This is a genomic window from Hamadaea flava (assembly GCF_024172085.1).
In the GTDB taxonomy this organism is placed as follows: domain Bacteria; phylum Actinomycetota; class Actinomycetes; order Mycobacteriales; family Micromonosporaceae; genus Hamadaea; species Hamadaea flava.
In genome coordinates, this window is sequence record NZ_JAMZDZ010000001.1 from 4,398,138 (window position 1) to 4,454,602 (window position 56,465).

General features: G+C 68.0%; 58 protein-coding genes, 1 tRNA gene and 1 pseudogene (2 of these 60 cut by a window edge). 23 read left to right on the top strand and 37 right to left on the bottom strand.

The window, feature by feature from the left end; translation table 11 throughout:
- From HDA40_RS20740 to HDA40_RS20765, 6 genes are all read right to left on the bottom strand, one after another.
- Positions 1-416, bottom strand: the 5' portion of a protein-coding gene (locus tag HDA40_RS20740; RefSeq protein ID WP_253758363.1) for an NUDIX hydrolase. 196 nt of this gene lie to the left of the window's left edge; the window shows 416 of its 612 coding nt (coding positions 1-416); its start codon is at positions 414-416; the stop codon falls past the left edge of the window.
- Positions 417-506: 90 nt separating this feature from the next.
- Entirely contained in the window at positions 507-935 is a 429-nt protein-coding gene (locus HDA40_RS20745) for a hypothetical protein (protein WP_253758365.1), read from the bottom strand.
- Complete coding sequence (locus HDA40_RS20750) at positions 932-1,750, bottom strand: ABC transporter permease (RefSeq protein WP_253758367.1); 819 nt, start codon at positions 1,748-1,750, stop codon at positions 932-934. The genes HDA40_RS20745 and HDA40_RS20750 overlap by 4 nt, the downstream gene beginning before the upstream one ends.
- Positions 1,747-1,980, bottom strand: coding sequence for a hypothetical protein (locus tag HDA40_RS20755; RefSeq protein ID WP_253758369.1), 234 nt, complete (start codon positions 1,978-1,980; stop codon positions 1,747-1,749). The genes HDA40_RS20750 and HDA40_RS20755 overlap by 4 nt, the downstream gene beginning before the upstream one ends.
- Complete coding sequence (locus HDA40_RS20760) at positions 1,980-2,231, bottom strand: DUF6284 family protein (RefSeq protein WP_253758371.1); 252 nt, start codon at positions 2,229-2,231, stop codon at positions 1,980-1,982. Before HDA40_RS20760 ends, HDA40_RS20755 begins: the two co-directional genes overlap by 1 nt.
- Before the next feature lie 8 nt (positions 2,232-2,239).
- A complete protein-coding gene (locus HDA40_RS20765; protein WP_253758373.1) occupies positions 2,240-2,410 on the bottom strand; it encodes a hypothetical protein in 171 nt (56 codons plus the stop codon).
- A gap of 436 nt (positions 2,411-2,846) precedes the next feature.
- Between HDA40_RS20765 and HDA40_RS20770 the strand changes: the two genes are divergently transcribed.
- The 3 genes from HDA40_RS20770 (at position 2,847) to HDA40_RS20780 (ending at position 6,021) form a co-directional block, all read left to right on the top strand.
- Positions 2,847-3,701, top strand: a complete 855-nt coding sequence (locus HDA40_RS20770; protein WP_253758375.1) for a GntR family transcriptional regulator — start codon at positions 2,847-2,849, stop codon at positions 3,699-3,701.
- A gap of 59 nt (positions 3,702-3,760) precedes the next feature.
- Positions 3,761-4,624 carry a glycosyltransferase family 2 protein gene (locus HDA40_RS20775; RefSeq protein WP_253758377.1) on the top strand — a complete coding sequence of 288 codons (864 nt, stop codon included), beginning with the start codon at positions 3,761-3,763 and terminating at the stop codon, positions 4,622-4,624.
- A 413-nt stretch (positions 4,625-5,037) separates the two neighbouring features.
- The gene (locus HDA40_RS20780) at positions 5,038-6,021 is read left to right on the top strand and encodes a hypothetical protein (RefSeq protein ID WP_253758379.1); all 984 of its coding nucleotides are present in this window, start codon (positions 5,038-5,040) and stop codon (positions 6,019-6,021) included.
- A gap of 33 nt (positions 6,022-6,054) precedes the next feature.
- On the opposite strand, the gene HDA40_RS20785 is transcribed toward HDA40_RS20780, so the two are convergent.
- The 6 genes from HDA40_RS20785 to HDA40_RS20810 form a co-directional block, all read right to left on the bottom strand.
- Entirely contained in the window at positions 6,055-7,011 is a 957-nt protein-coding gene (locus HDA40_RS20785; protein ID WP_253758381.1) for a hypothetical protein, read from the bottom strand.
- Positions 7,012-7,418: 407 nt separating this feature from the next.
- Positions 7,419-8,381 carry a tyrosine-type recombinase/integrase gene (locus HDA40_RS20790; protein ID WP_253758383.1) on the bottom strand — a complete coding sequence of 321 codons (963 nt, stop codon included), beginning with the start codon at positions 8,379-8,381 and terminating at the stop codon, positions 7,419-7,421.
- 29 nt (positions 8,382-8,410) lie between these two features.
- Positions 8,411-9,517: an MBL fold metallo-hydrolase gene (locus HDA40_RS20795; RefSeq protein WP_253758385.1), complete on the bottom strand. Its 1,107-nt coding sequence runs from the start codon at positions 9,515-9,517 to the stop codon at positions 8,411-8,413.
- The gene (locus HDA40_RS20800) at positions 9,495-9,917 is read right to left on the bottom strand and encodes a hypothetical protein (protein WP_253758387.1); all 423 of its coding nucleotides are present in this window, start codon (positions 9,915-9,917) and stop codon (positions 9,495-9,497) included. Before HDA40_RS20800 ends, HDA40_RS20795 begins: the two co-directional genes overlap by 23 nt.
- Before the next feature lie 137 nt (positions 9,918-10,054).
- A complete protein-coding gene (locus HDA40_RS20805) occupies positions 10,055-10,783 on the bottom strand; it encodes a hypothetical protein (RefSeq protein WP_253758389.1) in 729 nt (242 codons plus the stop codon).
- Between the two features lie 336 nt (positions 10,784-11,119).
- Positions 11,120-12,055 (bottom strand): pentapeptide repeat-containing protein, encoded by a 936-nt coding sequence (locus HDA40_RS20810; RefSeq protein WP_253758391.1) that lies wholly within the window; start codon positions 12,053-12,055, stop codon positions 11,120-11,122.
- 1,514 nt (positions 12,056-13,569) lie between these two features.
- Here HDA40_RS20810 and HDA40_RS20815 point away from each other — a divergent pair.
- Positions 13,570-14,016: a hypothetical protein gene (locus HDA40_RS20815; RefSeq protein WP_253758393.1), complete on the top strand. Its 447-nt coding sequence runs from the start codon at positions 13,570-13,572 to the stop codon at positions 14,014-14,016.
- Between the two features lie 306 nt (positions 14,017-14,322).
- Here the strand turns inward: HDA40_RS20815 and htpX are convergent, their stop codons facing one another.
- Positions 14,323-15,204, bottom strand: coding sequence for a zinc metalloprotease HtpX (htpX, locus tag HDA40_RS20820; protein ID WP_372502900.1), 882 nt, complete (start codon positions 15,202-15,204; stop codon positions 14,323-14,325).
- A gap of 187 nt (positions 15,205-15,391) precedes the next feature.
- Between htpX and HDA40_RS20825 the strand changes: the two genes are divergently transcribed.
- On the top strand, positions 15,392-16,378 hold the full coding sequence (locus HDA40_RS20825; RefSeq protein WP_253758397.1) for an aromatic acid exporter family protein: 987 nt from the start codon (positions 15,392-15,394) through the stop codon (positions 16,376-16,378).
- Positions 16,379-16,382: 4 nt separating this feature from the next.
- Here HDA40_RS20825 and HDA40_RS20830 read toward each other — a convergent pair whose 3' ends face one another.
- The 7 genes and pseudogenes from HDA40_RS20830 to HDA40_RS20860 all read right to left on the bottom strand — a co-directional run bounded on the left by HDA40_RS20830 (position 16,383) and on the right by HDA40_RS20860 (position 21,103).
- Positions 16,383-17,153 carry an EI24 domain-containing protein gene (locus HDA40_RS20830; protein WP_253758399.1) on the bottom strand — a complete coding sequence of 257 codons (771 nt, stop codon included), beginning with the start codon at positions 17,151-17,153 and terminating at the stop codon, positions 16,383-16,385.
- 25 nt (positions 17,154-17,178) lie between these two features.
- Positions 17,179-17,913, bottom strand: coding sequence for an alanyl-tRNA editing protein (locus HDA40_RS20835; protein ID WP_253758401.1), 735 nt, complete (start codon positions 17,911-17,913; stop codon positions 17,179-17,181).
- Between the two features lie 56 nt (positions 17,914-17,969).
- Positions 17,970-18,857, bottom strand: coding sequence for an alpha/beta fold hydrolase (locus tag HDA40_RS20840; RefSeq protein WP_253758403.1), 888 nt, complete (start codon positions 18,855-18,857; stop codon positions 17,970-17,972).
- Entirely contained in the window at positions 18,854-19,174 is a 321-nt protein-coding gene (locus HDA40_RS20845; RefSeq protein ID WP_253758405.1) for a DUF2516 family protein, read from the bottom strand. The genes HDA40_RS20840 and HDA40_RS20845 overlap by 4 nt, the downstream gene beginning before the upstream one ends.
- A gap of 71 nt (positions 19,175-19,245) precedes the next feature.
- A complete protein-coding gene (locus tag HDA40_RS20850) occupies positions 19,246-19,692 on the bottom strand; it encodes a hypothetical protein (protein ID WP_253758407.1) in 447 nt (148 codons plus the stop codon).
- A 59-nt stretch (positions 19,693-19,751) separates the two neighbouring features.
- Positions 19,752-20,081: pseudogene (locus HDA40_RS20855) on the bottom strand (helix-turn-helix domain-containing protein); the annotation flags it as partial.
- A 62-nt stretch (positions 20,082-20,143) separates the two neighbouring features.
- Positions 20,144-21,103 carry an asparaginase gene (locus HDA40_RS20860; protein ID WP_253758411.1) on the bottom strand — a complete coding sequence of 320 codons (960 nt, stop codon included), beginning with the start codon at positions 21,101-21,103 and terminating at the stop codon, positions 20,144-20,146.
- 18 nt (positions 21,104-21,121) lie between these two features.
- Here HDA40_RS20860 and HDA40_RS20865 point away from each other — a divergent pair, with 18 nt between their 5' ends.
- Complete coding sequence (locus HDA40_RS20865) at positions 21,122-21,733, top strand: nitroreductase family protein (protein WP_253758413.1); 612 nt, start codon at positions 21,122-21,124, stop codon at positions 21,731-21,733.
- 172 nt (positions 21,734-21,905) lie between these two features.
- Here the strand turns inward: HDA40_RS20865 and HDA40_RS20870 are convergent, their stop codons facing one another.
- The 3 genes from HDA40_RS20870 to pdxH are packed head-to-tail and all read right to left on the bottom strand — an operon-like array spanning position 21,906 to position 24,754.
- Positions 21,906-22,814, bottom strand: a complete 909-nt coding sequence (locus HDA40_RS20870; RefSeq protein WP_253758415.1) for an aldose 1-epimerase family protein — start codon at positions 22,812-22,814, stop codon at positions 21,906-21,908.
- A gap of 9 nt (positions 22,815-22,823) precedes the next feature.
- Positions 22,824-24,083, bottom strand: coding sequence for an MFS transporter (locus tag HDA40_RS20875; protein ID WP_253758417.1), 1,260 nt, complete (start codon positions 24,081-24,083; stop codon positions 22,824-22,826).
- Positions 24,080-24,754 carry a pyridoxamine 5'-phosphate oxidase gene (gene pdxH / locus HDA40_RS20880; RefSeq protein ID WP_372503168.1) on the bottom strand — a complete coding sequence of 225 codons (675 nt, stop codon included), beginning with the start codon at positions 24,752-24,754 and terminating at the stop codon, positions 24,080-24,082. The genes HDA40_RS20875 and pdxH overlap by 4 nt, the downstream gene beginning before the upstream one ends.
- 342 nt (positions 24,755-25,096) lie before the next feature.
- On the opposite strand from pdxH, the gene HDA40_RS20885 reads away from it, so the two are divergent.
- Positions 25,097-26,200, top strand: coding sequence for a citrate synthase 2 (locus HDA40_RS20885; RefSeq protein ID WP_253758419.1), 1,104 nt, complete (start codon positions 25,097-25,099; stop codon positions 26,198-26,200).
- A 183-nt stretch (positions 26,201-26,383) separates the two neighbouring features.
- The gene (gene serC, locus HDA40_RS20890) at positions 26,384-27,505 is read left to right on the top strand and encodes a phosphoserine transaminase (protein WP_253758428.1); all 1,122 of its coding nucleotides are present in this window, start codon (positions 26,384-26,386) and stop codon (positions 27,503-27,505) included.
- 165 nt (positions 27,506-27,670) lie between these two features.
- On the opposite strand, the gene HDA40_RS20895 is transcribed toward serC, so the two are convergent.
- Entirely contained in the window at positions 27,671-28,624 is a 954-nt protein-coding gene (locus HDA40_RS20895; RefSeq protein WP_253758430.1) for a hypothetical protein, read from the bottom strand.
- Between the two features lie 100 nt (positions 28,625-28,724).
- Between HDA40_RS20895 and HDA40_RS20900 the strand changes: the two genes are divergently transcribed.
- Positions 28,725-29,372: a TetR/AcrR family transcriptional regulator gene (locus HDA40_RS20900; protein ID WP_253758432.1), complete on the top strand. Its 648-nt coding sequence runs from the start codon at positions 28,725-28,727 to the stop codon at positions 29,370-29,372.
- 140 nt (positions 29,373-29,512) lie between these two features.
- Positions 29,513-30,736, top strand: coding sequence for a hypothetical protein (locus HDA40_RS20905; RefSeq protein WP_253758435.1), 1,224 nt, complete (start codon positions 29,513-29,515; stop codon positions 30,734-30,736).
- A 7-nt stretch (positions 30,737-30,743) separates the two neighbouring features.
- On the opposite strand, the gene HDA40_RS41600 is transcribed toward HDA40_RS20905, so the two are convergent.
- The 4 genes from HDA40_RS41600 to HDA40_RS20925 all read right to left on the bottom strand — a co-directional run bounded on the left by HDA40_RS41600 (position 30,744) and on the right by HDA40_RS20925 (position 35,484).
- Positions 30,744-31,661, bottom strand: a complete 918-nt coding sequence (locus HDA40_RS41600; RefSeq protein WP_275978275.1) for a hypothetical protein — start codon at positions 31,659-31,661, stop codon at positions 30,744-30,746.
- A gap of 1,046 nt (positions 31,662-32,707) precedes the next feature.
- Positions 32,708-33,475 (bottom strand): hypothetical protein, encoded by a 768-nt coding sequence (locus tag HDA40_RS20915; protein ID WP_253758437.1) that lies wholly within the window; start codon positions 33,473-33,475, stop codon positions 32,708-32,710.
- Positions 33,468-34,061: a hypothetical protein gene (locus HDA40_RS20920; RefSeq protein ID WP_253758439.1), complete on the bottom strand. Its 594-nt coding sequence runs from the start codon at positions 34,059-34,061 to the stop codon at positions 33,468-33,470. The genes HDA40_RS20915 and HDA40_RS20920 overlap by 8 nt, the downstream gene beginning before the upstream one ends.
- A gap of 94 nt (positions 34,062-34,155) precedes the next feature.
- Positions 34,156-35,484: an ATP-dependent 6-phosphofructokinase gene (locus tag HDA40_RS20925; protein ID WP_253758441.1), complete on the bottom strand. Its 1,329-nt coding sequence runs from the start codon at positions 35,482-35,484 to the stop codon at positions 34,156-34,158.
- 118 nt (positions 35,485-35,602) lie between these two features.
- Here HDA40_RS20925 and HDA40_RS20930 point away from each other — a divergent pair.
- The 8 genes from HDA40_RS20930 (at position 35,603) to HDA40_RS20965 (ending at position 43,536) form a co-directional block, all read left to right on the top strand.
- A tRNA-Arg gene (locus HDA40_RS20930) sits at positions 35,603-35,675 on the top strand.
- 246 nt (positions 35,676-35,921) lie between these two features.
- On the top strand, positions 35,922-36,785 hold the full coding sequence (locus tag HDA40_RS20935; RefSeq protein ID WP_253758443.1) for a hypothetical protein: 864 nt from the start codon (positions 35,922-35,924) through the stop codon (positions 36,783-36,785).
- Between the two features lie 2 nt (positions 36,786-36,787).
- A complete protein-coding gene (locus tag HDA40_RS20940) occupies positions 36,788-38,392 on the top strand; it encodes a class I SAM-dependent methyltransferase (RefSeq protein WP_253758446.1) in 1,605 nt (534 codons plus the stop codon).
- A 191-nt stretch (positions 38,393-38,583) separates the two neighbouring features.
- Positions 38,584-39,336 (top strand): NUDIX hydrolase, encoded by a 753-nt coding sequence (locus HDA40_RS20945; protein WP_253758448.1) that lies wholly within the window; start codon positions 38,584-38,586, stop codon positions 39,334-39,336.
- A 168-nt stretch (positions 39,337-39,504) separates the two neighbouring features.
- A complete protein-coding gene (locus HDA40_RS20950) occupies positions 39,505-40,404 on the top strand; it encodes a hypothetical protein (protein WP_253758450.1) in 900 nt (299 codons plus the stop codon).
- Positions 40,404-41,633, top strand: coding sequence for an adenylosuccinate synthetase (locus HDA40_RS20955; protein WP_372503169.1), 1,230 nt, complete (start codon positions 40,404-40,406; stop codon positions 41,631-41,633). Before HDA40_RS20950 ends, HDA40_RS20955 begins: the two co-directional genes overlap by 1 nt.
- A 7-nt stretch (positions 41,634-41,640) precedes the next feature.
- Positions 41,641-42,081: a GNAT family N-acetyltransferase gene (locus HDA40_RS20960; RefSeq protein ID WP_253758455.1), complete on the top strand. Its 441-nt coding sequence runs from the start codon at positions 41,641-41,643 to the stop codon at positions 42,079-42,081.
- Positions 42,082-42,132: 51 nt separating this feature from the next.
- Positions 42,133-43,536 (top strand): glycoside hydrolase family 16 protein, encoded by a 1,404-nt coding sequence (locus HDA40_RS20965; RefSeq protein ID WP_253758456.1) that lies wholly within the window; start codon positions 42,133-42,135, stop codon positions 43,534-43,536.
- A gap of 59 nt (positions 43,537-43,595) precedes the next feature.
- Here HDA40_RS20965 and HDA40_RS20970 read toward each other — a convergent pair whose 3' ends face one another.
- The 7 genes from HDA40_RS20970 to HDA40_RS21000 all read right to left on the bottom strand — a co-directional run bounded on the left by HDA40_RS20970 (position 43,596) and on the right by HDA40_RS21000 (position 50,811).
- Positions 43,596-44,297, bottom strand: coding sequence for an MBL fold metallo-hydrolase (locus HDA40_RS20970; RefSeq protein ID WP_253758458.1), 702 nt, complete (start codon positions 44,295-44,297; stop codon positions 43,596-43,598).
- A 70-nt stretch (positions 44,298-44,367) separates the two neighbouring features.
- Entirely contained in the window at positions 44,368-45,675 is a 1,308-nt protein-coding gene (locus HDA40_RS20975; protein ID WP_253758460.1) for an ABC transporter ATP-binding protein, read from the bottom strand.
- Between the two features lie 115 nt (positions 45,676-45,790).
- A complete protein-coding gene (locus tag HDA40_RS20980; RefSeq protein WP_253758462.1) occupies positions 45,791-46,792 on the bottom strand; it encodes a glycosyltransferase family 2 protein in 1,002 nt (333 codons plus the stop codon).
- A gap of 49 nt (positions 46,793-46,841) precedes the next feature.
- The gene (locus tag HDA40_RS20985; protein WP_372503170.1) at positions 46,842-47,531 is read right to left on the bottom strand and encodes an ABC transporter ATP-binding protein; all 690 of its coding nucleotides are present in this window, start codon (positions 47,529-47,531) and stop codon (positions 46,842-46,844) included.
- An 85-nt stretch (positions 47,532-47,616) separates the two neighbouring features.
- Positions 47,617-48,426, bottom strand: coding sequence for an ABC transporter permease (locus HDA40_RS20990; protein ID WP_253758465.1), 810 nt, complete (start codon positions 48,424-48,426; stop codon positions 47,617-47,619).
- A gap of 80 nt (positions 48,427-48,506) precedes the next feature.
- Positions 48,507-49,874, bottom strand: a complete 1,368-nt coding sequence (locus HDA40_RS20995) for an L-serine ammonia-lyase (protein ID WP_253758467.1) — start codon at positions 49,872-49,874, stop codon at positions 48,507-48,509.
- A gap of 157 nt (positions 49,875-50,031) precedes the next feature.
- Positions 50,032-50,811: a DUF4230 domain-containing protein gene (locus HDA40_RS21000; RefSeq protein WP_253758469.1), complete on the bottom strand. Its 780-nt coding sequence runs from the start codon at positions 50,809-50,811 to the stop codon at positions 50,032-50,034.
- A 247-nt stretch (positions 50,812-51,058) separates the two neighbouring features.
- On the opposite strand from HDA40_RS21000, the gene HDA40_RS21005 reads away from it, so the two are divergent.
- Positions 51,059-52,024, top strand: a complete 966-nt coding sequence (locus tag HDA40_RS21005; RefSeq protein ID WP_253758471.1) for a CDP-alcohol phosphatidyltransferase family protein — start codon at positions 51,059-51,061, stop codon at positions 52,022-52,024.
- Complete coding sequence (locus tag HDA40_RS21010; RefSeq protein WP_253758473.1) at positions 52,021-52,902, top strand: CDP-alcohol phosphatidyltransferase family protein; 882 nt, start codon at positions 52,021-52,023, stop codon at positions 52,900-52,902. Before HDA40_RS21005 ends, HDA40_RS21010 begins: the two co-directional genes overlap by 4 nt.
- Here the strand turns inward: HDA40_RS21010 and HDA40_RS21015 are convergent.
- Positions 52,871-53,485 carry an NUDIX hydrolase gene (locus HDA40_RS21015; protein ID WP_253758475.1) on the bottom strand — a complete coding sequence of 205 codons (615 nt, stop codon included), beginning with the start codon at positions 53,483-53,485 and terminating at the stop codon, positions 52,871-52,873. The two genes, HDA40_RS21010 and HDA40_RS21015, sit on opposite strands and share 32 nt — an antisense overlap.
- 255 nt (positions 53,486-53,740) lie before the next feature.
- Positions 53,741-54,577: an aminotransferase class IV gene (locus HDA40_RS21020; protein ID WP_253758477.1), complete on the bottom strand. Its 837-nt coding sequence runs from the start codon at positions 54,575-54,577 to the stop codon at positions 53,741-53,743.
- Between the two features lie 99 nt (positions 54,578-54,676).
- On the opposite strand from HDA40_RS21020, the gene HDA40_RS21025 reads away from it, so the two are divergent.
- The 3 genes in view from HDA40_RS21025 to HDA40_RS21035 are tightly spaced (at most 31 nt apart) and all read left to right on the top strand, a layout consistent with a single transcriptional unit that may run on beyond the window.
- Positions 54,677-55,084 (top strand): Fur family transcriptional regulator, encoded by a 408-nt coding sequence (locus HDA40_RS21025; RefSeq protein WP_253758479.1) that lies wholly within the window; start codon positions 54,677-54,679, stop codon positions 55,082-55,084.
- On the top strand, positions 55,081-56,118 hold the full coding sequence (gene ygfZ / locus HDA40_RS21030; protein WP_253758481.1) for a CAF17-like 4Fe-4S cluster assembly/insertion protein YgfZ: 1,038 nt from the start codon (positions 55,081-55,083) through the stop codon (positions 56,116-56,118). The genes HDA40_RS21025 and ygfZ overlap by 4 nt, the downstream gene beginning before the upstream one ends.
- 31 nt (positions 56,119-56,149) lie before the next feature.
- Positions 56,150-56,465 carry the 5' end (the start) of a beta-keto acid cleavage family enzyme gene (locus tag HDA40_RS21035; protein ID WP_253758483.1) on the top strand. It continues 518 nt past the right edge of the window, so only the first 316 of its 834 coding nucleotides appear in the window; the start codon lies at positions 56,150-56,152; its stop codon lies off the right edge, out of view.

The following is a 56,465-nucleotide window of genomic DNA, read 5'->3' on the forward strand; positions in this document are numbered from 1 at the left end:
ACCTCGTCGGCCTGCATGGTCAGCGGTGCGCGGCTGTCGCCGGTCGCCAGGTACAGGAAGTCGGTGTGCTCGTGCTGGACGCTGTCGGGCCAGACCGGCGCGGGCATCCGGGCGACCAGGAACGGCATCGGCGCGGGTGTCATGCCCATGCCGTACAGCGCCGTCAGGTCGGGTGTGGGTGAGACCAGGTCAATGGTCAGCCCGGTCTCTTCGGCCACCTCGCGGATCGCGGTGGTGTGCGGGGCCTCGCCGGGCTCGACGTGCCCACCGGGGAACAGGAACATGTCGGCTCCGAGGTGGTGCACGAGCAGCACCCGGCGGGCGGTCACGTCGAGCACGACGGCCGACGCGGTCAGGTGATGGGTATCGGCCGTGTCGCCAGCAGCCGCAGTGTCGGGGTGGTTGAGGTAGCTCATTGCGGTGGTACTCCTTCCGTCCGCCACGGTGGCGGCCAGCGCACAGACCGAACCGCCATGAGGGCTCGGTCTGCACGCTGGCGGTCACCATCAGGGCCGGAAGCGGATCACGTTGGCGTTGATCTGCCCGATCACCACGGTGGAGCCGCCGTCGCCGGAGACGACAACCGTCGTGTTGCTCGCGTCGGCATGACGGGCCTGAGGAGCCGGGGATACGTGCTCGGCGGCGAACCGTTCCAGCCGCCGGAGTTTGGTAGGCGTGCCGTGGCGATCCCATTGACCGGGGTACTCGGGCATGTGCCAACTGACCTGACCGTGGCCGGGAAGGTCGATGTACACGACGATCCGCAGGCCGGGGACGGCGGAAGGCTTGTTGTCGTAGCCGATCCCGCACGGCAGCCCGAGCCGGGATGCCTCCGCCAGCGCGGCCAGGATCAGCCGGTACCGGGCGGGATAGTCGGTGTCATGGGCGCGGATCTGGCCACACAGGGCGGCCAGATCCGCATACCGGCTGCTCATGCCGTCTCGCTGTCGTCGTGGCTGTTGAGCAGGTGGGCCAGAGCGGCGCCCATGCCGAGCACTGCGACGGGCAGGCAGGAAACCAATGTGGTGATCCACCAGGGGGCGGCGGTCATGCCGGCGGATTCCATGAGGTGGTAGGCGACCTGTCCGGCCGAGCCGACCAGCAGCGAGCAGATCGCCGACCACTTGGCGAACCGGCGGGCGACCGCCGGAACCGCGCTACCGGCCAGCCACGCCCGCAGGGCGAACGCCGCGTAGACCTCGACGCCGATCGGCAGGGTGACGGCGGTGTTCAGTGAGAAGTCGTCCCAGATGCCCGGCAGCGGGTGCACGATGCCGAACCCGGTCAGCTCGCCGAGCCCGACCCAGCCGGACCAGATGGCCACGAACGCGGGAAGGGCGATCAGGAAGACCGGCCAGGACCGGACCCGATGGGGGGTGCGCACCGTGGCCGCCGTGGGCGCGAGTGTGGCCGGGTGTCCGTCAACCGCTGCCAGCGGCGCAACGGCCGGAGTGTCGATCACCGTAGGCGTCGCCACAGGCTCGATCACCGGCGATGGGACCGGCGGGTTGGCGGGACTGGCGGGCGGGTCTGCCGGGGTCGGCTCGATCACCGGCGTTGCCGCCGGAGTCGGGGGGAAGTCGGTGGCGGTCAGCGCGTCGCGCAGCGCCGCCGCTTTCGGGGCACCGATCTTCAGGTGCCGCATGAGCGCGTTGCGGGACGGCGTTGTCCCGATCGTGTCGGCGAGGGTGCGCGCGTGCGGCAGCAGGTCTTCTACCGCTACGGGGTAGGCGCTGGTCGGGGCAGTCACTTGGAGCCTCCCGAGTAGGGGTAGTCACGGGAAAGGGTCAGGTCGAGGTGGGTTGAGCCGTCGTCGTTGCGGAACAGGCTCGACTCGTAGGCAACGGTGAAGACCTCACGCAGCACCGCGACGGCGTTCGTCACGGCCTGCTCCGAGCCTTCAAGGCGCACCGCGACCGGCGCGACATGCCGCCGGAAGGCGCTCGGCCCGGCGGGGCCGTCGTAGTCGAAGTCGGGCATCAGGCGACCGCCAACCGGCGTACCGGCCGCATAGCGGCCTCGGTCAGGTTCAGCAGGTCCCGCAGCGCTGCCAGGCGCTCGCGCTCGGCGCGGCGCAGCCGCTTCCAGTCCAGCTCGGACGGGCCGCCGTCGGCCGTCAGCAGCAGAATCTCGGCCTGTGTCAGGTCCAGCTCGGCCGCGATCAGCGGCCATTCCAGCTCGATAGCGGTCAGCTCGGCCTCGGACGGGCCGGTCAAGTCGTTGAAGTCCATGGGGTCGCTCAGTTCCTTCCAGCGTTCCGCGTGGCCTTCGGGCCGGTCGCGGTGCCGCCGCAACGGATGCAGCGGCGTTTGGCGGTCGACATGACGGCGAGCGCGCCGCAGACGCAGGGGCAGAGCACGGCGCTTTTCGGGACCGTGATCCGCACCGACGCGGCAAGGGATGCGAGCATGGAAACGCTCCTTCGGGAGTGGGAGCCGAGGCGCAGTCCCTAGCCGCCAAGCAAGGAGGACTGCGCCTCGGCGCATGAAGAACAGGTCAGACAGGCCGTAGCCAGTCGGGAAACGCTGTGTGCATTAGCGCTGGCCCCGCCGCCTGCTCGCCCGGAACCGACCCGGGGTCAACGCAGGGATTTGGTGGCTGTCACAACGGCCAGCCAGCGCGTTCCGCTATCGCTATTCACTTCTCAAGTGGTGCCAAGCGCTCAATGGCCGAAACCTGCGTCACAGCCGAAGCCGCTTCGCCGTCCGTCACCACAGGCCAGGATCAGGTCTTTCCTCGCTAGTTTGCCGGTTTGCTAGCGAACTTGCGAGGAGCGTAAGCCGCGTCACACGACGGTGTCAACACCTCGCTAGCAAACTGGCAAACTTGCTGCTCTAATGGACGCCATGCAGGCACACACCACTGAGGCGACGCTGCCGGTCAAGTACCGGATCGCCGACGCCTTGCGCGCGCAGATCGTGGACGGCCACTTGAAGCCAGGCGATCCACTGCCGACCATCGAGGAGCTCTCGTCGCAGTGGCGTTGTTCGACGTTGGTAGCGCGGGAGGCGCTAGACGTCCTGAAGTCCGAGGGCCGTGTCAGCGGTGGCCGTGGCAAGCGCGCCACGGTGCGGATTCCGCCCAAGCGCATCACGCTGTCGAACGAATGGAGTCAGGAGCAGAAGGACCTGGTTCTAATGCCGTCGTCGGTGCGGGCCGCACGCGGAGCTATCGAGCTGACCGCCGGTATCCCCATCGAGGAGATTCAGTCGACCCATCAATACGAAGTAGTGCCCGCGTCCGCTGAGATCGCTGCCGAGTTCGGCATCGAACCGGGCACGCTCGTTCAACAGCGGACCTATGAGATGACCGACCCTGCTAGCGGCCACCGGCTGAGTTTCAGCGTCTCCTACATCCCACTCGCGCTAATCGAGGGCAACCCAGCTCTGCTCGACGATGCCAACGAGCCGTGGCCCGGCGGCCACCAACACCAGCTCTACACGGTAGGCATTGAGATTGATCGGTTCGTGCGCGGCGTCATCGCGATGCAACCGACGCCCGGCGATCGACAGAAATGGGGGATGGAACAGGGAGTTTCGCTGCTGCGGGTTCGTAGCCGGTCGGTCGACATCACCGGTCGTGTCGTAGAACTCTCGGACGCTCTTTACCCGGCGGACCGTACCGAGATTGCGTTTACCGAACAGCTACAGCGGTGGCCCACCGACCATCCGAAGTACGACGAGAAGGCAGATCGACTGTGAAGAGTGAGCGGCCGAGAATCGATCCGGCATTAGGACTAGACATCGCTCAGCATCGCACGGTGAGCCGCGAGGCTGCCGGGTCGGTGAGCGTCGTCCTTCCGGCACACAACGAAGCGGATCGGATCACGCGCTCGGTGGCTGACGCCTTTGATGGGCTTAGCCGCCTCGGTGGCTCGGATCATGAGGTGATCGTTGCCGCGAGTGGATGTACCGACAACACTGCCGAACTTGCGGCGGCAGCGGGAGCGAAGGTTGTAGAAGCGCCCGTTGGCAAGGGGTCGGCCATGCACGCTGGTGTTCAGGCATCCAGCGGAGATGTGATCTGCCTGATTGACGGAGACCTGCACTACTACGGGGACCCACCGCTCGTTTCCGTCCTGGCAGATCCGATCTTGCAAGGCATTACGGACGCGACGATCAGCAATCTGTACTGGAGGCCGCTGTATCCCCAGATGTGGATGCGGGGATTCTTCACTCCACTGATGGGAGTGCTGTTTCCGGAGATCTTGCCCAAGGTAGGGCCTACGCCCTGGTCGGGGCAGCGCGCCGTTCGGCGGGAGTTTTGGCCCGCCGAGCTGCCGTCCGGATTCACCAGCGATGTAACCCTGCTGCTGCACTGGAACCAGCATGCTCCGCGCATGACGCCTGTCGTCACCGATGACTGGTCACACCCCCAGCGCACCGACGAAAGCAAGGAGCGACTCATGGCTGCGGAGCTGGCGGTCATACTTCGCCATGCAGTCGGCCAAGGTCGCATGGAGGCCAGCGAGGAACCCTGTTTTCTCCAGTGGTACGACCAGGCACACGAGATGATGGCGGCCTACAGGCCGGGCGTGGACGACCCGCAGGAGTTTGAGCAAACGCTTCTCACCGAATCACTGGGTGCCCTGCGGCACAACCTCCGCCAATCGGGGGCCGAATAGCCGGCGCTTTGGCCGCAGGCAGGCTAGACAGTCCCGACCAGGTCAGCCGCCGCCTCTCAGGAGGGAAGTCCCGTAGCAGCTAACCGGTTGCCATGGTCCATCGCCATGAGCACTCATGAGGTTCCGGATCACTCGCCATGCTTCGGCCTTAGTTTGGTACGCGCGCGTGTCGCCACCGTGGCCGGTCATGTTGACGTACCAGCGGCCATCGCCGAGAACGCCAACGCTGATGTGGTGCTCGCGCCACGATCCCGATGACCCGTTCCGCCAGCGCGCGCGGCACTCATAGGTGACTCTCAGCAGGTCAACCCGGGTGCCGCGCTCGACTGTCACACGAGCGATATTAGAACATGTGTTCGTTAGTTCGGGATAGATCTTGGCAACAGGGCAGACAGTGATGTATGCCAAGATCTATGACCTTGGGGAAACCGACTACACCGACCGACTCAATAGGCAGCCAGATAGCCGCATTTCTCCGGCCTCGGTGGCTCCGCCTCACCCTGGCAACCACGTTCGCGGGCCTGGTCGCCGTCATCGTTGGCGGCGTCTTGCACTGGCTGGCAGCAGACGCGGCGGCCACGTCGGCATTGGGCACCTGGCGATGGATCGCCTTCACCTGGCTAGTGCTCGCCGCACCGTGGTGGGCAATCGCGATCCTGCGGACGTTACGCCCGGCCCGTAGCTACGTGATGGCAGCGAGCGCGGCTGTCGCTCTCGCTCTTTGCCTCGGCCTGCCGAGCGCGACATGGTGGACGTACGCCGTCAACCACTCAGCCGGTAAGGGTGCAGCGTTCGACAGCTCCGCCGTCTTTGCCTTCTTCTCGTCGGCGTTCTCGCAGTATCGCGAGCCGCTAACCGAAGAGGGCGAGATGAAGATCGGGGCCAGCGTGCGCCGCAAGAGCCGTTCCGCCGTCCTCGACCGCGTGAGGCAGGTAAGGGCTGTCCTTGACGCACCCGTTCCCGGTGAGACACCACCGCCGGGCAAAGATTGGCAGCGCACCCGATACAACCTGGCCATGGCGAGCAAGGTCCCCGGCGAGCCCGGCAAGCTGACTTACGAGGTGATCGCCGAGGAGACCTACCCGGTCGACGCCTTCCCCTACTGGGGCAACGCAAAGCTCGGCGTCACGCTGTGGACCTTCACCGTGCGCCAGGACGGCGAAGGCCGATGGTGGGTAGCCGACTTCATCCACCCCGACGTCTGTGCCGCATACCGCTACGGCCACGGTTGCCAAGTCACCGACCCGCGTCTTCTTCCCAGCGGTCAAAGCCCATCGCCGACCCCAACCCCTAGCGGCGAGGGCTTCAACAACTGGGAGTTCCTGCCCTGTCAGCCCAGAGATCCGCTGCGTCAGTTCCACGAGTGCGCAACCTCTAGCCCCTCAGTGACAGGCTGACTTGACGCCAGCATGGGATTTCTCTGCTGTCGATTAGGTGATGGTGCCTGCCCGGCGTGCCGCAACCACCTTGCGCCAATGCTCAAAGAATGCCTCGGCATGAGGCCGACCCAGGTTTGCAAGCAACCAGTCTGGATCAGCAAAGCGCAAGTTCTCGCTCAAACGACGATATAGGCCACTGAGAAACTGCTCGATGCGGAAATCAATGTACCGTTCCAGCTCAGTAAAGCTGACGATCTCGAAAAAGAAGGTACCAGAGAGATTCACATCGTCTAGCTGCCGGACAACTTGCGCCCACGGGACCTGACTGACGGTTGAACCTTGAGCGTCAACCAGCACAGTGAAAACTGGACCAGCAGTCACCACGATGGGATACACGAATGCGAAAGACGGGGATAGAGGATCGTCTTCTCTCCATCGATCGGAGGCGTAGTAATCAAAGCCTTCATCGCGGACTGACTGGATCGCCTTCGCCATTGGATACTGAATGCTGTCGTGAACATTCGCGTTGTCAGCTTTCCATGTGCCGGATTGTTGATGCATGCGAAGTAGCTGATTACCTCTGGCGGTCTCCTTCTGGGGCCAACCCGGTATGTCATGGAACCGAAGCTTACCGGGGGTTGACGCATAAGGATCCTTTTCGAATCCCATCACCAAAGGGTCGAATTCAGAGTCGCAGAAGTCGTCAATCGCTAGTGACGGTCCGTGGTCCTTCGAGCCGACAACCACGAACGGATTTTGAGTGTTCTTGCATTCAACGATGATGTGTGTATTGATGAAGAACGCGGCCAGGTTCAGGTCACCGACGAACTCGCCGTTCGAGATGAAGACATCGATCTCACGCGACTTTCCGGTTTCTTTGTCACGGAAGGGCCAGCCGACGCTCGGCGCCCATCCCTTCTTCGCGAAGACTTGCGCTACACGCTGCTCCAGCAAGAATCCCGTCTGATCCAATGCAGAGATAATCTGATCTTCACTGGGCAGACCCATCGTGCCTCCTTCTGCGCCTGATGCCTCGGTGACTTTGCCCTGCCTGGCCGATAGATGCAAGCCACTTTAGAGTCAGCTCCAGGACACGGAGCGCGGCGTCGGCTGTTCGGAGGCCCCCCGGTGCAATCGCAGGTACTAGCCCGAGCGGCTCGGCCCCTCATCGGCAAATGCTCGTCAAAGTTCAGCAGGAGACCTGAATCCGCGCAGGTCACAACCCGTACGCGATCTCCTCTGTAAATCCGTCGCGAAAGCTACGAAGGTTCGAACCCTTCACCCGCCACAAGCAGCAAAAAGAGCCCCTGACCTGCGGGAACGCGGTCAGGGGCTCTTTCGTGCTCGTCCCGCTCAGTCCCACGGAATCCCGTCGATTCTCACCGGCTGTGTCGTATACGTGTCGGCGAGATCAACTACTCGCCGGACCGCTCACCTGGCCCCCACTGCTGTGCGAGCGCGGCCTCGATGCGCAGACGCGCCGCCGCTTCCTGTCCGTAGATGCACTTCGCGTACACCCGCATCAGGACGTTGACGCTGTGCCCCGCCCACTCGGCCACCTGCGGAGCGGACACCCCCGCGTTCAGCCAGAGCGACACGGCAGCGTGGCGGAGGTGATACGGCACCTTGGCCAGCGGCGAGCGCTGCTCGACGGTCGTCAGGACTGCCTGACGCACCCTCCGCCAGACGGATGTATAGGTGTTGTTCGGGATGGGCTGGCCGGCCGTGGGCACATACCGGCCGCCCGGCCCGCGCCTGGTGACGAAAAGCCGACCGTTTGGCGCGACGCCATACGTCTCGACGTGCGCGTCGAGTAGCGCCACCAACTCGGGGCAGACCGGCACCGATCGTGTGGCCTTGGCCGACCGATGCTTAAGTCCTCGCTCCTCCTGGGTCGAGTCAGCATCACCCCAGTCCTTCCCGACAGTGACGGTGGCTCCGGTGAGATGCAGCCAGCCCCAGGCGCCAGCCAGCCTCGGCCGCTCGTACTCCTCATTGGCGAGGTGCAGCGCCTCTTCGGGCCGAAGCGCGGCGTAGTACATCGATCCGAAGAACGCCTCCAACTCGGGGGCGATCTCGCGGACCGCGCCGAGCAGGCGTCGTGCCTGTGGTGGGTTGACGACAACGCGACGGTCGATTTCCTCCGCGACCGCCGGAGCGGTCCAGCTCACGTCACTCATCGGGTGACTGGCCAGGTGCTTGAGTTCGACTCCGTACTTCAACGCACCCGAGAACACAGCGCGCTTGCGCGCGACGGTGGCGGGGGCGGCGGGTGTCTTCTGGTCTGCCTTCAGCTTCAGCAGGTCGAGCGCGCTGCGGACAACGACGGCGTCGGCGAGCGCGTCGAGCTTCACCGTGTAGGCGGCGAGCCACCGCACCGCGTCAGCGAGGCCGCTAGCCGCGGTCTCTAGGTGCAATCTTCAAGTCGCCGTGCGGGCGGAAGCAGGTCAATCGACCAATTTGCCTCGCCCACGCGCGATCGCGCTCTAACCTGTCCGCTGATTCCCCACGGCTCACGGGCATTACGGGCAAGCGGTCCCAGTGCCATCATTTCGCGTTTGACTTTGTTAGATGGCGTTGGCATCGCGGGATTCGCGGTGACGAAGGCCCGACTTGACAGTGCACAGATCCGCGCGATGTCGTCCGATGACGGCCGCTTCGGGTTGCCCGCCCGATATGGCGCCAACAATGCAATAGGATCATCGACTAATAGACGGTCCCATACGTCCGGATGATGAGCGTTTGGCGATCCATGATGCGGCACCTTGAACACATCAGCTTTAGCGGCAGGTGCAAACGTCGCCAGAATGGCGTGCCAGCCAGTTCCCGCCGGCTCCTTAGTCATGTCGGCCCCCAGCAACATTTGCTTGCCTAGCGCCTCGATCCATAGCACGACCGAAAACTCGTTCTCATCGATTTCGTTCGAGCGTCTTGCCTTGCCAACAGTGGGGACGATGCTGCCCAATGCCTCTCGTGATCGCATCACCGAAAGGTCGGATGGCGACAGTGAACGGATCAGAACCTCGGTCTGGCCACTACCGGCGAATCGCTCAAGTATTACCCTGCCTTCCAGACCATGTACTAATTGAATCGCTCCAGTCACAACACCTCGATCTCTTGCGATGTCGAAGACTCGGTCGTACTCACGTCGAACTCGATTGTCAGGAGGCGATTTTCGGTCAGCCTCGATGAGGCTTAACATCTCTTTACTGGTCGCCGCGGCCGAGCAAACGAACTTCGCTCGCTCGCAAGACTCATACACGCTGGAAATCCCTGCAACATGATCGTCGTGGGCATGCGAGGCAATCACGTACTTTACGCTTGAGTAGTCAACGCCAATATTAGATAGGTAATCCAAAGCTGGCTGGGTATCAGTTACTTGGTCGACACACGAATCAACGATCAGCCACTCATTGGAGCCGAAATGAACGAGTACACACTCACCTTTACCTGGCCCGAAGATCGATACTTCGACGACGTCATCACCAGGCTTATCGGTCAAAGAATTGCTCAAGCCCTCTCAGCCTCTCCTCGGCCGCTTCGTTGATCTTCGCAACTTCCACGTCGGTCCACCGGCCCGGCAAACTTGGCGTCAAGGTCGATGTTTGAGTCTTACGTCCCCCAGAGCCAACCACGGTTCGGACCGTCAAATAGACCAAATCGCCTGGACGGACCTCGTCCTCGTTGGGTGAGAGCAGGTCGAGCGCAAAGTCAGCCTGGAGTTTTGGGCCTTGATGATCAAGAGGTGAAAGCTCGACTGTCACGATCGAATCCTCAAGCTGAAGAATCCGACCGTGCCATTTCTGCATTCCCACAACGAGTTCGCGGGCCGCATCGCCGCGGGCGGGCGCGAAGGTCGACGGAATTTCCGACAACGGTTCCTCGGCGCTCGTTAAGTCGTCGACGTCTTTCACAGCGGCCCGCCGACGCCTCCGAAGGGTGGTCTCACGAAAGGAGGCGCTAGAAAGCCAGGATGCTTCCTGCAGCTGGTCAGAGGATGTCGATGCAAGCGCTGCTCTCGAACTTGCCTGGGCCGCGATCGTAGACATTGTCACACCTTACCCATCGCCCCAACATGATCAATGATTTCGTCAGCGCGCCGCATCGACTCGGTCCACTCCTCCATCAGAATGGTAATTGCACGCTGAGTCTTGGCGGCGTTCGCGGTTCGATCGTCTTCTTCGGGATCGCTGCGGATCGGTACCTCATCTCGCGATGTTGGTTGGCGCTCGACCGCCGTCAGATCGAAATGATCGTTTACCGCAACGTATACGCCATTCTTGACCTTTTGGGATGGCTCGACCTGAACCTGGATTCTCCCGCCATAAAGGTCTGGGCGAACGCCCCAGGTCGTGAGGTTCCGCATACCAGGCAGCAGTAGGGTCCCGGCCCAGATCTCGTTGTTGGCAAGTTGATCACCGACCCTATTGTATTGCCCTGCATCCCCCATTTGGAGATGTACGACCCTGTTTATTCCCATTTGCTGGCACTGTAGCTCGGTCAGCGAACGGAGGAGTCCGGCCACTAAGTCACGCAAGCGTTCAAAGTCTGCGGGGTCTGCTACGACGACGGTGAGGCGATCAGACTGAACATCACATTGAAACCAGTCCGTGCGAAACACTGAGACCTCGCCAGGTACAGCAGCTTGAACCACCGAACCCAGGGCATCGGCTTGGCTGATGAGCCCCGCCTCGTATAACCACTTCGGATGGATACGCGTCGGCTTGAAGTCGCCAACGACCACGACGGTCGCGGCCGCACCGATCCAAGGAATTGACATCAGTGATCCTCTCGCAACGTGACGTGCCAATGTTCGCACGTCAGCGGTGTCGCAGTGAAGGGCTCGCCCGACCAGGAGGCCAACACGCCGGTCGCGCTCGGCCCTGCGACAAGTCTGCCCGGAATGACACCTGACGAGGGACGACAGTTCGGGCGTCATCAAGTGCCGGTCGCCAGACGACTCGGTATGGGGAGAAACCTGGGAGAAGATCTTGCAACGCCAAGCCCGGGTGACCACCACAGACCAACCTCGCCCGAGACCCTGACCAGCGCTGACATGGATTTGCCGAGGTGACCTAGAGCGCTGAACCTAATTCGGGACAAAGAGCGCTTCGGTTCACGGGATCTCTGCTGTTTGACGCTGCGCCTGCTCTGCTGCTCCGCCCGGCATGCTTCGAGCCCTATCGCCATGAACATCGTGTCGATCCGCGTCAACCTCGGGCGGAAGCCGAAGTCCGTCTGGCTGTGTGGCCCACGAGAACATGGCGGGCGTGTTGTATGGCCGCACAGCCGAGAGGTCAACCGTACCTCCAACAAACCTCGCGCCGAAGAATCCGACCTTGCCACCATCGAAGATCGCGCGCATGAACCCGACCCTGCCGCCGGCGAAGCTCGCATTGCTGAACTCGACCTCGCCGCCGCAGAACTTCGCCAAGGGGAACCCGACGAGGCTTCCAGAGAACGTCGCAGCATTGAACCGGACCCGCGCACCGGAAAACGTCGCAGCATTGAACCCGACTCTGCCTTCGGAGAAGCTCGCGCCATCGAAGTCGACCACGCCACCGGAGAACGTCGCGCGGGAGAACCCGACCACGCCTTCGGAGAACGTCGCGCCACTGAACCGGACCCTCGCACCGGAAAACGTCGCACTGCCGAACCGGACGTTGCCACCAGTGAAGGTTGCGCGGCTAAAGTCCACGATGCCGCCAGCGAATACAGCGTGCGAGAAGTCGCCGCCATCGAAGACTGCGCCGGTGAAGTCCATGCTGCGCCCCTGCCACGTTGAAGCCATCCGCTCCTGATCGCCCCGATGATCACGTAGGTGATCTCGGATCACGGTGATTATCGACAACCTGACCTCTCGTTCGCCCTCCTTCCACCTGGTTCTCGCTGCTGCCTGAGCCTGGAAATCCGGTTGATAAGGCATCCGCAAGTAGGCACAGAGCACGTCGATACATGTCTGACGCCCGGAAGGCCAGTCGTCTGCCAAACCGGCCATCGCGTAGATACCTGCGAGGCGGACTGCCGCGGACTCCATGTCCCAGTTGAGCACTGGCTGACGCAAAGCGCTCATTGAAGTGCTTGGTGTCGTCACGTTTGGCGGCCTCAATCGCCCGTAGGTCGGCACCCTCAGCCCATCGATGCGCGTCCTCAGAAATTCGTTGTTTCCGGTATGCAACGACGAGGGCGACCACGCCTCCCAGGCCCCCGGTGATGATCAGCGATATCTGCACTAGGCGAAGCTGGTCCTCAGTCGTCAGCCGAGATTGATTCGGGGTCGACGAGCCTGATGGCATTGCGTTGGCCGGTGTTGGACTGCTGCCGATGGCAGGTGCCCCCAGACCCAACCACAAGATCCATCCAGACAAGATCAGGACAAGCAGCGCCGCCGTAATGACCAGCGTCAGGGCTAGTGGGAACTTGACCAGATCCGATGGCCGATCATGGCGCGATGCCCTAAGCCATTGAGGCAGTCTCACTCCAACGTTCTAACCATCCACGGGTATGCGTGGTACCCCTGATCGGGTCGCCCGTCGGTCTTGTTGCCGACATTGGGCGCCATCTGCGTTCGGCTGCGGCACGTCCCGTACCGTTCGCGCGGTTTGCTGCGGTCTCGACTATGTCGCATGCGTGTCGGCGGACCCGCTCCTGAGATGTTTCACCAGGTTATAGCCATGCAGTTGTCGGTCTGTAAATCCGTCGCGAAAGCTACGAAGGTTCGAACCCTTCACCCGCCACAAGCAAAGATCAAGGCCCTGAACCAGTACGCCTGGTTCAGGGCCTTGATCGTTTTACGCCCTGCGGTGTCCGGCTGAGTCCGGCCATGTACGGCTTCTCTGGGGAACTACGCCTGCGCCATCTCATGCCTAGGACGGTTGCGGCTCGTCAGTGCCGTGGTCTCTCGTCCGTCGGCGCTCCTGGCGAATGATCACAACCACCCTGACTGCGAAATACGTCGCGAATGTCAGCACGATAGACAGCGCAACGCCTGGCGAATCAGACCCTTCCGGATGGAAGGCAAAATCCACTGCTACGAATATGAAGCCCGCCAATGCGACCATCGGTCCGAGAAGGCGTAGGAGCAGCCTAATTGTGGACGACCCTCTGGCCGGCTGTCGTCCCGGCGACTTCGACTCGGGATGTGCCATGTCACCTCATCCCGATCATCCGCACCGTCGCTTCCATCTGCCGTGCCGTACTGAGCGATCATGCCGCCAACATGGAGCGTGAACGCTCCGCGATCGCCGGCCACTCGGAGGCGATGACGCTGTAGAAGACGCTGTCGCGGTAGTAGCCGTTGCTCAAGATTCGGTGGAACGCCATACACCCTCGCGTGTCGCTCCAACGCGCTCCAACGCGCTCCATCGACCGGATCGACCGGAGATTCCGAACGTCAGCTTTGATCGCAACGCGGTTCGAGCCGTCGATGGTCCGCGATGTTGTTCATCGAGGTAGGTCCGCGACCGGTTCGGGTGGGCGGGCACACCGTCGAAGGCAGCGGACCGCCCGGACGGCCGATGTACTCGCGCACTACGGGCTGTGAGATAGACGCTTATGATCTGGGAGATGCTTCTGGCAACGCTGTTGTCGATCGTGGCCGGCTATGCCGTGAATGTGACGTCGCCATGGGTAGGCGCGCAACTCGCGCGCATTATCAAACCACTCCGTGGTCGGAAAGAGAGACGCGCCGCAGTTAAAGATCGCCTGTACGACTACCTGCGGAAGCATGAGGCGCAATACGTCGCCTACATAGTCCGCCAAAGCGCGTATGCGATTGGCTTCGGCGTTTTGTTCATCGGATCGTTTGTGGGTGCGTCGGTGGTCCTGTGGTCCGGAGAGTTCGATCTGGAGGACCGGGTACAGGAGGTGGCGCAGACGGTGCTCATGGCCATCTTCGCCGCGCTGAGTTTCAGTCACCTGCGAATGGTCCGGCAGGCCATCGTGGCGTTCAGCCAGAACGGCGAAGATGACCCAGGAGCAGACGTCTTGGCTCTGTTCGACGCCAATTTCTAGATCAACTCCACGCCGGATCAGCGCTCAGGCACGCGGGCGGATCGATCAGGGCGCGCGGGAAACGATCAGGGCGCTGCGGACACGACACGCCGGTCGATCACGACCAATAGTTCATGATCGCGCGGAAAGCAGGGGGGCGTCGCGCTGAAAGCAGGGGGGCGTCGCGCGGAAAGCAGGGGGGCGTCGCGCGGAAAGCAGGGGGGCGTCGCGCGGAAAGCAGGGGGCGTCGCGCGGAAAGCAGGAGGGGCGAGGAAAAGTGCGGCCCCGCCCGGGGAGGGCGAGGCCGCACAGCGAAAGAGGTTGGGGTCAGCGGGCGTACTGGATGGGGCCGGAGTTGGCCGCCATCAGTTCGAGCCGGCGGACGCGCTCTTCCATCGGCGGGTGCGTCGAGAAGAGGTTGGCGATGCCGCCGCCCTTGAACGGGTTGTCGATCATCAGGTGTGCGGTGCTCGTCAGCCGGTTGTCCGCCGGGAGCGGCAGCTGCTGCGTACCCATGTGGATCTTGCGCAGTGCCGAGGCGAGCGCGAGCGGGTCGTTGGTGAGCGAGGCGCCTGACTGGTCGGCCTGGAACTCGCGGCTCCGGCTGACGGCCAGTTGGATGACCGACGCGGCCAGCGGGCCGAGGATCAGCATCATGAGGAAGACCGCCGGGTTGGGGCCGTCTTCGTCGTCGCCGCCCATCGGGATGAACCAGGCGAGGTTGGCCAGCATGGTGATGATGCCCGCGAGGGCGCCCGCCACGCTGGAGATCAGGATGTCGCGGTTGTAGACGTGCGACAGTTCGTGGCCGATCACGCCGCGCAGCTCCCGGTAGTCCAGGATGCGCGTGATGCCCTCGGTCACGCAGACCGCGGCGTTCTGCGGGTTGCGGCCGGTGGCGAAGGCGTTGGGCTGCGAGGTGGGGCTGACGTACAGCCGCGGCATCGGCTTGCCCGCCTGCTGCGAGAGCTCGCGGACCATCTGGTAGAGCGCCGGGAACTCTTGTTCGGTGACCGGCTGTGCGCCCATCGACCGCAGCGCGAGCTTGTCGGAGAAGAAGTAGCTGACGCCGTTCATGACCAGGGAGAGGACGACGGCGATGACGAGACCCGTGCTGCCGCCCAGCCAATACCCGACCGCGAGGATCATCGCGGTCAGGAGGCCGAGCAGCGCGGCCGTCTTGAGCCCGTTGTGGCTGTGCACGATCACTCCTGTTCGATACAGCCGGGTGACGACCGCGGTGGTCGCCTCCCTTGCCAGGTGTCAACTGGCGGCCTGGGCAACATCATCCCTCTCGGCGCTGAGAATCGCCTGTGAGACCGCCATGCCAATGCGGGGTTAACCACATCTTTCCCCTAAGTGTGGACAATACGGGCCGACCCCGGAGACTTGACGGATGTCCACCTCCCGCGCTTTCGCCTCGGCTCTGCCGTCTTCGGGTTCGCCGCGCACCTGGTGGGCCATGTTGAAGGACAGCTGGCCGGTGATCCGGCCGATCGCCGTCCAGATCCTCTTGGCGGCGATCGGCTCCACCGTGCTGGCTTTTCTCCTCGGCCACCAAGGGTTCCCGGTCTTCGCCCCACTCTTCGCCGTCGCCACCATGGAGCTGATCTGTGCCCGGCATCACCGCCGAGCGGTCGAGATGCTCTTCGGCGTCGCGGTCGGAGCACTGCTCACCGCGGTCGTCGGACCGAGCTGGAGTACCCCGCACGTGCTGATCGATGCGGCGGTAGGCATGGCCACCGCGCTCGGGGTTGCCTGGTTCACCACGCCCCGATCCCCGGTCACCCTCGTCAACCAGGCGATCGACCCGCTGCTCACCAGCCTCACGACCAACCTCCGGGCCGTCTCCACCGCACTGCGGCAGCACGATCCGGCCACCGCCGGCGCCGCGGTCTACGCGCTCGTGGAGACCGACGTCTGGCTGCGCCGGCTGGAGGAGGCCCTCCTACAGGTACGCCGTTCAGCCCTGATCCTGCGCTGGTCGACCGGCCAGGACCTCACCACGCACACCGGCATGGCCACCGAGATCGGGTACGCCGTACGCCACATCCGCAGTCTCGCTCAGCACGCCTGGTGGGGCGTTCTACGGGCGGGCGAGCCGGTGCCCGTCGCGTTGCCGCAGGCGCTGGACGCGCTGGCGGACGGGATCGGCGTACTCCGGGAGCAGTTGGAGCGCCAGGGGTGCCCGCGCGACGCCCGGCCGCTGCTCATCTCGGCCGCCCAATGGGTGGCGATGATGCGGGAGGAGAAGCTCAGCCTGGGCGCCGCCGGGGTGGCGGCCAGCGCCGACGCCGCCGTGCTGCACCTGCTCGTCGCGTCGGGCGTACCGGCCGAGGAGGCGGACGTGCTCCAGCATCGGCGTACGCCGGTCGCCACCTGAGGGATCAGGCCTGCGGGACGGCTGGGACCGGAGTCTCCGCACCGAGGACCTGGCGGGCGAGGATGGTCCCGCCCGCCACCGCCGCGGGCATCACGAAGACCGCGCCGAGCGGGATCAGGAAGCAGAGGAAGACGCAGGCGCCGAAGCCGACCGCGATCCACCGGTGCCCGCGGAGTTTCGCGACGCGGTCCCGGAAGGTCAGGCCCCGCCGGGAGAAGGCGACGCCGACGAGTTCGACCGCGAGGAACCAGCCGCCGACCAGCGCGCCGATCACCGGGATGACGGTCTGGCCGACGATCGGGATGAACCCGGCTAGGAACAGCGGGATGCCGAAGAGCGTGGAGATGAGCATCAGCCGCAGCGAGTCCCGCAGCCCGCGGGACAACTCCTGCCAGAAGGTCCGGTCGACCTCGTCCGGTACGCCGCCGAGCGAGACCTCGACCTGCTCGGCGATCTTCTCGTAGAACGGGTCGCCGATGAGCAGCGTGATCGCCGTGAACGAGACGACCCAGAGCAGCATCGCGACTCCGACGAGCCCGACTCCGGCCGCGATCCGGGTCGCCGTACGCCAGCCGGTGGACCAGTCGTCGGCGAACCACGTGACGGTGGCGCTCAGGTCGTCCACGAAGTACAGCAGCAGTCCGAAGAGGAACGCGAACAGGAGCAGGGTGATCAGGGCCGGAATGATGCCCAGCACGACCAGCCCCGGATTGCGTCCGTAGATCCTCAGGCCGCGGCCGAAGATGCGTACGCCCTCGAACAACTGCGCCATCATGGACGCGCAGCTTAGCGGAGGACGGCTACCCCAGGCGTACGCGAACCCGACGGTTCGCCTTGCCCTTGCTCTCCACCTTCACGACCTGCACCTTGCCGACCGCCGAGGTCGAGGCGACGTGCGTACCGCCGTCGGCCTGGACGTCGAGACCCACGATGTCGACGATCCGGATCTCCGCCTCGTCCGCCGGAATGAGGTTGGACTGCGTCCGGATGATGTCGGGCAGGGCGAGCGCCTCGTCACGGGCGAGCACCTTGGTGACGACCTTCCGGTCGGCCACGATCTCGGCGTTGACCAGCTCTTCCAGCCGCGCCTTGAACTCGGCGGGCACCTCGGGGAGGTTGAAGTCCATCCGCGCCTCGCCGGGCTCCATGTTGCCGCCCGTCACCAACGCGCCGAAGTCGCGGAACACCACGCCGCACAGGATGTGCAGGCCGGAGTGCGTGCGCATGAGCAGCGACCGCCGCTCGTCCTCGACCGCGCCGACGACCTGCGTGCCGACCGGCGGGATCGGGTCGCCCTCGACCGGAATCAGGTAGAGGTCGTCGCCCTTGCGCGTCCCGGCGATCCGGGTCTGCACGCCCTGCCACAGCAGCACGCCGTGGTCCGGCGGCTGGCCGCCGCCGCCCGGGTAGAACGCCGACCGGTCCAGCACGATGCCGGTCTCGGGGTCCGCGGCCACCACGGTGCACTCCCACTCACGCAGGGTGGGGTCCAGCAGGTCCAAGCGGTCGGTACGCCCATGGCGCGTCACACCCATGCGGGCGAGCGTACTCCCGAGCCGGTCCGGTCAGGCGCTGGCTCAGGCGGTGCCGCTCAGTCGTTCAGGAACGACGAGATGCGGTCACGCAGCTCGGCGCGTTCGGTCCAGAGCAGGGCCGGGCGCTGATAGATCTGCACCTGCGCGTTGGGCAGCGCTTCGGCCAGTTCCTCGGCCACGCCGACCGGGTGCAGCTCGTCGCCGAGGCAGCCGATCACCAAGGCCGGCACTCGCACCTTGGCCAGCGCTGTGAGGTCGAGGATCGCGGACTGCTCGGCGAAGGCGGCGACGCCCGGTGCGAGCCCGTCACGGAGCAGCGCATCGAGCCGCTGCCGCACGTACGCCCAGCCGGGTGCGGCGTTGCGGAACGTCTTGGGCACCTCGGCCACCAGCTGATTGGCGAGCTGGCCGATGTCGCCGCTGTCGAGCGCCTCCAGCAGCGTCGTGATGCGCTCCTGGCTGGCCGTCGAGACCCGCTGGGTCAGCACCGCCGGCAGGACGAAGACGAGCTTCTCGAACCGGTCCGGCGAGTCCACCAGCAGCCGGGTGAGGGCGCCGGCCCCGAGGCTGACGCCGAGCGCGCGCGTCGCGCCGGAGAGGTCCGCGATCGCCCGCAGGTCCCGCGTGAGGTCGGCGTACGTCCACTCGCCGGGCGGGGCGTCGGATCGGCCGTGCCCCCGGAACTGGAAGAACACCCGCCGGCCGGTGACGCCGCTGCCGTAGACGCGGGTCTCCGGGATGCCCTGGGCCAGCCCGTGCGCGAAGACGGTCACGGGGTCGCCGATGCCGGTGACGAGCCGCTCCAGCAGTACGCCGTGCGGCGTGGCGATCAGTTCGGTCGTCGCCGCGAGCGGGGCCGGGCGGGCCGACCGGGGCGCCCCGTACCGCGGCCGCACCCGCCGGGGTGTGCCGTCCGGCGGCGGCGGCCAGCGGAACTGGTTCACCAGCGACCCTCCAGGAGTTCTCGGAAGCCCGAGCGCAGCTGGAGGAGGTAGAAGCCGGTGAAGCCGAGACCGATCAGACCCAGCATGAACAGCGAGCCCAGGACGCCGAAGAACAGCGTGATGATCAGGGACAGGATGAGGATGACCAGCCAGCCGCCCTTGGGGATGGGCGTGCCGAGGGCGGTGAACGCGTCCGGCCGCTGCATGGCGCAGTGGATGACCGCCCAGGCCTCCAAGATGATCGCCGCGACGTTGATGATCAGGTTCAGCCAGCCCACGATGGTGTCGGCGAAATACGACGACGAAACCAGTCCCATGCCGCCAAGAGTATGCAACTGGGGTCGTCCTCGCACATCACGAGGACGACCCCAGCGCATCGGCGTTTTTCTCAGCCCTCTGGCGTGGCCTTCGGCTTGCGGGCGGTCGGCTTGGCGGCGGGCTTCGGCGCGTCGGGCGCCTCCGGGTCGGCGGTCGCCTGCGGGGCCGGGTCGACGATCTCGGAGTCGACCACGTCGGCCGCGCCGGGCTCGGTGTCGACGACGCGCTCACCCCGGGCGACGAGGTCGCCGTAGAGGGCGGTCGCCTTCTCGGCGGCCTTCTGCGCGTTCGTCATCAGAACGGTGCGGATGCGCTCGACGTCGACCTTGCCGGTCAGCTCGGCGGCCTTCTCGGTGGCCTGGGCGCGCAGCGTCGGCCCCTGCTCACGCAGCTGCCCGGCCTTGCTACGCAGCTGCTCGGCCAGCGCCGGAATCTTCTTCAGCTGCTCGACGGCCAGGTCGCCGATGCCGGCAGCGGCGTACACGGCGTTGGAGTGCTTCTGGTCGGTGGTGCTCACTGGTATTCCTCCTCAACGGCGGCGCTCTCGGCGATGCCGGCGTCGTCACGGTCGGTGTCCCGCGCGTTCTCCCGGCGGAATGTCTCGTAGATCTGGGTCAGGGACTGCTTCTGCGCCAGGGTCAACTCGGGATCGGCCGAGATGGCCGCGACGACGCCGTGCGTGTCGTCCTTCCCGAGCAGTCCCGCCCGCAGGTACATCGCCGGAGTCGAGACACGCAGCGCGCCCGCGATGGAAGCGAGCACCTCCGCGCTCGGCTTACGCAACCCCCGCTCGATCTGGCTGATGTACGCGTTGCTGACACCGGCCTGCTCGGCGAGCTGCCGGAGCGAGATCTTGGCGTTCTCGCGCAGGTCCTTGATGAAGGAGCCGATGTCGGGCGTGTGCACTCACCCAAGGTATGCCAGGGTGTTAACTCCTGCAAGCAGAATGCTAACAAGAGTTAGCAGAGTCACCAGGTGGCCCGAACCGCCCCCACCGGCTCTCCCCCACCGAGCAGCTGAAACTCGGTCAGCTCAGAGAGTACGGGCGCTTCGACGCCCAAGCGGCGCAACGCGCTCACCACGATCGGCATGCGCGCCCGCATCCCACCGTCGTCGATCTTCACCGCGACCGCGCCGACCCCGGGGACGGCCAGCGCGTGCACGCCCTCGGCTCCGCCCTTCGACAGCAACCCCGGTACGCCCTTCATCAAGCGGTCGTCGTCCTGCCCGGTGCCGCTCACCAGTTCCGGGTACGCCCGCATCGCGTCGGCCACCGACCGCTCCGCCGAGCCCACCGGCGCCTCCACCAGCGCGAGGAACGCCCGCGCGAGCCCGGTCAGCGAGATCGCGAGCACCGGCGCGCCGCAGCCGTCGACCCCGGTCGCGGCCACCGGCTCGCCCGCGAACGACTCGACCGCGTCCCGCAGCCGCTCCTGCAACGGGTGCTCGGGATCGAGGTACCCCTCGGTCGCCCAGCCCGCCGCGAGGCAGGTGAGCAGCATCCCCGTGTGCTTGCCCGAACAGTTCATGTAGACGCGCTCGGCCCGGCCGCCCGCGCGCAGCACCTCGGCCCGCGCGGCCTCGTCCAGGGGAAGATCCGGCGGGCAGCGCAGCGCCGACTCGTCGACCCCGGCGGAGCGCAGCAGTGCGCGTACCCGTGAGATGTGAAAGTCCTGGCCGAAGTGACTCGCGGCGGCGAGAGCGAGATCAGCCGGGTCGGTGAGCCGCAGCCCCGCGCGGAGCATGCCCACCGCCTGCATGGGCTTGTTCGACGAGCGCGGGAAGATCGGCGCCTCGACGTCGCCCGCGGACGCGACCCGCGTGCCCGTGGCGTCGAGGACGACCACCGAACCACGGTGCAGCCCCTCGACGAACCCCGACCGGACGACTTCGGCGAGCAGCTCGCCACCCTGATAGGTCTTGCCCATACTGGCAGGGTAGAGGGCATGGAATTCCGCGATGTCGTCGCCCGGCGGCGAATGGTGCGCAACTACGACCCCGATCGCCCGGTGCCACCGGAGATCGTCGATGAACTCCTTCAGCACGCGATCCACGCCCCGAGCGCGGGCTTCTCGCAAGGCTGGGCGTTCCTCGTCCTCGACACCCCGGCCTCGGTGGCCGAGTTCTGGGCCGCGACCACGCCGCCGGCCGCTGGACCACCGGACAACTGGCTGCGCGGCATGCGGTCGGCGCCGGTGATCATCGTGCCGCTGTCCTGCAAAGACGCTTACCTGGACCGGTACGCCGAGCCGGACAAGGGCTGGACCGATCGCGACGAGTCCCGCTGGCCGGTCCCCTACTGGCACATCGACGCCGGGATGGCCTCACTGATGATGCTGCTCACCGCGGTCGACAATGGACTCGGCGCGTGCTTCTTCGGCATCCCACCCGCCCGGGTCGACGCGTTCCGGGCCGCGTTCGACGTGCCCGGCTCGTACACGCCGATCGGGGCGATCACCGTGGGCTACCGCGCACCGGACCGGCGCTCGCCTTCGCTCCGCCGCGGCCGCCGCGGCGTCGACGAGGTCGTCCACCGCACCCGCTTCACCCCGCGCTAGCGCCTTCCCCCCTTTTGAGGGCGCGATCATGAACTTTCGGTCGTGATCGACCGGCGTGTCGTGTCCGCGCGACCCTGATCATTCCCGCAGGCAGGTGATCAACAAGCGATGCGGACCGCACCGGGCCGGAGGGGGCGCGGGACGGCGAAGGGGGCGCGTGGGCAGCGCGAGGTCAGTGAGGGGTGATGCCCCAGGAGGCGGTCCACGGCTCGCCGGGCTTGAGCACGATCAGGTCCCGGCCCGAGCGCAGCGCGTCCGGCGGGCAGGTCATCGGCTCGACGGCGATCGACCGGCGGCGGCGCGGCTGGGCGGCGCTGTCCGCGGTGTACAGCTGCCACCAGCCGAACGAGGCATCAGCCCAGACGCTGGTCAGCGGCGCGTCGGGGCCGCCGAGCACAACCGCGTGCCGCCCGTCCTCGCCCCGGATGACGTCGCCGAACGCGGTGTCGAGGCGACCGGATCCGATCCGCTTGGCGGTCGTGTAGTCCCACTCCGAGCCGGCCACCTTGGCCGCGCCGATCGGCAGGCTGCGGCCGTCGACCAGCAGCCGGGACCGCGCGGGCACGGTCAGCCAGGTGTCCTCGACACTCCCGGCCGGCATCAGATACGGGTGGGTGCCCAGGCCGAACGGTGCCGGCTCCGCGGCGGTGTCGGTCGCGCCGTGCGTCACCGTCAGTCCGTCGCCGGCCAGCTCATAGCGGGTGGTCAAGCTCAAACTCCACGGGTACGCCGGACGCGCGGCCAGTTCGAGACCGAGCGTGACGTGCGACGGGCCCTGGTCGAGCAGCCGCCACGGCAGCCACCGGACGAGGCCGTGGATCGCGCTGTGCGTGGTGGGCTCCGACAGCGGCAGCTGGTAGGTGTTGCCGCCGAAGGCGTACTGGCCGTCCCGCAGCCGGTTGGGCCAGGGCGCGAGGACCTGGCCCGCACCCGCGGGGCTGATCTCGTCCTCGGCGTACCCGTCGAGGACTTCCCGGTCACCGGCCCGATAGGTACGCAGTCCCCCGCCGATCTCCACGACCGTGGCGGTCTGGTCGGCGTGACTGATCGTCCATTGTGTGCCCGACGGCGCTTGTGGCATGGGCGAACCTTAACCGACCGTTCGCGGCTTCGTATACCGGACCAACGAAGGGACGACCACGGCGAGCGTGACAACAAGCAGCACACACGCGACACCGCCACCGACCCAGGCGCCCGTGACGCCGAAGGCGGCCGCGGTCGCGCCGGCGCGAAGGTCGCCGAGGCGGGGTCCGCCGACGACGACCGCTGTGCGTACGCCCTGCACCCGGCCGCGCAGCTCGTCGGGGCAGGCCTCCAGCATGATGATGTTGCGGTAGACCGAGCTGACCAGGTCGAACACCCCGCCGACGGCGAGCAGCAGCACGACCAGCCAGAGTTGGTGGACGAACCCGGCTGCGGCGACCGCCGCACCCCAGCCGACCACCGCAGCGAGCAGGGCCAGCCCCTGACGGCGTACGCGGGAGATCCAGCCCGAGGTGAGCCCGGCGGCCACGGTGCCGATCGCGATGGCCGCGTAGAGCCAGCCGACCGCGGCCCCGTCGCCGCCGAACCGCTCCGCCCCGAGCTGCGGGAACAGTGCTCTCGGCAGGGCGATCACCATCGCGACGAGGTCGACGGCGAACGACGCGAGCAGGATCGGCGTACGCAGCAGGAAGCCGAACCCGTCCACGATGCTCCGCCAGCCCGCCGGGGCGGCCGAATCGTGGGCGGGCAACTGCGGCAGCCGATAGGTGGCCCAGAGGCTGGCCGTGAAGAGCAGCGCGTCGAAGAGGTACGCGACGGTCAGCCCACCTCGACCGGGCGCGAACGCGAGCAGCATGCCGGCCGCGAGCGGGCCGAACACGATCATCGCGTTCATCATCGTGAAGTTGAGCGTGGTGGCCGAGGCCAGATCCGCCTCGCCGACCAGCCGGGGCAGGATCGACTGCCGGGTCGGCGTCGACACCGCGAATCCCGTGGTCTGCACGAACAGCGCGATCAGCAGCAGCACCGGATTGACCAGGCCGGTCACCGTCGCGACGAACAGGAACAGGGTCGCCAGCCAGACGATGACCGACGAGGTCAGCAGCAGCCGACGGCGGTCCATCGCGTCGGCGTACGCCCCGCCCCAGATCGAGAAGACGAGCATGGGCACGAAGCCGGCCAGTCCCAGAAGACCGACCCACAGCGAGGACTTCGTCAGGGCGTACATCTGCACCGGCACGGCGACCGCCGTGAACTGGGCGCCGAAGAAGCCGAAGGCGTTGCCCACGAAGACACGGCGGTACGTCGTGTGCCGCAGCGGTGTCAGGTCGATGAGGAACCGGCGGGCGAGGGGGGTCGCCGTCACGGAGCCAAGCGTTCCACGATCCACTCGTCGTGATCAAGAGTCGTCCCGGTCACCAGGCGCCGGAAGCGGAGCCGGTCGTGGAGGCGGGACGGCCGGCCCTGCCAGAACTCCACAGTGTCGGGGGCGACGCGGTAGCCGCCCCAGTGCGGCGGGGGTGGCACTTCGCCGGCGAAGCGTTCCGCGTACGCCTCCCACGCGTCCTCCAGCGGCTCGCGCCCGTCGATCACCGAGGACTGCGGGCTGGCCCAGGCCCCGAGCTGCGACCCGCGCGGTCGCTCGGCGAAGTACGCCTCGGTCTCCGCCCGCGGCACCCGGACCGCCCGGCCGGTGACGATCACCTGCCGCTGCATGGCGTGCCACGGGAACAGCAGGCTCGCGTACGGGTTGGCGTCGAGTTCGCCGCCCTTGCGAGACGTGTAGTTGGTGAAGAACGAGAACCCGCCCTCGTCGTACGCCTTGAGCAGCACCGTCCGCGCGCTGGGCCGGCCCTCCGGGGAGGCGGTCGCGACGATCATGGCGTTCGGCTCCGGCAGCCCGGCGTCGACGGCGTCGGCGAGCCACGCGGCGAACTGTTCGTGCCAGCTTGCGGCGAGGTCCGTCTCGACGAGGGTGTCGAGCCGGTAGTCGTTGCGCATGTGCGGGAGGTCGGGTGTGTTCGTGGTCACGATCACATACTCATACACCGTCGAGGCTTTGCTCGAAGATGTGTCGTCACCAGCGGTTCCGAACGGAGTTTCGCAGCGAAACCGGGCGCAAAGCGGGAGAATGTCGCTTGTCGGAGGCCCGCGAGGCTCGCCTCGATGCCCATCGTGGGGGCAAGATGTGCGCTGAACGACCACTCAGCGTCCACGCCGGTGGACGTTGACAGCCACTCAGCGTCCGCAGCCGTGGACGTTGACAGCCACTCAGCGTCCGCAGCCGTGGACGTTGACAGCCACTCAGCATCCCCCGCCTGCGGGTCGTACGCGCGAAGCAGCCGGGTTCCACGGAGCGTCCCATAGGGAGAGAGCGGAATGTCCGAGTTCAAGCCGGGGCTGGAGGGCGTCGTAGCCTTCGAGACCGAGATCGCCGAGCCCGACAAAGAGGGCGGCTCGCTGCGCTATCGCGGGGTCGACATCGAAGACCTGATCGGCCACGTGTCCTTCGGAAACGTCTGGGCGCTGCTGGTCGACGGCAAATTCGGCCCTGGCCTGCCCCCGGCCGAGCCGTTCCCGGTCCCGGTGCACTCCGGTGACATCCGGGTCGACGTGCAGTCCGCCGTCGCCATGCTCGCGCCGTACTGGGGTCTCGGCCAGCTCCTCGACATCGCCGACGAGCAGGCCCGTGAGGACCTCGCCCGCGTATCGGTGACCGCGCTGAGCTTCGTCGCGCAGTCCGCCCGGGGCCTCGGCCTGCCGGCCGTCCCGCAGCGCGAGATCGACAAGGCGGCCACCATCGTCGAGCGCTTCATGAAGCGCTGGCGGGGCGAGCCCGACCCGCGGCACGTCAAGGCGGTCGACGCGTACTTCATCTCGGCGGCCGAGCACGGCCTGAACGCCTCCACCTTCACCGCCCGGATCGTCGCCTCCACCGGTGCCGACGCCGCTGCCTGCATCTCCTCCGGGATCGGCGCCCTGTCCGGCCCGCTGCACGGTGGCGCGCCCAGCCGCGTACTGCACATGATCGAGGGCGTCGAGCGCTCCGGGAACGCCGAGGAGTACGTCAAGGGCGTCCTCGACCGGGGCGAGCGCCTGATGGGCTTCGGCCACCGCGTCTACCGGGCCGAGGACCCGCGCGCCCGCGTCCTGCGGCGTACGGCGAAGGAACTCGGCGCGCCGCGCTACGAGGTCGCCGAGGCGCTGGAGAAGGCCGCTCTCGCCGAGCTGCGCGCCCGCAAGCCCGACCGCGTCCTCGAGACCAACGTCGAGTTCTGGTCGGCTGTCGTCCTCGACTTCGCCGAGGTCCCGTCGCACATGTTCACCTCGATGTTCACCTGCGCCCGGGTGGCCGGCTGGTCGGCGCACATCCTCGAGCAGAAGAAGCTCAACCGGCTCGTCCGTCCCTCGGCCAAGTACATCGGCCCGGGTACGCGCAAGCCGCAGGACGTCGAGGGCTGGGACGCCATCGCGCACGGCTGAGCGACCGCCTGCGCACCACCCGCACAACCAGCCTGATCAGGCACTTGATCGACAGTGGCCCGTGACGACCGTCACGGGCCACTTCGTGGGCGGCGTGTCGGCGGGCCGAGCCTGACGTGGGAGGATGCGACATCGGCAGTGTTGCCGGGTGTCCCGTCACGGCCCGTTAAGGATTCGATATCCATGGCTGATCCGATCCGCATCCCCGACTCGCTCAAGCCCGCCGACGGTCGCTTCGGCTGCGGCCCGTCCAAGATTCGGACCGAGGCGGTGACCGCCCTGGCCGAGACCGGAACGTCCCTCCTGGGGACCTCCCACCGGCAGAAGCCGGTCAAGGAGCAGGTCGCCCGGCTGCGGGCCGGCCTCGCCGAGTTCTTCTCCCTGCCGGAGGGCTACGAGGTCATTCTCGGCAACGGCGGGACGACCGCCTTCTGGGAGGTCGCCGCGTTCTCGCTGATCCGCGATCGGGCCCAGTTCGCCACGTTCGGGGAGTTCGGCGCCAAGTTCGCCAAGGCCGTCAAGGACGCGCCGTTCCTCGGTGAGCCGACCGTTCGCAAGGCCGACCCGGGCACCGCCGCCGACCTGGTCGCGGAGGCCGGCGTCGACGCGTACGGCGTGGCGCAGAACGAGACGTCCACGGGTGTGGCCGTGCCGGTGACCCGCGTGGCCGGGGCGGACGAGGGCGCGCTGCTGCTGCACGACGCCACGTCGGCCGCCGGTGGCCTGGCCGTCGATCTGACGCAGAGCGACGTCTACTACTTCGCCCCGCAGAAGTGCTTCGCCTCCGACGGCGGGCTGTGGATCGCACTGCTCTCGCCGGCCGCGATCGAGCGGGCGAACGAGATCAAGGCGACCGGCCGCTACATCCCGGCCTTCCTCGACCTGGTCACGGCGATCGACAACTCGCGCCTGGAGCAGACGCTCAACACGCCCGCCGTCGCGACGGTCTTCCTCGCGGCCGAGCAGACCGAGTGGATGAACAAGCAGGGCGGCCTGGCCTGGGCGGCGGCGCGGACCGCGGAGAGCGCCGCGATCGTCTACAACTGGGCCGAGAAGTCGCCGGTCGCGACGCCGTTCGTCACCGACCCGGGCCTGCGGTCCAACGTGGTCGCGACGATCGACTTCGCCGAGGGCGTCGACGCGACGGCGATCGCCAAGACCCTGCGGGCCAACGGCATCGTCGACACCGAGCCCTACCGGAAGCTCGGCCGCAACCAGCTGCGCATCGCGCTCTACCCGGCCGTCGAGCCGGCCGACGTCGAGGCGCTCACGGCGAGCATCGACTACGTCATCTCGCAGCTCTGATCCACGCACGAAGATCGGCGGCAGCCGACGATCAACGCGGAAACGCGTCTTTGATCGTCGGCTGCCGCCGTTCTTGGCCGTCGCGACCTCCATGAACGGCGGCAACCGGCGATCTTGGCGGCCAGACCCACTGATCGGCGGCAGCCGACGATCATGCGGGCGGGGTCAGGCCGCCACGGGCTCGCGGACGGGTTCCGCCACCGGCTGCACGGCCGGCCGCGTGGACCTGCCCACTGCGATCAGGGCCAGACCGCCGACGGCATAGGCGATCAATACCCACATCGAGTACGCGCTGCCGGCGCCGTCGAAGAACGCGACACTGCGCAGTAGCGTCGCCCCGGCTCCGGCCGGAAGATGCTGCCCCACGTCACCCCAGGGCTGCGGCAGGAGTTCCGGCGCCCCGGCGACCCCGGACAACGGGTTGCCGACCAGGAACACTGTCAGCGCGCCGAGCCCGATGCCGGGCGGTCCGAAGACGCTGCCAAGCCCGGCCACCAGGGCTGAGGCCGCCAGCCCCACGAGTCCGACCGCGGCCGCGTCGGCCCAGTAGTTCCCCGTGATCACCCCGAGCCACTCGCGCAACACGACCGACCCGATCAGGCCGCTGCCTACGGCGTACCCGAGGGAACCCAGAAGGCGGGCCCACTTCAGCGGAACCAGGACGACCAGCAGGATGCCCGCGAGCATGCCGGTGAGCAGCAGGGGCAGGAAGCCGGCCGTGAAGCCGGCACCGCGCGGATCGTCGGCCGGGAGCGGGACCACCGCGACCACCTTGGCGTTGTTCTCGGCGGCGGCCGCGCTGAGCAGCGTGGCGACCACGGGGCTCGCGGCGGGCGCGGTGTGGACCTCGACGCCGGACGCCGTCACCACGAACGCGCCGTAGACCTCGCGATCGCGGATGAGCTGGTCGGCGGCGGTGGCGTCGGCCGCCTGCGTGATCGTGAACGCACCCTCCTCCGCCTGCAACTTCGCGGTGATCGCGCTGGTCGCGGGGCCCGGCCCGGCGACGGCGATCGGCAGGTCCCGCGGGGCCATGTTGGCGGCGGGACCGACGAAGAGCGGGATGAGCAGTGCCTGCGCCACGATGACGACGGCCGCGAGGAGTGCGGCTCGTTTCATGGCTCCTCCAATAAAACGAATGCTCGTTCTCTATTGCCCACAGCATGCTTCCAGGCCCACGCCAGTGTCAAGAACGAACGTTCGTTTTACGATGTGACCCATGCCGCGCGTCTCCGACCAGCACCTCGCCGCCCGCCGCCAGCAGATCATCGACGCGGCGCGGGCCTGCTTCACGCGCAACGGCTTCCACGCCACGACCATGCAAGACGTGATCAAGGAAGCAGGACTGTCGGTCGGTGCGGTCTACCGGTACTTCAAGAGCAAAGAAGAACTGATCGCGGCCATCGTCGGCCAGGTCGTCGACGAGATCACCGGACGACTGCACCAGGTCACCAGCGCGCGCCCCCGGCTCCCGGTCGAAGACACCCTCGCCGCGGCGCTCACGGTCATGGAACCGGCCCTCGGCCCCGACGGCATGTTCCGGGTCGCGCTCCAGGTCTGGTCTGAGTCACTCACCAATCCGTCGCTGCGTGTCCTCGTGACCGACTTGTACGCACGACTGCGCGACGAATTCCGGGAGTACGCCTCCGAACTGCCGCTCCCCGAAGGCGTCACCGCCGACGAACTCTCCGGCGTGCTGCTGTCCCTGGCCCAGGGGTACGCCCTCCAGCGCGTCCTCACCGGCGGCCCCTCGCCGTCGGAGTACGTCGCCGGCATCGCCGGCCTAACCCGCCTCGCCCCTCCACCGCCCCCGCTTTCCCGCTTTCCGCCGCCGCTTTCCCGCTTTCCGCCGCCGCTTTCCGCGTGATCATGAACTAGCGGTCGTGATCGACCGGGTGGTTTCGCGTACCGGGCTCCCTGATCAACTCCCTAACGGACTGATCAACGGGTGGACTGCGCTGACTGGCGGGCGGATCGGTGTCGTCGGCGTTCGCTACTCTGACCGCCATGTCCGCGATCGCGTACGAGGCCCCTCGTTCCCGCAGGTTCGCGGCGCTCGCCGACAGCCTCTGGGTGCTACGCCAGGCGGGCGTCGTCTTCGGACGGCACTGGCCGGTGCTGATCACCTTGGCGCTGACCGGTGTCGCCGCCCACGACCTGATCCTCGAAGGCGCGGTCAAGGCCGCTCTGGTCAACAGCACCCTGGGGCTGCTGGTGATCATCCTCGCGCCGATCGCGACCCTGACGTCGCTGGTCTACATGCTTCGCGTGGTACGCGCCTCGCTGCCGCACCTCGACGCCGATCCACCGACGTTCGGGAGCACCGGCGAGCGCCCGCCGACCTTGCTCGACTTCATCGGCTCCGTCGCCGTGCCGTACCTCGCGATCTATTCGGCGTACGGGTATATGAAGGACGACTTCACACGATTCGCGTACGAGGTCTGGCGGAACGATCCGTTCTCCACTTTGGATCATCTACCCTTCTCGCCGACCGTCGGGATCATCTCCGTCGTCGCGGTCGCAGTGGTCCTCCGCTTCCTCCTCGGACGGCTACGACGGCGCCGGGCCCTGCGCTGGACCGTCATCATCGGGGCGTATGTGGAGGTCATCTGGGTCGGGACCCTCGTCATGGGGGTCAACGCTTCGCGTACCAACTTCGACGAGTGGTTCGGCCAGCGACAGGTCGGCACCTGGTTCCACGACGCGCTGGAGAAGCTGCCCGGCACTCAGATCGCCAGCATCCTCAGCGAGTGGTCCCGCCTCCTCTGGGAGAACGCCGATCTCGTCTTCCTCGCCCCGATCGCGTGGCTCACCATGGGCGCGGTCGTCTACGGCCGAACCATCGACGAGCCGAAGCTCACCGACGAGCGCATCCTCACCGCGACAGCCCGGCGCCTCAACACCATGCCCGTGGTCAAATCCATCGCGAACCCGCTCAACGCCGAGCTGCAGAAGCGCTTCGGCCCGCTCCTCGGCAGCCTGCGGATGCTGGCCAAGGCCGGTCTTCGGCCGATGCTGCTGTTCTGCCTGGTCTTCGTGCTGCTTCAGTCGGTGGACGCCGGCCTCTGGGAACTCGAACGGCTCCTCATCGGCCCGCAGGATCTCCAGGAGGTCTGGTGGCCCCTGTCGTACCTGCTGTCGCCGATCAACACCGCGATCCGCTTCGTCCTGCTGATCTGCCTGCTCGGCGCGGCGACCGACCGGATCCTGCGCTCGCGCGAGGCTGGTTGAGGATCAGCTAGTTGAGGATCAGATAGTCCGGCAGCAGGGTGCTGAGCGAGAGGTGCACCTTGCCCGGGTACGCATCCAGCGGCATGACGAAGTAGGTCTCGGTCCGCCACTGGCGCGTCGCACTCGGGTCGACGTTCGGAGTCGGGTTCGTTGCTGCCGACGTCGCCGCGGTGGACGGTGACGCGCTCGTCGACGTCCCGACCTGGTCAACGGACTCGATCGCTTCCTCGACCGAACACGGGTCGTAGCCGAGGCTGGCACCGCTCAACTCGTCCGGGCGGGCGGCGTACTCGTCGCCGGCGGTCGACAGCAAGGTGAGCTTGCACAGGCTGAGCGCCGTGCCCGGTCCTTCGAACGCCAGCACTACCCGGACGACCCGCATCCCGGTCGGGGCCGGCTTGCGCTGTCCGCCGTACGCGGGAAGATCCTTCTCCTCGGCCACCTCGACCAGGCGAACGCGTACGCCGCCGTAGCTCGCCCAGGCACCCTCGGCGACCTGGGCGGGGACCCGTTCCCGACGTGTCCACAGCGTCTCGTAGTTGCTGATGACCGGCTCCACGGCCGTCAACACCAGCGCCGGAACGAGCAGCAGGACGCCGAAGATGTTGCGACGCCACCAGCCCGGTCGCGCAGAGCGGCCCTGGGTGATCGGCGACTGTGGCGGAACCTGGCTCGGGGTCGGCATTCCAGGTTGCCCAGGGCGCATCGGATAGCCCGCAACCTGTCCCGGCTGGCCCGGCAGTCCCGGCTGGCCCGGCAGTCCCGGCTGGCCCGGCGCGCCGAAGCCCGGCGGCGGTACGAACCCAGGAGTCCCCGGCTGCGCGGTTTGACCCGGCTGGCCGTAGTTCGGCTGCCCGTAGTTCGGCTGCCCGGGTTGCGCCGGCTGGCCCGGCTGCTGCCCATAGCCAGGCTGGGCGTAACTCACCGACGATGCCTGGCCGGGTTGCGCCGGCTGGCCGTAAGCAGGCTGGGCATAAGCAGGCTGGGCGTAACCCGATTGCCCAGGCTGACCGTAGGCAGGCTGACCCGGTTGCGCCGCCGGATTTTGCGCACCGTAAGCAGGCTGACCGTAGGCAGGCTGACCCGATTGCGCCGCCGGATTTTGCGCACCGTAAGCAGGCTGGCCGGGGGCGCCGTAGGCAGGATGGCTGGGCTGCGCAGATTGGCTCGGCTGGCCATGCTGAGCAGGCTGGGCGGGCGCACCGTAAGCAGACTGGCCGGGCTGCGCGGATTGGCTCGGCTGGCCATAGGCCGACTGACCATGCTGAGCTGGCTGACCGGGCTGACCATAGGCAGGCTGCGCGGCCTGGGCGGGCTGACCATACGCGGGTTGCCCCGGCTGGCCAGCAGTTGTCTGGCCGGGCCCAGCCGACTGCCCATAAGCGGCCTGGGCAGGCTGGCCGTAAGCCGGCTGGCCATGCTGCGCGGGCTGAGTGGGCTGGCCATAGGCAGGTTGGGCGGACTGCGCAGGCTGGCCGTAAGCCGACTGCCCGTAAGCAGACTGACCATATGCAGACTGGGCTGCCCCACCAGCAGCCGGCTGGGCGGACTGAGCAGGCTGCGCGGGCTGGCCGTAAGCCGACTGGCCGTAACCAGCCTGTGGCGCGTAGCCCGCTTGCGCCGGGCTGCCCGTCTGTGCCGGGTTGCCGGGCTGCACAGGGTAGCCGGACTGCGCGGGCCGACCGGCGGGCGCGGTATAGCCAGGCGCCGCAGTGCCCGGGGCGGCAGCGGCCCCCGGATGACCGGGCTGAGCCGGATACCCAGGCTGCGGCGGATACCCCGGTTGAGCTGGGGAACCGGACTGCGTCGAGTACCCCGGCTGGCCGGACTGCGAATAGCCCTGCGGCTGGCCCGGCACAGGCTGGCCCGGCACAGGCTGGCCCGGCTGCGCGTGCGACCCGGGCTGCCCCGGCGCGGAGTGCTGGCCCGGCGGGGGCGGCACCGGGTTGCCTTGTGGATCCCACTGCTCGGTCATGAGCTGCTCCTCACGGTGGGACTCGACGTCACCCGCGGAGTCACGCGGTGACTCGTCGTGGCCTTCGGGCTCGACGTCGCCTTGGGACTGGACGTGGCGCTGGGGCTCGACGTCGCGCTTGGCGTGGACGTCCTGGTCGGCTGGGGCGTCGGGCTTGAGCTCGCCCCGGCCAGGACCGGCCGCGCGATCGTCATCGGGTTCTTGTCGGTCTGCCACTTCGTCAGGTCGTCCCGGCTGATCGGCAGGTCGATCTCGGCCATCCCGTCCATCCGTTGATCCAGGGAGTCGGTGGCAAGCCGCAGGGCGAGTTTCAGCGGCACCTCGGTGGGGACCTCGAAGGCGAACTCCATGTCGACCGGGATGCCCGGTTGCAGATTCCGACCGCCCAGTGCGTTCTGGGTGACCCGGCCGCTGGCGATGAAAGTGCGTTCGTCGCCGTCGCGTAGGGCGGCGTAGAAGATCCGGGTGGCTTCGTGGTTCGCCGTCAGCCGGACTTTGACGATGACCCAGACGCCCTTGCTCTCATGCAGGATGCCGCCGGAGCCGATCGCCTCGCCGCCGCGTACGCCGAGGAACCTGGCGTCGAACGATCGAGTGTGGACGGTCTGTTCAGTGCCGCCGCTGGTGATGTACGGGCGCTGCTGAGTCTCCGGGCTGGGCTTGTAATTGCTGATCACCCCGCCGATCGCGAGGGCGGCGAGCACCAGAGCGCCGGTGCCCAGCCGGCGGAAGACCGGTGGCGTCGAGGATGTGCCGTCAGCCATTGCGCTTGTCCTCCACCGGCACGGTCAGCACCGCACGTGGAACGTGGTCGAGCCACTCCATCAGGTCCGTGAGGGAACTCTTCCGATGTGTCTTGCCCCAGATCTCCACCTCGACCTGGGTGGGCACGGTGTCGGGCTTGACTTCCCAGAGGAAGGCGACCTTCTCGGTGAGGCCCGGATGCAGCGCCTCGACCCTGGTGCCGTCGCTGGTCACGACGACCTCGCGGGCGAACTCGGGACCGTCGCCGTTGAACTCGTAGTGAAGGATGCCCGGAACGTCCTTGACCAGAACGATGTCGCGGATATCGCGCCGGCTCACCACGTCGGTGATCTCGACCTCGGCGATGACGGCCAACCAATGGTCCGCCGAATCCTTCAGTCTCACCTGCGGTTCCAGGCTGCCCACCAGGCGTACACTCGTGATCTTGACATTCCACGGCGTGCCCGCGTTGACCTCGCCCACCTTGAGCACCGGTTCCGCCTGCTTGACCGGCGCGAAGCCGCCGAAGGCCGCGGACACCGCGAGCGCGAGCCCGCCCACCAGGTAGAGGAACCACTGCATCGGTGCGCGGGCGACCCTGCCCATGACTCCACTCATGCCACCGATGCCCTCCCCAGAGCTTGCGACCACCCACACCTACGGCGCGGGTCGAAGTATAGGTACCCCGCGCGACATGGACCTAGCCGAAGGTACGGGGCTGACCGGTCGCCTCCAGCACCGACATCCACAGGTCGCCATGCGGGTCGACCTGGTTGCGCTTGCTGATCGCCAGCGAGATCGGCACGTGCACGAACCGGCCGCGCCATCGCCCGACGACCATCGCCGTACGCCCGGCCATCGCGGCGTGGACGGCGGCGTGCGCCAACCGGATGCAGTGGACGCTGTCGTACGGGTTGGCCGGCACACTGCGGATGGCGTAGCTGGGGTCGATGTACTTCATGTTCATCTCGAGCCCGTGCTCGGCGAAGTGGTCAGCGATGCGGTGCCGAAGGAACTGCCCGATGTCGCGTAGCCGCCGGTTGCCCGACGCGTCGTGCCCCGGATGGGTCGCGTCGGCCAGGAACTCCTGGCCTGCCCCTTCGGCCGCCACCACGACAGCCCGGCCGCGGCGCTCGACCCGGCGGCGCAGATGCGCAAGGAAGCCGTTCTCACCGTCCAGTTCGAATGGAACCTCGGGGATGAGGACGTAGTCCGCGTCGTTGTTGGCCAGTGCCGCGTAGCAGGCGATGAACCCCGAGTGCCGGCCCATCACGTGCACCAGCCCGACGCCGTTCGGCACCGCCCGCGCCTCGACGCTCGCCCCGCGGATCGACTCGGTCGCCTTCGCGAACGCGGTCTGGAAGCCGAAGGACTGATCGATGTACGGGATGTCGTTGTCGATGGTCTTCGGCACGCCGACCACCGCGATCTTGAGATTGCGCTCCTGGACGGTGTCGGCGATCCGCAGCGCGCCCCGCATCGAACCGTCGCCGCCGATCACGAACAACACGTTGATGCTCATGTGTTCGAGGCAGTCGACGATCTCGTCAGCGTCCTGCTCACCCCGCGAGGTGCCGAGAATGGTGCCGCCGTACTCGTTGATCCCGCTGACGCTCTGCGGGGTCAACTCCACGACCTCCCGGCCGTATTTGGAGATGAAACCCTGGTAGCCGTTGCGGAAGCCGTAGATCTTCTTGACCCCGTAGTGGTCGTTCAGCTCCCGGACCAGCCCCCGGATGACGTCGTTGAGTCCCGGGCACAGGCCGCCGCAGGTGACGATGCCGACCCGGGTCTTCGACGGCTGGAAGAAGATCTTGCGCCGCGGCCCGGTGGGCTCGAACCCCGGCAGCTCGCCCGAGTCGAGGCCGCGGGCGGCGACCATCTGCAGGGTGTCGTCGAAGAGGACCCGGTCGTCCTCGCGGACGTAGTGCTCGGTGGTCGGCCCGTCGGCGGGCAGCGCCACCAGCGGCGAGTCGATCCTGCACTCGCCCAGTGTCCGTACCGTGAGATCCGCAGTCCCGGGGGTCATCGGCAAAGCCTAACGTGAGCGCGTTTCGCCTGGTCATGCTTGGGCGGCGGGCGTCTCACACTGCGGTTGCATACCGACTCGCGCCGAGGTGCCCAAGGTCCGTAGACTCGACGCGCAGGGCCTCGTAGCTCAGGGGATAGAGCACCGCTCTCCTAAAGCGGGTGTCGCGCGTTCGATTCGCGCCGGGGCCACCGGGAGGCCGCAGGCCAGCGGCATGATCATCTCTGGCCTGCGGCCGTCGCCGTGCCGGGCTCCGATCGGCCGCCCATCGGCACCAGCGAGATTCCTCGTCCGGGCAAGCCTCGCCCGACCCATAGCCGACGCGGTTTCGTCCACGTTCGGTCCGCGTGACCGTTTTGATCTGTGGGCGGCCGGCTTTTTCGGCCCAGCCGGTACGCTGGGAGCGCCCTGACTCCCCGCCGCCGTGAAAGAAGTCGATGCACCCGCAGAACCATTGGTACGGCCATTCTCAGTTCCTCGCTGAGTACGCGGGACTGGGTTCGGGCCGCGCGCCGCGCATCGACGGATACCTGCAGCACGGGTGGAACGTCCACAACGGGTTCGGCATCCGGACGCCGCTGATGCCGGGGGCGACGAAGCTGGTCTGGTCGGCTCGACCGATGCGGCGCGGGTGGCGCTACGGTGATCGGAATTATCGCGTCATCGGGTCGCCGTGGGCGTACTTGTTGCGGGTGCAGCCGGGCGAGCCGCAGGAACGCACGGGCACCATCTTCTATCCGTTCCACGGCATCCCGTCGCAGTCGGTGACCGGCGATCACGAGAAGCTCGCCCGCGAGGTACGCGAGACCGAGGACGGCCCGGTCACGGCCGCGCTCTATTGGCTGGAGTACGAGCAGCCGGAGATCCGGCGGGCGTACGAGAAGGCCGGGTTCCGCGTCATCTGTCACGGGTACCGCACCGGCGGGTTCGACCGCGGCAGCAACGCGATGCTGCGCAATCAGCTTCACGAGCTGCGCCGGCATCGGCGGGTGGTGTCCAACCGGCTGGCGACAGCGGTGCTCTACGGCGCGAGCGTGGGCTGCGAGGTCGGCATCTACGGCGACGAGATGCTCATCGAGAACGAGCATCCGATCTACGGCGGGAACGCCCGCATCCGGCGTACTTGGCCGCAGATGCACGCGACGTTCGTGGATCGGGTGGCCGCCACTGCGGTGGCCGACGAGGAACTCGGCTTGAGCCGGCTCCTGAGCCCGGCCGAACTCGCCGACGTCTGCGGCTGGGCGCTACCCGACTCCGGCACCGCCGAGGTGCCGCATCAGCGAACCGACCGGAGGGACTGAAGGTGGACGCGGTCAACCTCGCTGGTGAGGAGATGCTCGACTGGATGGAGCCGCCCGCCGACCGGCCGGGTTCGGCGGCCGTGCTCAGCCAGGCGATCCGGGACCTGATCCCGCCGGGCGGACGCGTTCTGATCGCCGGGCCCGGCGACGATGAGCTGATCCGCTCGCTCGTGGCGACCGGTACGCACGTCGACCTCCTGCTCCGCGGCCACACCGATGCCGAGACCGCGCAGACGGCGTACGCCGGGCTGCCGGTGACCGTCCACAACGGCAGCCTGAACATGTTCGGCCGCACGGGATACGACGCCGTCCTCGCGCTCGGCGGGATCGCCCGGCTGAACACGCCCGAACACGTGCTGAGCTGGCCGGACGCGGTCGCTGCGCTGCGGCGTACGCTCCGGCCGGGCGGCACGCTCGCCGTCGTGGTCGCCAATCCCTTCGGCGCCGACCGCATCGCCGACCCGCGCTCCGGCGTACGCGCCTCGAACGACGACTGGCCCACCGGGACGGCTTCGCGCCCCGTCACCGGCCTGGGCGATGCGCTGACGACGCTCGACCTGGCCGACGTCCGGACGTTCGGGCTGTTCCCGGGGTTGGACGCACCGACGGCTGTCGTCGAGCGAGCAGCGCTCACCGAGCAGCTCAGCGGCCTGATCACGTCGGCCTGGGCCTGGTCGCCGGACCATCCCGTTGTCACCGATCCGCGTCGCCTCGTCCGGGACGCGATCCGGGCCGGCCTGGGCTGCGAACTCGCCCCGGCGTGGCTGTTCGTCGGCCACACCGGGACACCGACCGGCTCCGCGCCCGCGGCCACGGCGTACGCGGATCGCCCGGTCGCGCCCGACTTCGCCGTCGTCCAGGTCCTCCGGGCCGACGCCGATGGCTGGCACCGCGAACCCGCCGGCGAGCCGGCCCAGCGGACGAAGAACGGGTTCACCCGATCGCCGGAGCTGCTCGCCGGCCGGGTGAGCGCCGGGCCAATGGTCGAAGACGTCCTCCTCGACGCGTGCGGCCAGCACGACCTCGCGACGGTACGCACCCTGCTCACCCGATACGTGGCCTGGCTGCGTACGCGCGACGGGCGGATCGGGGCGACCCTGGACAACGTCGTCGACACCGGCGACGGGCTGGAGCTGTTCGACCCCAGCTGGGCGAGCACTACCGAACCGACGGCCGAGACGGCGGCGACACGGGCGTTCCTGCGGTTCGCCCAGCGACTGCGGTCCGGGGCGTACGAGAACCCGTGGCCGGTCGGAGTCTCCGTCGAACGGCTGACGATCACGCTGGCGGCGACCGCCGGACTGACGATCACCCTCGACGACGTACGCACCGCCGCAGACCTGGACGCCGAGATCGCTGCGGCGCTGGGCGAACCGACCGGCGAGAGCACTGCTCCGGAGGGTCAACGGGAGGCCCTGGCCACCGTCGCGCGACTTACCACTGCGCTCGCCGAGGCCCAGGCGCAGACCACGTTCCTCGAGGAGCTGGTCGTCAAGCGGGACCGCCAGCTGGCCGACCTGCGCCGATCGGTCACGTTCATGATCGGCCGGGTGGTCACCGGGCCGCTGTCGGCGTTGCGCAAGGCCCGCCGCCGCCTCCGCCGCTAACTCCCCACCGTCTCCCCGCCCCCACCGCGTCCGCGGGGGTAGCCGGCGGATCACGGTTACGCAGGCCAAATCGGCCCGCGGAAGCATGCGTAACCGTGATCTGCAGGAAAACCACCTTGCCCAAGTGGCACAACCGGGCGTATGTTGTTCTCAGAGTGAGTTAATCTCGGTACGAGAAAGACAGGGCCGACATGACCTCCGAACGTGAGTACCTCGACGCGTACGACCCCCGGGCCTTTCCGGCGACGGCGGTGACGGTCGACGTCGTGGCGCTGACGATCCGCGACGGTCGTCTCCACGTCCTGCTCATCGAGCGCGGCGAACACCCCTACGCCGGCCGAAAGGCATTGCCGGGCGGCTTCGTCCGCGAGGAGACGTTGGACGATGCAGCGCGGCGGGAACTCGCCGAGGAGACCGGTCTGACGCCGGAACAGGACGCCATGCGGCGGGTTCATCTGGAGCAGCTGGGCACGTTCGGCGATCCGTGCCGCGATCCCCGGATGCGGGTCGTGTCGGTGGCGTACCTGGCGTTCGCGCCGAGCCTGCCGGATCCGCGTTCGGGCGGCGACGCCGCCGCGGCCAGCTGGTTCCCGGTGGACGAGGTTTCCGGGCTGGCCTTCGATCACGACGAGATCCTGTCGGCCGGGCTCGAACGCGCTCGGTCGAAGTTGGAGTACACGCCGCTGGCGACGGCTTTCGTCGGCTCCGAGTTCACCGTCGCCGAACTGCGCGCGGTGTACTCCGCGGTCTGGGGCGAGGACCTGCACGCCGGGAACTTCCATCGCAAGGTCCTCTCGGTGCCGGGTTTCGTGGAGAGCACCGGTGCCACGACCGAGCGCGGCGGTGAACGCGGTGGTCCGCGCGCCCGCCTTTATCGCGCCGGCGACGCCCGCCTGCTACACCCCGCACTGCTACGCCCCGCTAGCGAAGACGACGTCCGATAGCGCCGGCACCGGCGAAGACGCCGTGCACCGACAAGCGGCGAACCCGGCCGCGAAGCAAGCGATCACGAAGCAAGCAGCCACAAGACAAGCAGCCACAAGACAAGCAGCCACAAGACAAGCAGTCACAAGACAAGCAGCCACACAGGAACAACCGGGAAGGGGAACGAGATGGGAAGCGGACGCTGGTCCACCGACGTCTACCAGGCCGGGGAACGGTACCGGGCGGCCACCGGCGGGAGCGCCTTCGCGTACAGCGACAGCGGCGCGCGGACGGTGCATCCCCGGCTGGATCCACGGCAGGCCCGGCTGCGGGAGAGCCGGGACAGCGTAGAGCACCCCCGGTCGACGGCGATCGCGGTGCTCTTCGACGTCACCGGGTCGATGGGGCACGTGCCACGCACGCTGCAGACGAAGCTGCCGGATCTCTTCGAGCTGCTCGTCCGCAAGGGCTACGCCACCGACCCGCAACTCATGTTCGGGGCGATCGGCGACGCCACCTGCGATCGCGTACCGCTCCAGGTCGGGCAGTTCGAGTCGGACAACCGGATGGACGACGACCTCGGCCGCATCGTGCTCGAAGGCGGCGGGGGCGGTCAGCGCACCGAGTCCTACGAGCTGGCCATGTACTTCATGGCGCGCCACACCGACATCGACTGCTTCCGGCGGCGGGGGCGGCGTGGTTACCTGTTCATCATCGGCGACGAGATGGCGTACCCCGAGGTCAGTCCGGCTGAGGTCAGCCGGGTGATCGGCGATCGCCTGCCCGGTCCGATCCGGACCGAGTCCATCGTGGCCGAGCTGCAGCAGAGCTACGACGTCTACTACATCCTCCCGGCCGGCACGAACTACGCCGGGGACCGCCAGATCCTCGGCTACTGGCGGCGGCTGCTCGGGCAGAACGTCATCGAGCTGGACGACCTCGACGCGGTGTGCGAGACCATCGCCCTCACCGTGGGTCTCGGCGAGCGGGCCATCAGCCTGGACCAGGGTCTCGGCGACCTGGACGAGGTCGGCTCGGGGGCCGGGTTCGTCGTCGGCCGCGCGCTGTCCCGAGTGGTCCGCCTGTGATCGACGCCCGGCACACGGTGGTCGTCGATCTCGGCTACGGCGACGCCGGCAAGGGCACGGTCGTGGACTGGCTCTGCGCCAACGAACCGGTCTTCGCGGTCGTCCGGTTCAACGGGGGCGCGCAGGCCGCCCACAACGTGGTGGCGTCCGACGGACGCCACCACACCTTCTCCCAGTTCGGCTCGGGCTCGTTCCGGCCGGGCGTGCGAACGCATCTGTCCCGCTTCATGGTCGTCGATCCGGTGCTGCTCGCGATGGAGGAACGGCATCTCGCGGCGTTGGGCGTACCAACATGGGAGAGATTGACCGTCGACGAACGCGCGTTGCTCGCGACGCCGTGGCACCGCGCGGCCAATCGCCTGCGCGAAACCCGGCGAGGCGGGGAGCGTCACGGTTCGTGCGGGGTCGGGGTGGGCGAGGTGATGGCCTTCAGCCTCGCGCACCCCGACGCGCCGCGGGTGGGTGACGTCCGCGATCCGGCGCGGCTCCGTCGCGTTTTCCAGCTGGTACGCGAAGAGCTGAGCACCGAGCTGGGCGGCTTGGGGTATGACGTGCCCGTCGAGGACGTGGCGACCGCCTACGAGGACTTCGGCCGCACGGTGTCGATTGTGGATGGCGCCTACGGCGCGGAGCTGCTGGCCGCCGGGCCGTGTGTCTTCGAAGGCGCGCAGGGCGTGCTGTTGGACGAATGGCGTGGCTGGCATCCCTACACCACCTGGTCGACGACGACCTTCGACAACGCGATGACGCTGCTGGACGAGGCCGGCGAACAGGCCCGCCGGCTCGGCGTCGTCCGCGCGTACACGACTCGGCACGGGCCGGGCCCGATGGTGACCGAGGACGCGCACCTGACCGCCGCGCTGCCGGACGCGTACAACACGGACGGTCGCTGGCAGGGCGGGTTCCGGGTCGGTCATTTCGACGCCGTCGCCCACCGGTACGCCGTCGAGGTCTGCGGCGGCGTGGACGCGCTGGCCGTCACCCATCTCGACGTCGCCGCGCGTACGCCCGGACTGCGGATGTGCCCAGGCTACGAGACCGGTGAGCGGATCGCGCTGGGCGAGTTCGGGGACTTGGCGTACCAGGAGAAGCTGACGGCCCAGCTGTTCACGGCCGCTCCGGTGCTCGACGGCCACCCGTCGGCCGACGCCATCGCAGCCGCCTTGGACGCCCCGGTGTTCCTGGAGTCGTGGGGGCCGACGGCGGAGGACAAACGCGTGCGGGGATGATCGCGGGATGGAGATCCGTGCCGCCCGGTCCGAGGACTACGACCCGATCATCGCCGTCGTCGACGACTGGTGGGGCCGCCCGATCGCCGGCTCGCTGCCCCGGCTGTTCTTCGACCACTTCCACCGGACGAGCCTGATCGCGACGTCGGACGGCGTACTGGCCGGGTTCCTCATCGGCATCCTGTCGCCGTCGTCGGCCGAGGACGCGTACATCCATTTCGTCGGGGTCAACCCGGCGGTGCGGAGCACCGGCCTCGGCCGTCTCCTCTACGAGCGCTTCTTCGAACTGGCCCGGGCCGACGGGCGTACGCGGGCCGGGGCGATCACCGCCCCCGTCAACGCCGGGTCGATCGCCTTCCACCAGCGCATGGGGTTCGCCGTACGCGGCCCCGTCGCCGGGTACGACGGGCCGGGCAAGGACATGATGGTCTTCTCCCGCACCCTGTAGGCAGCATCGAAGTATTGACGTTTGTGTAACGCCGGGGTTATCTATACGTCCATGAGAGCGCTCTCACAGAACTCCTCGCCCCAGCGGCTGCTGGTCGCGGCCGTCGCCCTCGGCCTCACCGCGGCCGCCGCGTTCGCCGGCACGCTCGGCGCCAACGCCGCCCTCCCGTCCACCCCCAGCGGCTGGACCCAGGTCTTCGCCGACGACTTCACCGGCAGCGCCGGCTCCGGCGTCAACACGGCGAACTGGCAGTACACCACCGGAACCAGCTATCCCGGCGGGCCGGCCAACTTCGGCACCGGCGAGGTCGAGACGATGACCTCCAGCACCACGAACGTCCGGTTGGACGGCTCGGGGAACCTGCTGATCACCCCGGTCCGGGACGGCGCCGGGAACTGGACCTCCGGCCGGATCGAGACCGTCCGCTCCGACTTCCAGCCGCCGTCGAACGGCGTACTGCGGGTCGAGGCCCGGATTCAGCTGCCGAACGTCACCGGCAACTCGGCGCTCGGCTACTGGCCGGCGTTCTGGATGCTGGGCGCGCCGTATCGCGGGAACTACTGGAACTGGCCGAGCATCGGCGAGATCGACATCATGGAGAACGTCAACGGGATCAACAACGAGTGGGCGACCCTCCACTGTGGCACGACGCCCGGCGGACCGTGCAACGAGACCAGCGGCATCGGCGGCCAGCGGGCCTGCTCCCCCACCACCTGCCAGGCGGACTTCCACACCTACCGCGTGGAGTGGGACCGCAGCACCAGCCCGCAGCAGATGCGGTGGTACCTCGACGGCGTCCAGTTCCACACCGTCAACGCTAACCAGGTCGACGTCACGACCTGGACGAACGCCACCAACCACGGCTTCTACGTCATCCTGAACGTCGCGATGGGCGGCGGCTTCCCGGCCGCGTTCGGCGGCGGTCCCACGTCGGCCACCGTCTCCGGCATCCCGATGAAGGTCGACTACGTCGCCGTCTACAGCAAGGCCGGCAGCGGCTCGACGAGCTCCCCGACTCCGTCGGCCACCACCGGCAGCGGTACGCGCGACGCGTACTCGACGATTCAGGCCGAGTCCTACAACTCCCAGAGCGGTACGCAACTGGAAACGTGCACCGACAGCGGCGGCGGGCAGAACCTGTCGTACGTCACCAACGGCGACTGGGCGCTGTACCAGAACGTCAACTTCGGCAGCACTCCGGCGACGCAGTTCTACGGACGCGTGGCCAGCGGCGCCGCCGGTGGCGTGAGCGGCCTGGTCCAAATACGCCTCGACAGTCTGTCCAACGCCCCGATCGGGTCGTTCGCGCTCGCCAACACCGGCGGCTGGCAGACGTGGTCCACGGTGCCGGCCAACATCACCGCCGTCACCGGTACGCACAACGTCTACCTGACCTTCAGCAGCGGCCAGCCCGCCGACTTCGTCAACGTCAACTGGATCTCGTTCGGCCACTGAATGCCCGTCTGACGGTGGCTCCCCGACTGGGGGGCCACCGTTGTGCGTATCCCTTGTCCTTAGAGGGAGAGACGGAGACCGGGGGTCGCCGCGACCACCGGGCACCGCGCGTGGGCCGCGGCTTCCGCGAGCAGCGCGACCGGATCGTGCCAGGGCCGGAGATGCGTGATGACCAGCAGTCGCGCGCCGGCCGACGTGGCCAGGCGCCCCGCGTCGCCCGCGCTCAGATGGCCCTTCTCCGGCTCGGCGTCGAACCCGGCGGCCTCGGCGAGCACGACGTCGCAGCCGGCCGCCAGCTCGTCCAACTCGGCGCACGGCTCGGAGTCGGCGGTGTAGCAGAACCGGTCGTCGAGGCGGATCGCCCAGGTGTCGCGGGTGTGGCGGACCGGAGCGAGCCGCACCGTGAACGGACCGATCCGGGTCGTGGCCAACGCCTCCGGTACGCGCCGCAGCTCCGCGTCGGCGTCGTGCTGCCAGATCCGCAGCGTGTCCGGACCGTAGACCGGGATCGGCGGCGCCTCCGGGTGGAACCGTTCCTTGTGGTACCCGATCGCGAACAGGTCGTCCGAGTGGTCGCCGTGCGAGTGCGAGATGAAGACGGCGTCGAGCGCGCCCGGATCGGTGTATCGCAGCAGCGGGCCGGCCGAGCCCGTGCCCGCGTCGAGCAGCAGCCGGAAGCCCTCCCGCTCCAGCAGGTAACTGGAACAGGCCGAGTTCGGGCCGGGGATCGAACCGGAGCAGCCGACGACGGTCAAGCGCATCGCTTGATCTTGCCCCGTTTCCGGCCGATCGCCCACCGGCTACGCTGCCGGCGGACGACCTGCCGGGAGGTCACCGGCGGCCGATGTCGATCCGGTCGCCCCGCTCGTCGAAGAAGTGCAGCGCCTCCATCCGCACCGACACGGCCAGCGGATGACCGTTCGTCACCTGCGGGTACGGCGCGAGCCGGACCGCCAGTTCGGCCGGGCGGCGGTGGTGGCGGCCGTCGCTGAGGACGCTGGTGCGCTCGGCGACCGCCGTCGCGGCGGCCGGGTCGCGGGGCGTCGCGCGGCCGCTGAGCCGGCTGAGGACGTGGCCGAAGCGGCGCAGGCCCCGGTTGCCGTTCTCGTCGGTGCCTTCGGCCGGAGCGCCGCCCAGTTCGTCGATGACGACGGCGGTCGCGCCGATGTCCACGAAGGCCAGCGACTCGTGGCCGTGGTGTTCGAGGTAGCGGATGCGGCCCTGGAGCACGTCGCCGGGAGTGTCCGGGGCGACCGGCATCAGCGCCTCCGCCCGTACGCCGACGACGATGCGCTCGCCGTGGTAGTGCGACACCGCGCGGGCGCGAATGTCGTCCCACCGCAGATAGAGCGACTGCTCGCCGAGGTTCAGCTGGACGTAGCGGTCCAGGTGGACGTAGACCGACGCCTCCAGCAGGTTCATCCGCGGGCTGCCGAGGAACGCCGCGACGTAGAGGGTCGCCGGCTTGCCGTAGACCTGGGTCGGGGTGCCGACGTCCTGCAGCACGCCCTTGCGCATGATGGCGACGCGGTCGGCCATGGTCAGCGCCTCGGCCTGGTCGTGCGTGACGTAGATGGTGCTGACGCCCAGCTCGTGGACCAGACCGGAGATCTCCGCCCGCAGCTCGGCGCGCAGTCCACTGTCCAGGTTGGACAGCGGCTCGTCCATCAGGAAGAGGCCCGGACGGCGCACGATGGCCCGCCCCATCGCCACCCGCTGCCGCTGGCCGCCCGAGAGCTGGCTGGGCTTGCGGGCGAGCACGTCACCGATGCCGAGCGCGGCGGCGACGTCGGCGACCCGCTCCTGCCTGGGCTGGGGCTCCACACCGGACAGTCGCAGCGGGAAGCCGATGTTGTCCCCGACGGTCATGTGCGGGTAGAGCGCGAAGTCCTGGAACACCATGGCGATCCGCCGATCGCGCGGTGCGAGCTGGTTCGCCAGCACACCGTCGAGCATGATCGCGCCGCTCGACGGGTCCTCCAGCCCGGCAACCATGCGCAGCACCGTGGACTTGCCACAGCCGGACGGACCGAGGAGGACCATGAACTCCCCGTCAGCCACGTCCAGGTTCACATTGTCGACCGCGACCGTCCCGTCCGGGAAGACCTTGGTCACGTCCTTGAGCGCGACGGTAGTCACCGTCACCTCCCACACTGTTCCGGCCGCAAGTCTCGTAACTGTGACGAAAACCTCTCGGTCCGTACATCGGGTAAACGTTTGATGTTCAGCCCGTATTGGCGCCGTTACGCAGCAGCTAGAAAGAGGGGTCCTGTCGCCGGGCGGCCTTGTACCCCCATCGCAGCACCGAATAAACCGGGTACAGCCGCTTGGCCAACAGAACGTATTTGATCTGATGGATTCGGCCGCCCGGCGGCGCCCATCCCGGCGGGGCGTACCGGTGTTGGAAGGCGGCCAGCCGAAGGAAGAACTCCCTGCGTAGCCGGGCATCGGGCACTCTGGTCTCGTTGCCGAGGACGGCGATGCCCTGCCGCATCGACTGTTCGAAGAGGACAGGCCGCAACGGGTGGTCCGCCGGCACGGCCGCGAAGACCAGCTCCCAGTGGTGGATCATGCCGAGATGGCGGGCCCCGCCAGTGGACGTGATCGCGCCCTCGCGCAGTCGGTAATAGACACAGACCTGGTCGAGGAAGGCGATCCGGCGTGCGGCGAGCACCGCCGGATACGTCCAGGACACGTCCTCATACAGGCCCGGGTGGAAGCGCAGCCCCTCATCGAGAAGGAACTGGCGGCGTACGACCCGGTTCCAGGCCACGTGCAGCAGCCCGACGACCGACGGCCGCTCCACCGCCGAGAACACCTCCGGCCCCGGCGACCGTGCCAACGCCCGCGCCACGGCGCTGCGCCGGCTCGTCCGGGTGTCTTCGGCGTACCGGGCGAAGTCGACGATCAGCATGTCGAGCGCCGGGTCGGCGGTCAGGCGCCGGATCGCCGCGGCGATCGCCCCGTCGGCCAGCCAGTCGTCGCTGTCCACGAACCAGACGAAAGCGCCGGTCGCCTCGTCCAGGCCCGCGTTTCGGGCCCGGCCGAGGCCCACATTCTCGGTCAGATGTCGTACGCGGACACGAGGGTCGCGGGCGGCGTACTCGTCGGCGATGTCACCCGAGCCGTCGGGCGAGCAGTCGTCCACGACGATCAGCTCGAAATCCTCTGGAGCCGATCGCAGGATCGAGTCGAGGCACTGCCTCAGGTACGCCTCGACCCGGTAGACCGGCACCACGACGCTCAGCAACGGCACGCTGCATCATCGCATGCCGCATGCGAATTATCGGATGAATCGCGACAGATCAGGCCACGGCCGGAGCCGGTACCGGTCCGCCCTTGTACGCCTGCAGCGCCTGCTCCACCGTGCCGTCGACGCGCAGCTCACCGCGGTCGAGGAACAGCCCGCGGGTGCAGAAGCCGGTGAGGTCGGCCTCGTTGTGCGAGACCAGCACCATCGTCCGGCCCTCGGCGAGCAGCCGCTGCATCGTGCCGTAGCACTTGGCCCGGAACTCGGCGTCGCCGACCGCCATGACCTCGTCCACCAGCAGGATCGGGTGCTGCAACTGGGAGATGATCGAGAAGCCCAGCCGGACCTTCATGCCCGACGAGTAGTGACGCACCGGCGAGTCGATCGACTTCGCGACCTGCTCCCCGGCGAAGTCCACGATCTCGTCGAACTTCGCGGCCAGCTCCTGCTTGGTCAGCCCATGCAGGGAACCCACCAGGTTCAGGTTCTCCCGACCGGTCAGGTCGTTGGAGAAGCCGGCCGACAGCTCCAGCAGCGGCGCCACCCGTCCGCGTACGCGGATGTTGCCCTCGTCCGGGATGAGCACCCCGGCGATCAGCTTCAGCAGGGTGCTCTTGCCGGTGCCGTTCTTGCCGATGACCCCGACGGCCTCACCCGGCTTGATGTCGAAGGAGAGCTTCCGCAGCGGCCAGAACTCGCCTTCCACACCCTTGTGGATGGCGCGCTTGCGGCCGTGGAAGACCAGCTCGCGAACCTGAAGGTTGCGACGGCGACCTTTGACGAACCGTACGCCGAGGTTCCGGGCGCTGATGATGGGTTCGCTCACGGGGTCACAGCTCCTTGAGAACCGAGGGCTCAAGCTTGTGGAACGTCCACCAGCCGAGGAGGAGAACGAGGGTGCACCCGGCGGCGCAGGAGAGCAGCAGCCCGAGCGACGGCCACTCCTGCGGGAACCACGCGGAATGCTGGAGCTGCATGATCCCGACCAGCGGATTGGCCTGGTAGAGGATCTTCACCCACTCGGGGACGTCCTTGCTGTTGACGACCTTCTCGAGGGGGTAGATCACCGGCGCGGCGTAGAGCAGGATCCGCTGCGCGAGCCGGATGAACCGCTCGACGTCCGGGAGCATCACGTTGAGGCCGCTGAGCAGCAGCGCGACGCCGGTCAGCAGGACGAACTGGAGCACCACCGCGAGCGGGATGCCCACCGCCGTACGCCACGTGACGTGACCGTGGAAGATGATCGCCGCCGCGATCAGCACCGGAATGCCCGCGAGGTACTCGGCGAACCGGCCGGTGACCCGGCCGAGCGGGAAGATCTCGCGCGGCACCTTGATCGTCGTGATCAGGCGGGCCTGCGCGGTGAGCGCGGTCGTCGACTCCGACAACGCGCTGCTGAACCACTGCCAGGCGAAGATGCCGGAAAGGATGAACAGCGGATAGGACGCACCCTCGAAGGTGCTGCGGCTGCCGTAGAGCACACCGAAGACGAACCAATAGATCAGGCCCATCGACAGCGGTTCGATCAACGACCACAGGTATCCCAGCACCGACTGCTGATACTTGACGGCCAGATCCCGCTGCACGAGTACACGCAGCGTACTGCGATGGCCCCAGACCCCGGCCACGCTCGTACTCACCCAGGACCTCCCGGCGTCATCATCCTCAAAGACTGTGGGCGCAAGGGTAACAGCGCTCTCCCGCTCGGATAGACCCACGGTCAGCACTCGATGACGTTGACCGCAAGGCCACCGCGAGCGGTCTCCTTGTACTTCACCTTCATGTCGGCTCCGGTCTCCCGCATTGTCTTGATCACCTTGTCGAGGCTGACGTAATGGTTCCCGTCGCCTCGAAGGGCCAGGCGGACCGCTGTGATCGCCTTCACACTGGCGACGGCGTTCCGCTCGATGCAGGGGATCTGCACCAGACCACCCACAGGATCGCAGGTCAGACCGAGGTTGTGTTCCATAGCGATTTCGGCGGCGTTTTCCACCTGCGCGGGCGACCCGCCCATCACCTCGGCCAGCCCGGCCGCCGCCATCGAACAGGCCGAGCCGACCTCGCCCTGGCAGCCGACCTCGGCACCGGAGATCGAGGCGTTCTCCTTGAACAGGACGCCGACCGCGCCCGCGGTGAGCAGGAAGCGAATGATGCCGTCGTCGTCGGCTGCCGGGACGAATCGGGCGTAATAGTGCAACACCGCCGGAACGATGCCTGCGGCTCCGTTCGTGGGTGCGGTCACCACTCGACCTCCGCCCGCGTTCTCCTCGTTCACGGCCAGGGCGAACAGCGTCACCCAGTCCATGACGCGCAGCGGATCGGTCATGCCCAACCGGCCGACTTCCGACTGAAGCTGGCGACGTAGCTCGGCGGCGCGGCGGCGCACCTTGAGCCCGCCGGGCAGAGTGCCCTCCCGCGTGCAGCCGGCCTCGACGCAGTCGGCCATCACCTGCCAGATGTGCAGCAAACCGGCCCGGACGTCGGCCTCGGAGCGCCAGGACAGCTCGTTGGCGAGCATCACGTCGCTGATCCGCAGCCCGGTCTCCCGGGTGTGGGCCAGCAGTTCGGCGCCGGTGCTGAAGGGATAGCGCACGGGAGTGTCGTCGGCCTTGATCCGGTCGGCCCCCGCCGCCGCCTCGTCGACCACGAATCCGCCGCCCACGGAGTAGTAGGTGCGGCTACGCAGGACCGCACCCGCCGCGTCCCGGGCGGCGAAGGTCATGCCGTTGGGGTGATAGGGCAGCGCCCGCCGCCGGTGCAGGGTCAGCTCGACGGTGGCGTCGTGTACGCCCAGCAGGGCGACCCGCCCGGCTGCCCGCATGACGCCGGCCCGCTCGTCGGCGGTCTGGGTGTCGACGGTCTCCGGGTCCTCCCCGGCCAGCCCGAGCAGCACCGCCTTGTCGCTGCCGTGGCCGTGGCCGGTCGCGCCCAGCGAGCCGAAGAGTTCCGCCTGGATCGAGGCCACGTCGGCGAGTACGCCGTCGGCCTTGAGTCCGGCCACGAACGTCCGAGCGGCCCGCATCGGCCCCACCGTATGCGAGCTGGACGGCCCGATGCCGACCTTGAACAGGTCGAAAACGCTGATCACAACACTCCTCCGAGGCCGAGACCACGCACCTCGTCGTGCTCGTTCCCGGCGGCCCCCAGCCTACTGTGCCCGGCCGGGGGCGGCCGTCCGCGTGAGCGCTTGTCTCCGGGACCGAAGTGCCGGCTGTCACGCCCGGGAGGTCGGCGCGACGAACCCGTCAGGCGTTGGAGAACTCGACGGTGGCGGTATAGCCCAGCGAGCGCATCATGCCGGTGAGCATCGCGCGCGTGTTGTTCTCCGCGCGCTGCTTCAACTCGCTCGCGGTGGCGGCCTCACCCAGCTTCTGCTCGGCGAGCACCATCACCTCCTGCTGGCGGTTGGTGTCGCCGTCGAAGAAGTCGCCGACCCGGTTGAACAGGCCACGTTCCTCGGCGAAGGCGTAGCTGCGGCCGAGATCGAGATGCGGCTGCTCCAACTGCGGACCGGGCAGCGTGATCTTCACCGTCTTCTTCTCGTCGTCCTGCAGGATGGCCTTGTCGGAAAGCGTCCCGAACTCGACATACGCCTGGACGGTCCCGTACGCCACATAGAGGACCCGGTCGTTGACCAGGAAGTCCGGAACGTACTTACGGTCCTTCTTCAAGTCGATGACCACCTGGAACTCGCCCTCGGCGGCGACGAACCGGCTCAGGTCCTTGATCGAGATGAGCAGCGGGGGCTGCTGCTTGACGACCGTCTGCTTGGCGAACGGATTGTGGAACTCGGGCAGGAGCCCGGTCAGGTTGAGGCCGAGCACGGCGACCGCACCCAAGCCGACGATCATGAGGAACCAGAAGACCTTGCGGCCGAATCCGGACGAACGCGGTTCGAGGATGTACGCCGGGCCAGGCGGTCCGGGCAGCACCTCGGTGTCCGGCTCGGCCTGGCCGACCGCACTCCTGGCGGCTCGCCCAAGAGGCTCCCCGGCGGTCACGCCATGGGTCGGGTCGTCGCTCATCTCGCGTCTCCTCCCAGACCGGTCCACTACCGGGCTGACGGTGTTGCCCTAAACGGTAAGGCCCGCGTACGACAGCCGAAAGACCTTGATCCGCGCGGACCGGGCGGGGGGCGGCCGGACCGGGGCGGACGGGCACGAGGTGCCCGAAATGACGCGCCGCTAAACGGCTGGTCACCGGGTGTCATGCAGGTCCGGCCAACCCGGCGTTAACGGAAGAACAACGATGGGTGCGCTAGCCTCTAGCACCATGCTCACCGTCGCCGAAGTCAAGGCCCGGACCTGCAAGGAACGGGACTCCTGGTGGACCGTCCTGCTGGTCGACCCCGTCGCGGTCCGGCTGACCAGGGTGTTCGCGGGCGTCCGCTGGATCACGCCGAACCGGGTCACCTTGACCGCGTTCACGATCGGCCTGGTCGCGGCGTTCTGCTTCAGCCGGGCGACGACGGGTTGGCTGGTGGCGGGGGCGGCGCTCTACTACGTGAGCTTCCTGCTGGACTGCGTCGACGGCAAGATCGCGCGACTCAACGGCACCGGTTCGATCTTCGGGATGTGGCTCGACTACATCTTCGACCACGTCCGGATCATCACCTGCGTGGCCGCGCTCTTCGGCGGCCAGTACGCGGCCACGAAGAACGTCGCGTACCTGATCGTCGGCGCGGGCGCGCTCGTCCTGGAACTGTTCCACTACGTGAACTCCCAGGAGATCTTCCAGATCAACACCGAGATGCGTACGCGGCTGGAGGCCCGCCGGGCCGAAGCCGGGTTGGTGTCGGCTGTGGACGAAGCCGAGGCGGCCAAGCGCCCCGGCAACCGGTCGATCATGCAGTTGACCGGCAACGACCAGGGCCTGTTCGGCCGCGTACGCGGTTGGCTGCGGCGCAGCCGAATCCGGCCGCACCTCGTCGGCGGCATCGAATTCCAGATGGCGCTGCTGATCGTCGCCCCGCTCGCCGGCGCGATCCTCGGCCGGGGAGCAGTCATTGGGGTCAGCGTCACGGCGGCCGCCCTGATGATTCTCTTTGAGCTGGCTGTGATCTTCATGGTCTATCGTGCGGCGCGCTCCGTGACCGGCCAGATCGCCGCGATTCGCCTACCCGTGCAGCAGACCGATGCGATAGCGTTTACCGGCGGTTTGTCCGCTGTTCACCCCACGCACCACACCGCAATTCATCCCCGCGCAAGTGAAGACGAAGCAGGCAGGACCCGAACATGACGCTGTTCCCGTTGGCCGAGGTCAAGGAGCGCACCTACAAGGACCGGGACTCCTGGTGGACCGTTCTGCTGGTCGACCCGATCGCGGCCCGGATCACCCGCCGGGTGGCCGCCGTCCGTTCCCTGACCCCCAACCGGATCACCCTCATCGCCTTCGGGATCGGCCTGGTGGCCGCCGCCTGCTTCGCGCTGGCCGATCCGCTGTGGCTGATCCTGGGCGCGTTCTTCTACCACGTGAGCTTCACCTTCGACTGCGTCGACGGGAAGGTCGCCCGGCTCACCGGCAACGGCTCGATCTTCGGCGCCTGGCTGGATTACATCCTCGACCGGATTCGCATCGTCGCCTGCACCGCCGCGCTCATGGGCGGCCAGTACGCGGCCACGCACAACGCGGCGTACCTGGTCGTGGCGACCGTGGTGATCTTCCTGGACATGTTCCGCTACCTCAACGCGCTGGAGGTCGCCAAGGTCCACCGCGAGGTCAGCAGCAAGGTCGAGGGCACCGGGGCGGCCGTGAACGAGGCCGGCGCCGTCCGCATGACCGCCCTCGCCGGGAACGGCAAGCGCAGCGTCTTCTCCCGCGCACGCCAACTGCTCCAGCGGAGCCGCATCCGGCCGCACCTGTTCGGCGGCATCGAGTTCCAGATGGCGGCGTTCATCGTCGCGCCCGTCGTCGGGGCGTTCGCGACCGGCGCGATCATCTGGGTGATCCTCGCCGCCGCCGCTCTCACGGTTCTGTTCGAGCTGGCCGTGATCTACATGATCTACCGCGCCACGCAGGTCGCCGATCAGCGGGTGCGGACGCTCGCCGCCACCGTCCCCGCCCAGTCGGCGCCGGTCGAGGCGGCTACGGCAGGCGCGGCAGAATCGGTGAGCTGAGGTCCTTGGCGACCGCCGCCGCGCGTACGGCGTCCATTGTGCTCAGATCGGCCAGTTCTCGCAGCGTGACGACGGTCGGCGGCAGCATGGACAACTGGCCCGCGGCGTAGCCGGCCAGCGCGGCGGTGGCGGTCAGCCACCGATGCTCCTCGGTCTCTCCATTGACCTCCACCGCGTCGGTCTCCGCGTCGACCAGGCCAATGAAGAAGTAGGTGTCGAACCGCCGGGGCTCGAACTCCGGAGTGACCCACCGCGCCCACGCCAGCAACTGCTCAGCCGCGACGACCAGCCCGGTCTCCTCGCGTACCTCCCGAAGGGCGGCCCGCGCGGCGATCTCCAGCTCGGACCCGCCGGGCTCGGCGTCGATCGGATCGGCGCTGCCGCCGGGGAAGACCCAGCGACCGCCGAAGACCATCTTCACCGGGCGGCGCATGAGCAGCACCGCGCCGTCCGGACGCAACAGGATCGCCGTCGCGGCCAGACGCGGCACGGCCGGGCTCGCCCCCGAAGCGGCGAACCGCTCCGATTGCTCCCGGAAGTACGCGAGGTCGGCGCCGGGGATGCCGTCGAACGGATTGGTCATCCGCGAAGCGTACGCGGCCCTCCCCGCGCGACCCCCCGCGTCTTTCCGCGCGATCATGAACCTACGTGCGTGATCAACCGGCGTGTCGCGTCCGCCCGACCCTGATCGACTCCTTAACACCGTGATCGACTTCTGCGCGGCTGACCCGAGATTGATCACGGCCGCCGGGGATCGATCAGGGCGCTGGGGACATGACACGCCGGTCGATCATGACGGTTAGTTCATGATCGCGCGAAAAGAACGGGGGAGGGTGGGTCAGAAGCCCAGGAGGCGGCGGATGTCGGCGGTCAGCGGGGACGGGCCGAGCGGCTGGCCGTCGATCGACCGCAGTTCGGCGACGCCCCGGATGCTGGAGATCAGCCAGGCGCCGTCGGCCGCGACGAGCCCAGCCGGGGTGATCAGCTCCTCCCCCGCGGTGAGGCCGAATTCGCCCGCCCGGTCGAGCAGGTGGCGCGCGGTGGTCCCGGCGAGGATCCCGGTCTCCGCCGAGGGCACCGTGAGCAGCCGCGAACCGTCTCGCCAGACGACCGTCGCGGTGGGGGCCTCCAGGACGTAGTCGTCCGCCGACACCCATACGACGTCGTCGGCTCCCTGCGACCAGGCCCAGCGCTGCGACGCCATGTTGATCGCGTACGACAACGACTTCACACCGCCGAGCAGCCACGGAGCCGGCGTACGCGCGCCGACGGCGTACCCGAGGGTCGCGGTGCGTACGCGGACTCCGGTGTCGCGGGCGTTGATCGACACCGCGCCGACCGGCGACCCGAGGACGAGGAAGGTCGGGTCGCCGCCCTCCTCGGAACCGCGGGTGCAGATGAGCCGCAGCGAGTGCTCCTGCGGTCCGACCCGGGCGCAGACCTGGTCGATCAGGTCGTGCAGCGCCTCCGGTGCCGGCAGGGGCAGCTCCATCCGGGCGGCCGACCGGGCGAGCCGGGCCAGGTGCTCGTCGAGCATCCACGGCTTGCCGCCGCGGACGTGGACGGCTTCGAAGACCCCGTCGCCGCGCAGCAGCCCGAGGTCGTCGGCGCGCAGCACCGGGGTGGCGGGATCGACCAGGCCGCGTCCGAGCACGGCGAGAACGGTGACGGTCACGGCAGGCAGCCTAGCCACTCGCAAGATCCCCCCGCACTCCCCAGCCAGACCGAAGCGCGCGGCAAGGGACCTTGGCGGAACGCGAACTATGATCGACGGGTGTCCGACTCCCTCGCCCGTGCGTTGAAGGAGCGAGGCCTGCGCCTGACCGCCCAGCGGCAACTGGTCCTGGAGGCCGTGCGGGAACTGGGTCACGCCACGCCCGACGAGATCCACGCCAAGGTGCAGTGCATCGCCTCCGGCGTGAACATCACGACCATCTATCGCACGCTGGAGCTGCTGGAAGACCTCGGCCTGGTGACGCACGCGCATCTGTCGCACGGCGCGCCCACCTTCCACGCCGCCGAGGACCGGCACGTGCATCTGGTCTGCCGGGCCTGCGGGCACGTGCAGGAGCTGGCCGTGGAGAGCGTCACACCATTGGCGCAACAGCTGCGGGCCGAGCGAGGATTCAACTTGGACGTGGGGCACGTCGCCCTCTTCGGGACCTGCGGGAGTTGCCAGTGAGCGTCGTTATGATCGAGGACCTCGCGCCGGAGTCGCGCGACGCCGGCGTACCGGCGCATTTCGGCGATCCGCTCCGGGAGCAGCGGCTGCTCGCCACCGAGGCCGGTCTGGTCGACCGGGGCAATCGCGGGGTGCTGGCCATCCCGGGCGCCGACCGGTTGAGCTGGCTGCACAGCATCTCCACGCAGCACCTGACCGCACTGCGGCCCGGCCAGGGCACCGAGACGCTCTTCCTGTCCCCGCACGGCCACATCGAGCATCACGCGCTTGTCACCGACGACGGCGAGACGACCTGGCTCGACGTCGAGCCGGGGACCCAGTCCGACCTGCTCGCCTTCCTCGAGAAGATGCGCTTCCTCATGCGGGTCGAGCCGGCCGACGTCACGGCGAGCTGGGCGGTCCTCAGCCTGGTCGGCCCGGCGGCGGCCAAGATCGTCGAGCTGCCGGCCCCGGCCATCGCGCCGGTGCCCGGTCCGAAGTTCACCGCCGGTTCCGTCCCACCCCTTCCGACCAGCTTGTACGCAGTTCAGCCGGCCTTCGGCGGATGGGCGCGCCGGGGTGAGTTCGGCGTGGATCTGCTAGTGCCCCGCGACGCCGTCGACGCGGTCGCGGACGAACTCGACGTGCCCAGGGCCGGGCTTTGGGCGTACGAGTCGATGCGGGTGGAAGCCCGGCGGGCCCGGCTGGGGTTGGAGACCGATCACCGCACGTTGCCGGCGGAGGTGGACTGGACCGCGGATGCCGTGCATCTGGAGAAGGGCTGCTACCGCGGGCAGGAGACGATCGCGCGGGTGCACAACCTCGGCCGCCCGCCGCGCCGCCTGGCGTTGCTGCACTTGGACGGCATCGCGACCGACCAGCTCCCGGCGCAGGGTACGCCCGTCAGCGCCGACGGCCGGGCGATCGGTTTCGTCGGCACCGCCGTGCAGCACCATGAACTGGGCATGATCGCCCTCGCCCTCCTGAAGCGGAATATCTCCGACGAGACCCCCCTCATGGTCGGAGAATCTGTGGCCGCGATCGACCCGGAGTGAAAAAACTCCGCTGACGTGGCAGGATGCGGCCATGACGACGACGACGTTGATCACCGTTGCCCCGACCGGGGCCGAATCGGCCAAGGCCGACGTGCCGGCCCTGCCCGTCACCCTCGACGAGCTGGTGGCGACCGCACAGGAGTGCGAGTCGGTCGGCGCGAGCGTGATCCACGTCCACATCCGGGACGAGAAGGCCCAGCCGACGCTCGACCAGGGCCGCCTGCGGGAGACGGTGGCGGCGTTGCGGCAGGACACCGACCTGATCGTCCAGCTCTCCTCGGGCGGCTCGGTGCACGACCCGGAGGAGGCCCGGCTGGCCGTCCTCGACGCCGCGCCCGACATGGCGA

Coding starts and splice junctions, on each gene's coding strand:
- HDA40_RS20745 (WP_253758365.1), bottom strand. CDS start 935: ATGAGCAGCCGGTATGCGGATCTGGCCGCCCTGTGTGGCCAGATCCGC.
- HDA40_RS20755 (WP_253758369.1), bottom strand. CDS start 1,980: ATGCCCGACTTCGACTACGACGGCCCCGCCGGGCCGAGCGCCTTCCGG.
- HDA40_RS20760 (WP_253758371.1), bottom strand. CDS start 2,231: ATGGACTTCAACGACTTGACCGGCCCGTCCGAGGCCGAGCTGACCGCT.
- HDA40_RS20765 (WP_253758373.1), bottom strand. CDS start 2,410: ATGCTCGCATCCCTTGCCGCGTCGGTGCGGATCACGGTCCCGAAAAGC.
- HDA40_RS20770 (WP_253758375.1), top strand. CDS start 2,847: ATGCAGGCACACACCACTGAGGCGACGCTGCCGGTCAAGTACCGGATC.
- HDA40_RS20780 (WP_253758379.1), top strand. CDS start 5,038: ATGACCTTGGGGAAACCGACTACACCGACCGACTCAATAGGCAGCCAG.
- HDA40_RS20785 (WP_253758381.1), bottom strand. CDS start 7,011: ATGGGTCTGCCCAGTGAAGATCAGATTATCTCTGCATTGGATCAGACG.
- HDA40_RS20805 (WP_253758389.1), bottom strand. CDS start 10,783: ATGTCAATTCCTTGGATCGGTGCGGCCGCGACCGTCGTGGTCGTTGGC.
- HDA40_RS20815 (WP_253758393.1), top strand. CDS start 13,570: ATGCTTCTGGCAACGCTGTTGTCGATCGTGGCCGGCTATGCCGTGAAT.
- HDA40_RS20825 (WP_253758397.1), top strand. CDS start 15,392: ATGTCCACCTCCCGCGCTTTCGCCTCGGCTCTGCCGTCTTCGGGTTCG.
- HDA40_RS20830 (WP_253758399.1), bottom strand. CDS start 17,153: ATGATGGCGCAGTTGTTCGAGGGCGTACGCATCTTCGGCCGCGGCCTG.
- HDA40_RS20835 (WP_253758401.1), bottom strand. CDS start 17,913: ATGGGTGTGACGCGCCATGGGCGTACCGACCGCTTGGACCTGCTGGAC.
- HDA40_RS20845 (WP_253758405.1), bottom strand. CDS start 19,174: ATGGGACTGGTTTCGTCGTCGTATTTCGCCGACACCATCGTGGGCTGG.
- HDA40_RS20860 (WP_253758411.1), bottom strand. CDS start 21,103: ATGGGCAAGACCTATCAGGGTGGCGAGCTGCTCGCCGAAGTCGTCCGG.
- HDA40_RS20865 (WP_253758413.1), top strand. CDS start 21,122: ATGGAATTCCGCGATGTCGTCGCCCGGCGGCGAATGGTGCGCAACTAC.
- HDA40_RS20870 (WP_253758415.1), bottom strand. CDS start 22,814: ATGCCACAAGCGCCGTCGGGCACACAATGGACGATCAGTCACGCCGAC.
- HDA40_RS20885 (WP_253758419.1), top strand. CDS start 25,097: ATGTCCGAGTTCAAGCCGGGGCTGGAGGGCGTCGTAGCCTTCGAGACC.
- serC (WP_253758428.1), top strand. CDS start 26,384: ATGGCTGATCCGATCCGCATCCCCGACTCGCTCAAGCCCGCCGACGGT.
- HDA40_RS20895 (WP_253758430.1), bottom strand. CDS start 28,624: ATGAAACGAGCCGCACTCCTCGCGGCCGTCGTCATCGTGGCGCAGGCA.
- HDA40_RS20900 (WP_253758432.1), top strand. CDS start 28,725: ATGCCGCGCGTCTCCGACCAGCACCTCGCCGCCCGCCGCCAGCAGATC.
- HDA40_RS20905 (WP_253758435.1), top strand. CDS start 29,513: ATGTCCGCGATCGCGTACGAGGCCCCTCGTTCCCGCAGGTTCGCGGCG.
- HDA40_RS20915 (WP_253758437.1), bottom strand. CDS start 33,475: ATGGCTGACGGCACATCCTCGACGCCACCGGTCTTCCGCCGGCTGGGC.
- HDA40_RS20920 (WP_253758439.1), bottom strand. CDS start 34,061: ATGGGCAGGGTCGCCCGCGCACCGATGCAGTGGTTCCTCTACCTGGTG.
- HDA40_RS20925 (WP_253758441.1), bottom strand. CDS start 35,484: ATGACCCCCGGGACTGCGGATCTCACGGTACGGACACTGGGCGAGTGC.
- HDA40_RS20935 (WP_253758443.1), top strand. CDS start 35,922: ATGCACCCGCAGAACCATTGGTACGGCCATTCTCAGTTCCTCGCTGAG.
- HDA40_RS20945 (WP_253758448.1), top strand. CDS start 38,584: ATGACCTCCGAACGTGAGTACCTCGACGCGTACGACCCCCGGGCCTTT.
- HDA40_RS20950 (WP_253758450.1), top strand. CDS start 39,505: ATGGGAAGCGGACGCTGGTCCACCGACGTCTACCAGGCCGGGGAACGG.
- HDA40_RS20960 (WP_253758455.1), top strand. CDS start 41,641: ATGGAGATCCGTGCCGCCCGGTCCGAGGACTACGACCCGATCATCGCC.
- HDA40_RS20965 (WP_253758456.1), top strand. CDS start 42,133: ATGAGAGCGCTCTCACAGAACTCCTCGCCCCAGCGGCTGCTGGTCGCG.
- HDA40_RS20970 (WP_253758458.1), bottom strand. CDS start 44,297: ATGCGCTTGACCGTCGTCGGCTGCTCCGGTTCGATCCCCGGCCCGAAC.
- HDA40_RS21000 (WP_253758469.1), bottom strand. CDS start 50,811: ATGAGCGACGACCCGACCCATGGCGTGACCGCCGGGGAGCCTCTTGGG.
- HDA40_RS21005 (WP_253758471.1), top strand. CDS start 51,059: ATGCTCACCGTCGCCGAAGTCAAGGCCCGGACCTGCAAGGAACGGGAC.
- HDA40_RS21010 (WP_253758473.1), top strand. CDS start 52,021: ATGACGCTGTTCCCGTTGGCCGAGGTCAAGGAGCGCACCTACAAGGAC.
- HDA40_RS21015 (WP_253758475.1), bottom strand. CDS start 53,485: ATGACCAATCCGTTCGACGGCATCCCCGGCGCCGACCTCGCGTACTTC.